Below are 57,671 nucleotides of genomic sequence, written 5' to 3' on the forward strand. Positions count from 1 at the left end.
ATGGTGGTTAGCCCTAAATACTGGACCACTTTTGGATAGACAGTTTTAAATTTTTATTTGTGAAATTGGTGGTTTTAGAAATTTAGAATGTATTCTTTCGTAATTATAAAACATAATATATTGGTTTACATCATTTATAGCTTCATTGAGAGAAAAATATTGATTTGAACCTTTAGGTAGTCATTCTTGAGATAAATGAGAAAATCAGTTTTCAGATATTACATTGCCACCAATATCATAAGGTTGTTTTTTGCTTAAAATTATTTGCTTATCAGCAGCTCAATTTGTGATGTCTTGACAATAAAATTCGTTGGCGTTATCTGAGTGTAAAATAACGTTTTTTACTTGGTTTCAAGAGAATTGTTGATTTATTTTTTCAAGTGCAGGAAGGATTAAATCTTGATAGGATTTGTTTGAACATGTATTATAGCTTACAATATTATTTGAATAAAAATCAATAATTACAAAAAGATATAATCAACCTTCTTTAGTATTTATTTGTTTAGTGTCCATTGATCAAATTTGATTTGAAGAGGTTGTACTTTTATAATCTTTGTTTACTTTATCCATTGTAGGTATTCACTTATTTGGATTTTTTTTGTTTTTAGGATAGTTATTTTTAGTTTGTTTTAATCCTTGAAGATTGTGATCTTTCATAATTTTTCGCATTTGTTTTGTTGATAATTCTAGATTTAAAATAATATGTTTGTATTGTTTTAATCATTCTTTAAATGCTGAAAAAATTCGTAAATAGCCATAAATTTGTCCTTTTCTTGTAAAATGAAATTCAAGTAAAAGTTGGCATAATTCTTGATATTTATGTGTACAATTACTAATTTGATTTTTTTCTTTTTTAATAGGGTTTTGTTTGTTTTTTACAAAATAATATGTTGATCGGTTTAGTTGAAGATGTTGGCAAAGATATCTAATTGAATATTGGTTTTTGCTATCATCAATAATTTGAATTTTTTGTTTGATATTTAACTTGTTAATTACTAATGCTATTTGTTTAATTTTATCCATTATTAAAAATCCTTTCATGTCAAAATTAGTGTTAATTGTATAACACAATTGTTTTTCGAATACATTCAAGTTTTTTTTAAATTAATGGTCTAGTAAAAAGGACTAAGGTTACTTAGCCCTTTTTACTATTAAACAACTAACAATACATCATAAAATTATCTTTAAACTATATGAATATATCATATATTTCTACACATATTAAAGTTATTCTTTTTTAAAAACTTTTAGCAAAAATTATATTAAACTTTATTTATTACTTTTTCTAAAATAATATAGAAATGATGAATATATTATTAATAAATAAAATACTAGAAAACTATATATTAATTAAAAAAGAATACTAACATTAATATTAGTATTCTTTTTTAATTAATAATTTTTCTTCATCTATAACTTATTTCTTTTATTTTTTTTTGCAAAAATAATAGTAATAATAAAAATATCTAATTTACTTAATCTGAAAAATAAACACCATTACTACTTCAAATATATATTTTTTAGTTGCACTATTGAATATTAATTTTTTAATACTAATATTAACTTTAAATTGAAGTTTATCAAAGGTTGATGATCCATAACTTTTTCAAAGATTACCAGTATTATCACCAACATATATACAGTTATCATTATTAATGACAATAGATGTTAAACAATTTGATAATGGATGTAATTGAAATCTAAAAAAATAATTCTTATTATTATCTTTTTTTCAAACTTGCCCTGACATCTCAGTAGCATAAACATTACCTAAATTATCAAATGTTAAATCAGTAATTTTACTACCAGTAGTAAGAAGTTCCTTAAATTTTTGATCACCACCAATAGTTTTATAAATTTGACCATCAGTAGTAGCAGCGTAAATACATTTATCATTGTTATTATCTTTAATTATTGCAGAAATTTTTCCTTTAGTTCCAGGAATAGTTTGCAATCATTTTTGTCCAAATGATTGATAATATGCTTTAACATCATTATCTGTACCCATATAAAGATATTCTTCACCATCATTAGAAGTATAGACTATCATTGATAATAAGTTAAAATCAAATTTTTCAAGTAGGCTACTTAGCCCTTTTTACTAGACCATTAATTTAAAAAAAACTTGAATGTATTCGAAAAACAATTGTGTTATACAATTAACACTAATTTTGACATGAAAGGATTTTTAATAATGGATAAAATTAAACAAATAGCATTAGTAATTAACAAGTTAAATATCAAACAAAAAATTCAAATTATTGATGATAGCAAAAACCAATATTCAATTAGATATCTTTGCCAACATCTTCAACTAAACCGATCAACATATTATTTTGTAAAAAACAAACAAAACCCTATTAAAAAAGAAAAAAATCAAATTAGTAATTGTACACATAAATATCAAGAATTATGCCAACTTTTACTTGAATTTCATTTTACAAGAAAAGGACAAATTTATGGCTATTTACGAATTTTTTCAGCATTTAAAGAATGATTAAAACAATACAAACATATTATTTTAAATCTAGAATTATCAACAAAACAAATGCGAAAAATTATGAAAGATCACAATCTTCAAGGATTAAAACAAACTAAAAATAACTATCCTAAAAACAAAAAAAATCCAAATAAGTGAATACCTACAATGGATAAAGTAAACAAAGATTATAAAAGTACAACCTCTTCAAATCAAATTTGATCAATGGACACTAAACAAATAAATACTAAAGAAGGTTGATTATATCTTTTTGTAATTATTGATTTTTATTCAAATAATATTGTAAGCTATAATACATGTTCAAACAAATCCTATCAAGATTTAATCCTTCCTGCACTTGAAAAAATAAATCAACAATTCTCTTGAAACCAAGTAAAAAACGTTATTTTACACTCAGATAACGCCAACGAATTTTATTGTCAAGACATCACAAATTGAGCTGCTGATAAGCAAATAATTTTAAGCAAAAAACAACCTTATGATATTGGTGGCAATGTAATATCTGAAAACTGATTTTCTCATTTATCTCAAGAATGACTACCTAAAGGTTCAAATCAATATTTTTCTCTCAATGAAGCTATAAATGATGTAAACCAATATATTATGTTTTATAATTACGAAAGAATACATTCTAAATTTCTAAAACCACCAATTTCACAAATAAAAATTTAAAACTGTCTATCCAAAAGTGGTCCAGTATTTAGGGCTAACCACCTAGTTTAAAATTATTACTATCATTATTTTTTATATAAATTTTTGTTTCATTTTTTGTTTCTTTTATAGCTACATAAACATTACCATTATTAGAAGTTGCTATTGCTTGAATAATACCTTCACTTTTAAATATTGGTTTAATATCTTTATTATTTTCACTAATATAATAAATAATACCTTCATCATTAGCAGCATAAACATTGCCTTTTTGATCACTAGTTATTGATTGAATTACACCACTAGTTCCTTCTAATTTTGAAAATGTTTCATGGTTATTAACCAAACAATTTTTAATTAATTTGTTATTAGAAACATGAGTATTAATTGAAAGCATAGTCCCTGAACTAGCAAAAAATGTTATAGTAAACATTGTTAATAATTTTTTAAAATGCATAAGTTATTTTTCCTCTTTTACTTTTTTATTATTTTTTTTAAATATTTATGTTTTTTATTTTATAAATTAATATCTACAAAAGATATATCTTTTATAGATATTAATTTAAGTTTATAATTGAAAAAAAATAATATACAACATTTTTTTAAGTACTCTATTTTTATTAGAAAGTATTAATAAAAAGGACACCTAAAAATATAATGTTTAGTTCTCATCAGTAGTAGTTTTATTTTTAAATGATGAAGAATTATTAACAACCAATTTATTTTTTTTATTTCCAACTTCATTTTTTGCATCTTTATGATCATGTCATCAATTAAGTAACAACGATAATGGTACTAAAATAATAATAAATATTAATAAACAACCAATACTTCATAAAATAGTCATTGGATTAGGATTAATAAGAATTTCTCTTAATCCTTTTATTGCATAACTAAATGGTAAAAAATTATACATTACTTGAAAAAACTTGGGTTCTAATTCAACAGGAAAAGTACCACTTGATGAAGAAAGTTGTAGTATTAAAAGAATAACAATTAAAAATCTACCCAAATCATGATTACGAAACATGTGAGCAATTGATTGAACAACCAAATCAAAAATAATTGCTATTAATCACATGTATAAAAACATTTGTCAAAATCGTTGTCATAAATCAATATTATTAAATAATAGTAATAATGAAGTTACTAAAATTGTTGACTGAATTAAACCAAAAATAATCATTCATGCTGATTTAGCTAAATAGTTTGATCAAAATTTAGTTTTTGGAATATCTTTATTTCTAATAAAAGTAAAAGTTAATAATAAAGTACCTACTCACATTCCAATACACATGAAATATGGACCCAAACCAAATCCATAAGGAGATTTACCTTGACCTTCAATATTAATATTAAAATTAATAAAGTTAATAGGTGCCAATAAAGTATGATTCATTCAATAATCATGTTCTAAAACTTTAATATGTTTAATCTTTTCGTTGCTTGTTACACTATCAATATTATCATTAAATTGTTCAACATGAGGACCTAAACCAGGAACAGCAATTGAAAGAATACCATAAATTTCTTTTAAAATTGGTTGTAAATGCTGATAACCTGAATCAGAAGCATCTTTATCTCAATAATTAAATACTTGATCACTAATAACAACAGGTAAAAACTTACTAAAAATATTATCTTTTAATGCATTTAAAGCAAAATCATTAATTTCACCTAAAATCGGACTAACTTTATATGAAGCTTGTAAACTAATTTTTGGTCTAATAGTAATTTGATTAATAAGATTCCAAATTCTTTCTGGAGTTTTAATATTATCAATAACTACTTTAAAAGCTTGTTTAAAAAAATTATTAAAATCCTTAGTAAAACAACTATCAATAATAATTTCAGTTAAAAAAGTTTTGTCATTTTGATGTTGATAATAACTTTTTCAATCATCATAATAATAAACAGTAAATGTTTTTTTCTCATTGTTAATTTGTAAATCATTAATTTTAAATTCATAAGCACCACTACTATTAGAATTTTCATTATCCAAATTTAAATTATGTCGATTAATAACACGATTAATTCCTACTGCAGAACTATCGTTATTAACTAAAGCAATTGGTAAACGATTAATATTTCCCAATGGATTAAAAAAAGCTCATAAGGCAATAAAAGCATATAAAAATGGAATAAAACATAGTGCAATACTTTTAATAATTGTTCTTTTATTTTTATAAATGTGTTTAGTCCCCACTGCTTTAAAAACCATTTTAAATTCTTGAATAGCAATTTTAAATTTATTTAAAATTTTTAACACTTTGTTACTCCTTAATAGATTATCTTTAATAAATTTAGTTATAATAATATTATAAATACATTTGATAAAAAGGGAGAGAAAAATATTATGTTGCAATTAACAATTAAAGGTAAACCCGTTCATATTAAAAATGAAATAATCAAAGTTGGAGATACTTTATCATTTTCTGCAGTTAATAAAAAAATGGATAATATGAATTTAGAACAATTCAATAATAAATTTAAGATTATTTCTAGTGTACCAAGCATTGATACTAAAACTTGTGCTTTACAAACTATACACTTTAATAAAGAGGCTACTAAATTAAAAGATTTAGTTATCATTACTATTTCCAAAGATTTACCATTTGCTCAAAGTCGCTTTTGTGAAAAACTAAAAATGAATAATAATTTTCATATTTGAAGTGATTATCGTAATAATGAAAATAATTTTAGTAATACTACTAATTTATTAATTGATGAAATCCAATTATTAGCACGTACTATTAGCATTGTTGATAAAAATAATAAAGTTATATATTTACAAATTGTTAAAGAAGTAACATTAGAACCAAACTATGATGAAGTTCTAAAATTTATTAAAACTTTAACATAAAAAAAGTTAGGTAATACTTATTTTAAAAATATTACCTAACTTTTTTTATTTATCAGTAGACTTTTAAAAGGGAATGTTTAGTAATCTGTGTGACTTACAAAAATAACTATGTTTAATTAATTCTAGTAAATATAATTTATATATCTAGAAAGAGTGAGTTACAGATGGCTAAAAAAGATAATCTTAATAACAATGTAATAGCCATAAATTTGTCCTTTTCTTGTAAAATGAAATTCAAGTAAAAGTTGGCATAATTCTTGATATTTATGTGTACAATTACTAATTTGATTTTTTTCTTTTTTAATAGGGTTTTGTTTGTTTTTACAAAATAATATGTTGATCGGTTTAGTTGAAGATGTTGGCAAAGATATCTAATTGAATATTGGTTTTTGCTATCATCAATAATTTGAATTTTTTGTTTGATATTTAACTTGTTAATTACTAATGCATTTGTTTAATTTTATCCATTATTAAAAATCCTTTCATGTCAAAATTAGTGTTAATTGTATAACACAATTGTTTTTCGAATACATTCAAGTTTTTTTTAAATTAATGGTCTAGTAAAAAGGGCTAAGTAGCAAGTAGCAAGTAGCAGGCATGTCAGAGGCAATACAATCAGTTTATCCTAAAACTGAACATCAATTATGCATAGTTCATCAAATTAGAAATAGCTTAAAATATGTTTCATACAAACATCGAAAGTCTCTAGTTATCGATTTAAAGCCAATTTATACAGCATGTAGTGAAGAACAAGCAATGCAAGCTTTAGAATCATTTGAAAGTAAATGAAATAAACAATATACACAAATTGCTAAATCTTGATATAAAAATTGAGAAAATTTAATGGTTTTTATTAGTTATCCAGCAGAAATTAAAAGGGTAATTTATACTACAAATGCTATTGAATCTGTTAATAGCCAATTACGAAAAGTTATTAGAAATAAAAAAGTTTTTCCTAATGATATGGCAGTTTTTAAAATTTTTTACTTAGCAATTGAAAATATCACAAAAAAATGAACATTGCCTATTCAAAATTGAAATACAGCAATTGCTCATTTTATGATAAAATTTGAAGACAGAATTAATCTGAACTAGTACTTTGTAAAACAAAGAAACACAGATTACTAAAAAGCCTCAATCTTCTCTGTCTTTTTGTGATTATTACTGGTTCAAAATTACTATTACGATCTCTTGGTACATCAATTTCAATTTTACCTTGTTGAGTTATTAATTTTTTTGATGTTGTACCATTACGAACATTGTCATTATTACTGCGTTGATTTCTTTCGTGTCCTAAATAATTTTGCATCTCAGAATTCAACATTTTTTCTACCAATCGTTTAGTTAATTCTTTATATAAGCCTCCCTCTTTAAAAACTGTTGTTAAATCCTCAGTATTTTCTAATAATAAATCTACTGCTTTTGATATTGGATCATTGTTATTAAGATTATCTTTTTTAGCCATCTGTAACTGACTCTTTCTAGATATATAAATTATATTTACTAGAATTAATTAAACATAGTTATTTTTGTAAGTCACACAGATTACTAAACATTCCCGCAAAATTTTCATTAATAGCATTCATTATTATTTCTTTACCTTTTTGCATTAATCCTTTACCAGTTAAATATTGTTTTTGAATATGTTGTAATTTAGCAATATTATTATTTGTAATATGTGTCATTATTTTTTTATGAATTACTGGTAAATTAGTTAATTTTTGTAAAACTTGTTGAAATTCAGATAATTCTTTTTGAGATTTGCCTTGTCCTAATACTTTTGACATTAATTGATTTTTAAAATGAACATTGCCTATTCAAAATTGAAATACAGCAATTGCTCATTTTATGATAAAATTTGAAGACAGAATTAATCTGAACTAGTACTTTGTAAAACAAAGAAACACAGATTACTAAAAAGCCTCATGTTGTAATTTAGCAATATTATTATTAGTAATATGTGTCATTATTTTTTTATGAATTACTGGTAAATTTGTTAATTTTTGTAAAACTTGTTGAAATTCAGATAATTCTTTTTGTGATTTACCTTGTCCTAATACTTTTGACATTAATTGATTTTTTAATATTCCTGCTGGATTTTTTAAAAAACTATTAAATAATGAATTACTTTTTTTAAATTTTTCTATTAATTCAGCAGTTTGTATATCACTAACAGCAGTTTCTAATATCATTCTTAAAAGTAATATAATAGGCATTTAAATTACTTCTTTGTAAAAGTTACTTGTAAAGAACCATCATATAAAGTTTTACCTTCAACATTAGCACTTGTTGCTGTTAAATCTGAAAAATTAGCATTACCTTTAACATAATTAGGATTTTTAGCAATAACTGCTTTTTCTACTTCATCTGCTGTTGGAGTATCACCAGCCATAGTAATAGCACCTAAATTAGTAAATTCAATTGCTGTAGCAATATCTATACTTGAAGTAACTGTAAATCCTTTAACTAAATCTGGACGTAATGCTTTACCTTCAGAAACTAAAAATTTATGAAAATTCTTAACATTACCATTAGTTTGTAAAACAAAAATATTATCTTGACCACGATTAAATGGAAATGCTAATGCTTCTTTATGAACCAATACTGCATCACATCCTAAAAAATTAAATCCTTCTTTTTTATCAATAGTTCCAATTGGATAATTTCTACCTAATCAAGGACATTCTACAATTTTAATACCACCAATTTCTACAATTTTACCATCTTTTAATGATTGACTTGCACTATCGCTACCTAATGTAGTTGTTGATAATAATACTAATGGTTTAAAGAAACTAGATACTCATAATGTATAATCTTCTTCATCTGTACCAATATATTCATCAGTAATTCTTGCTTTTAATGTTGCTAATGTATTTGATATTTTTAATCATAATAACATTCTATAATCATCAATTTTTGGTGTACTTGGTAATGCAATTTTAATAATGTCATTATCTTTTGCTGTTTTAACGGCTAATGCTAATAATTTTGCTACTAAATATGTTTCTACTGATTTTGCTTTTGCATCAATTCAACTTGATGCTAAACTATCTGATACAAGAACATTACCATCTTCATATTTTGCACCTAAACGTTTTAAATCAAGTGTTTCTTCTTCAAAAGTAATTTGTTTCTTTTTATCTAATAAAATTTGTTCAACTCTTGTTGCTGTTAAATCATTAGCACCAGCACCAGCATCATAATCATCTGTAAGATTTCTTTTTGTAATATTATAAATAGCAGTACCAGCATCTAATTGTTCTCTATTTTCTATTGTAGCATTAATTAATGCTACTCTTTTTGATAATAAAACTTTTAAATTTTTAATATATTTTACTGATAAATCTAATTTACCCGTTGGATTACTTGGGTCATTAATTGTTGTTGATTGTGTTGTAATAATTGCCATTTTATTTATCTCCTTCTATATTAGCCTAATAGTCAATCTTTAACTAATTGTGGCATTTAATTTATTAATGTTTTATAATCATTAATTACATTTTGTAACATATCAACATCAGTAAATTTAAAACAATTATCAATATGTAATTCAAAATCCCTATCAATTCTAATATCTTGTTTTCTATATTTTTCATTAAATTCAATTTTTGTCATATTAACCTACCATTCCTATTTTTCTAGTATCTACTTCATCTTCTTTTTCTTCTTTAAATTTATCTTTTACATCTAAAGAAGAACTAATATTTGTATCTTTATTTTTATTAAATAAATGTGGAAAATCTTTATTTAATAATGATAATTCTTCATCTATATCTTTTTTATCTCCAAGATATCTTTTTAATAAATTAATATTTTCCTGTGATAAATCATATTTTTTATAACTTTCACTATGTCTAATTTCTCTATCTTTATCGGTTTTTTCTTTATATAAAGCATTATATTTTTCTTCTAATTCTTTATATTTATCTTCTAAAGTTGGATCTTTAGATTCTTCAGTTTCTGATTCTTTTTTATCTTCAGCTTCAGATTCTTTTTCAGTATTTTCTTCTGATTTTACTTCTTCTTTAGTTTCTTCTTGTTTTTCAGTTTTTTCTTTTTCTTCCATACTATTACCTTCTTTCATTTCATTTTCATTTAACATAATTACCACCACCTTTCTAAGTTGAACTTTTAGGATTAATTACCAATGATGTAGTCTGTAAGTTTCAATTGGCATTAGCAAATCCAGGTTTGAGAATTTTTGTAGGTGCATCAAATGTAGTTATAAATTGATATTCAATTATAATTAAATTATCATCTTGACTTTCATATGCTTTTGTTTTAAAAGCCATTATTTTAAATCATGTTGATGAAGGTATTGTGTGACCACTACTTGGAGTATCATTTGTTCATAATAAATCATTAATATATATATTATTTAATCTTTCTGCATTGGTTAAAGAAGCAGTTTGACTAATTGGTAAACTAGTACGATTATTTATATTAAATATTCAATTATTATTACTATCATTATGATTTCCAGAATTATTATTATAAATAATATTCTTATCTTGAAAAAGGGCAGTATCATTTTGGTTATCTGGTAAATTACCAATATCATTTAAATTTATTTTAATAGGTGTAAATCAACTTTTTGAATTAGTATAACTCGGATTATCTGGAGAAAAATTTCAATTATCCTTCATATTTAATGTAAAATTAAATGTTATACTTTCATAATCTTCTTTAAATTTATCAACATTATCATAACCATATTGATTTATATAAATTCCAATACTATTATGAAATTTACCTTTAACATCTTCTAAAGTATGTGGTTTCATTTGAAAAATATCATTTAGTGATGATTCTAATGTTCTATTAATGTTATTATTAATCCTATATTGACTTTGATTACTTAAATCAATAAATATAGGATGTGCTCTTTCTATTAATGGTGGTGGTTGTATTGCTTGTGGATAATTAAATGGTTGGTCAAATTTAAAAGTATTATTTGCTAAAATAAATGTATTTTGAATTAATCTACTATTATTACTTGCTTTACCAACTGTTTGATAAGTACCACTTCAAATACTAAAATTATCATTAACAGCACCACTTCTATTATCTGGCATACTATAAAATGTTATTTTAAAATTACTTTTACCTACAACTTTAATATCAATCATATCAATTGCTCATTTTACTATATTAGTATTAGTAAAATCTGGTGCTTGTAATAATGATGTATCAATATCATCTTTTGCTAATAAATTAACTAAATCTTTATTTTTAATATCTAACTGGCCTAAATTTACTGTTTCTTGTACAGTATTATCATTAAATGATTGATTATTAATATCAAACCTTGCCATTGATAATTTATCAGTTAAATTAAATGTAAATGATGTCATATGACTTGCTGAACCTAATGCTGACTGAATATCATCCGGTGTTTCATTTCTAAATACATCAAGTGGTATAGGATTACCACTAGGTGGTGTGGAATATAATAATGTTGTATAAAAATTATATAATTCAGCAGAAATTAAACCATTTATGTAATTAAATTGAGGTATTAATAAATTACTTGATAATTTAGCACCAATATCTAAACCACCAACAAAAGCATTCATAAATGAACCAAATATTGGTATAGTATTAAGATTAATTTTAATAGTTTCTCTAATTGTTAACGGTATTTCACTAATAGGATTATATATAAAATAATGTAAAGCATTTATAGTATTTAATTGCTTAAATTTATTATTATTCATATTATAATGAGTATTACCAATAAATTTTTTATTATTTTTATTATAATATTGAAAATATGGATTACCAGCAGTTGCATAATTATAATCTTCTATTTCAGCACCATTTAAAAAATTATTATCTCAATAATTTACTAATCTATTTGATACATCAACTTTATTAGTATTTTTAGTTTTTTCAACATTAGTTCTTAAATGACCTTCATAATGTTGAGTTGCACCATCATCATACAATGGTAATATATCTTTTCTTCAGTCTGTATAACCATCCATAACACTCTGTCCTTGAACAGTTAATACATAATTAGTTTCTGGTAATGCTTGAAAACTTACTGGGTCATAAGTTGAACATTGATATTGTCATGGAAATAATAATTTACTTGGATATTGTCGATATTTATGTTGTTTAGTATTAATAGGATTATTATCAATATCTCTACCTCATAATGCTATTGAAATAGGTTTTACTGAACCATAAAAAGATATTTGACAATGTGTTACTGGTAATGGAGTTAAATAATTATCATCTAAAACAATATTATTATTTTCATCTAATGCTGGTAATGCTACTGGGTCGCCTGGGGCACCTAATTGTACATATTGATTAATTGCTAATCCACTATGTGCTAATTTATCATTTAATGAACTAAAAGTACATTGAATATATGCTAATTCTTTATTTTCATTATTATAAGTTTTACTAGCAACTTCAAGAATATATCATTGTCTATCAACTTTAATTGATTTATCAGTATTTATAACTTTATTAATTTCTGGAATCATATATAACTTATATAAATTTGAAACAATATTATTAATAAAATTAAAATTCTTTTTTTCATTTGGAATATTAATAACTACATTTTTAATTGCTTGTTCTTGAATAAAAGCATTATTTGCTGGTGTTGCTGAATAAGTAATACCTAATTGGTCACTTAAAATATTTCCATAAAATACATCACCAATTTGTAATTGTTTATATGCTTCATCTCGATTATCTTTATTTTGAATAGGATAATAAGAATGGTCTCATACTGCTTGTATTGCTTCTCTACCAGTAAAGATTTTACTAAATGAAGTATAATCATTAGGAATACTAGTTGGTGGTTTATATCCCGTTTCTGTTGAATTTATAGCACCTAAAATAATAGTAAAAGGACATACACGAAATTGTAAATCTTTATTTTGTGTAAAATCTTTTTCAATTTCACCTGTACTTTTTCATACAGTTTTAATTAATTGATGATTTATTTTCGGTATCATTTTTAGTTTCTCCTAAAAAAGTATTATTAAATTCAATTTCTTCTTTTTGATATTTTCTATTTTCATCAATAATTTGTTGTGCTTCTTCTTCACTAACACCATATCTTTTAACAATAATTCTTTTAATATTAGTAATTCCTAATCTTAATTCTACTTCATCAATTTCAAGTGATTTTAATCTATCTGTAATAGTATTTTCTTTAATTTCAAATGTTCATTTAGATTTATCACCATCTAAACCCATTAATATAAAACATCTTTGAAATATTTCATTTCAATCACTTTGATTTAAAGTTCTTTTAATTCTTGTAGTTTCCATATCTCTTGAATTAGTAATTAATACTTCTGCTTCAGTTTTTTGACTTGTAGTATCATTTACTGGACTATAGCCACTACCTTCAAATGCTTTATCAATAATAAATTGTATAAATTCTGCATATTTATCTAATATTGGACTACCTTGTAAAATAGCAATTGGTGGTGTTCCACTAGTACTTCCTAAACTTCTTAAATTTGCTTGTAAAATAAATTTACCTATTAATTTTTTTAAATCAAAAGCAGTTTTAGATTGATTTATTTCTTGTTCAGTAATATCTAAAAATACACGAGTAACATTATATTCAAGTTCATGTTCAATTGATTCAAATGTTTTATTTAACAATTGTTGTAATCTTTTAATTGGTGTCATATCTGGATAATAATCACCAATAACTCCACCAAAGAAATTCTTTTTAGGTAAATTTTGCATAAATTTAACTGGAATAATACCTAAATTATGATTTTCTATTAATGGTAATTGTAAATCATCACTTATTTGTTTTTGTAATCCATCTAAAATAACAAAATCACTAGTAAAATATCTAATTATTTAATTTCTAGTATATGTTGTTTTAACATAAATACTTTGGTCATCATATTGTACTCTTGACCAAGTACTAGCACTATATTCAGTTTCTAATACTCTAGCTACACGAGATTGAGCATATGGTTGAGCAAAATTTAATGCTATTCTACCAGTTTTACTTCTATCAATTTGAACAATACTATAACCATAACCAGATTTAATATGACAATCTTGATAAAATAGTGAATCAAAATTATTTCATTCTTTTAATTTTTCAATTGCATCTTTATATTCTTTATCTTCACTTGTTAAAGTATAACCATTACCTCATAGTAATTTTGAAGCATGATTTGCTATAATCTCTTGAAGATTTATCATACATCAACTAGGAGTTAATATTTCAGTATTATGATTATTCATATGTTACTTCCTTTCAAAATAAGGATTTATATCTGCACTTAAATTTCTAATATATGGTTCTATAGCATAATCAAATGCATCTCGTAAATGGTCATCACCTGCTAATGGTATTTGTTTAATGCTTTTAGGGTCTCATACAGCCAATCTAAATTCATCTAATAATGCTTGTGCATTCATACTAATATTTAAGCGTTCTGATGCCATTAAAGCTACATTCTTACCTATTCTAAACTCAAGTCTTAATTTCACACAATCTTTAAAATATAACCATGAATTGACTTGATATTTAATTGCTGTATCATTTAACATTTCAATAAATGTATAATTACTAAAATCACAATATACAGTTAAACCATATTCATATAACAAATTATTTTCTTTTGCTAATTTAATATAAAACTCTACTACTAATCTTGCTAATTGTTTATTATCATATCTAACTAATTTATTTTCTATTTTTAAACAATCAATAACATTAACAAATTTAAAATTATAATCAAAACCTATTAATAAACATGCTAAAGCATCATCTTTAAACCCATAATCTAATCCAGCACTAAATCTATAACTTGGTTGTAATAATCTACTAATCTTATGAATTAAATGTGAATATATTCCACCAGATTCATAACCTACTAAACCATGACTTCTTACTCTTGCAGATATTGGGTCAAAAGTTTCTATTTCTAATAATTGTTGTTTATCACTATCTTTTAAATGAGTATTTAATTTTCAATTTTGATAATGATAAATAGTATTATCAATAATAGTAAATTGTTCATATTCATTAATAATTTGTTTTTCATTTTGAGGACAAGCATTTATAGTCTTCTTAATAAATTCATTTAAAATACTTCAAGGATTACAACTTTCAATTTCTAATAATTGATTTGCACCACGAATAGCATCTTTTAAATCTTGATAATCATTTTCAGTAATTTCATATCTTTCATCACTTCATATAATTACATAATCATATAAATAATTACTTGCTAATCCAGTTAATTTAACATTACTATTATCTTGTGCATGTAAATATTTACAAGTGATTTTACTATTATTAAATTCAATAGTTTTTTTAGTTTCACTAATAATAAAATTAATACTAGGATATGTTGCTCTAATAATTTGTTTTAATTCTTGTCAACTATCATTTAATTGTTTTGACATATTACGAATTAAATAAGCATGAATATTAATATTATCTAACATTAATAAAATACCTAAGAATTCAATATCACTAAATGTTTTACCAGATTTACGACTACCTAATTGTTTAATTTTAGTAATATTTAAAGGTTGTTTTAAATACATTCTTTTAGCAATATCTAATAAATAACCAAAATTACTTAACATTTATTCTTACCTTTATTTTCTAAACTAATTGCTATAGGGGCGACGTTATCACTGTTTTTTATATCAATTTTTGTAGATAAATGATATTTATTAACATATGCTCTTTTTAAATATCATGATGAAGTACCAGCATTTGAAGTTAAATATCTTTGTAAATTTAAGTGTTCAATTTGAGAATGCGCTCAATTAATTTGTTGTAAAAAAGTATTTCTCTTTTTTTGTTTTCAAGTCCTAATAGTACTTTCAGTTATATCTAAATAAATTAACATTCCTAATTTTGTAGGAACTTCTTTAAATTCATTACAATGAATAAAATAATTTTCTAATGATTCTCTTAATTTTTTAGCATCATTAAAAATTGTTCTTATTTTTATTTTTTCTTCTTGCACATAAAAATCTCCTTTCATATGCTTTAAAAAGACAAAAATTTATGCTATAATTAATATAATCTTTAAGTTAAACATCTCAAACTAACTTATGAACTTTATTAATTACTTCATATATTTTTTTATTTAATTTTTATAATATAATTATAACAAAAAATAGCATTATAATGCTATTTTTTACTATTTATTCCTTTTTTAAATAATTTTTCTTTATCTTTTAATATTTCTTCTTCTGTTTTATTTTCAATATCTCTTAATCAATTTTCTCTTACTAATCCTTTTAAAGCAAGACCCCAACCTCCATATTTTTGTATTTCACTTATATCCAGTTCTATATTATTTAATTTAATAATTTCACCATAGGCAAAAAATAAATTATATTCTTTATTTTTTAAAACTAATTTATAACTCTTAATTTTATTATTAAAATTTGGTCATTTTTTGTTAATATCACTTTTTTTATCTATTTTAATAATAATTTTATACATTAGGAATTCCATTTTTAATTTTATTTTTTATTTTTTTAAATTTAAATATTTTCTTAATTTTATTTTCTAAACTTTTTCAAAATTTATATTCGGGATGTTGTGATTTATATATAATCATGCAACCAATAAAAGTACCTACTATAGGCAATGGAATTGTTATCAAAAAAATACCAAAAATTTTATCATTATTACAATATTTAATTCCATAATGTATTAATAAAATTCATGTCATCTCTACTACTATTATTAATAATATCCATAATGTTCTTTCTAGCATTTTTTTATTTTCCTTTTCTATTTACTTTTTTCTTTATTGTACATTATTTTATTAAAAAAGAAAAGATAACTAATAAAAGTTATCTTTAAACGTTAAACTAGAAATACATCATTATCATCAATTTTATCGTTCTTTAATATTATACTATGAAACTAAACATTTTTCAACATTAAATTAATAAATTTGATACAATGCTTGGAGTTAAAAAATCAATGGAAAGGTGTTGAAAAATGTTTAGTTTTCAAAATTATTTGAACAATAAAATCAATGATATTAAATCATATTTTGTCAAAGAAGTCGAGGATTGAGATGAAAATTTTTTTCAAAATAGAACTGTAGAAGAAAAAGAAAGATATAAAGTTTCTAAAAAACGTAATAGAACAGTAAATACTGAAATTGGATTTACAACTTTTAATAGAAGAATATACTGAGATACTATAGAAAAAAGAACTCGTTATTTTACAGATGAAGAATTTAATATTGAAAAACGTGCAAGAGTTATGAAAGATTTAAAATTAAAAATACTTAGTAATTTAATTAAAAACTTAATAACTAAAAAAACATATACACATATTCAAGCAGAATATGAATATACTTCTTTTTCTAAAAATCTTATTTCAAGAATTTTTAAAAATGCAAAAATTGAAAAATTAATACCAGAACAAAAACATAAAGTATTATTTAATCAAAAATTAAATATATGTGCAGATGATGCTTTTATTACTTGTTGAGATGAAAATGGTTTAAAACGGCAATATTGTTGTAGAATTTTAACTTTTAATCTTGGTAAAAAAGAAATTTATTCATATAGAAATAAATTACAAAATAAAATAACTGCATTTTTATTATTTAAATCTGGTAATGGTTTAAATCAAGAACAATTATATAATTTTACAACACAAACTATTCTTAATCATTATGATATTAATTTAAATATATTAGGTGTTCAATGAGAATATCATAATTATAATTTAGTAGTTGCTGGTGATGGTGCATTATGAATTAAAGCAATGGCTACTTGATTGGGATGTTATTATATTTTAGATAAATATCATGCTTATAGTTATTTATGAAAATCTTTTGTTGGAGTTAAAGGTAAGAAAAAAGAATATCATGATTGAACTAAATATATTGATGGAACAACTACTTTTGCAAGTGGAAATTGTAATCAATTACTTAGTTTTTTAAAACCTAATGTTAATGAAAAAATATATAATTATTTTAAAAATAATGCTCATGGTATTGTAAATCAAAATGCTAGTTGAAATATTGGTTGTTCTGCTGAAAGTGATGTTTATCATTTTTTAAAATCTTTAACTAATAGAGCAAAAATATATAATTATCAAACATTAAATAATATGTTAATAGCAAAAGCAAATTATTTAAATGCTAGAAGTTATATTAATAGTGCTTAAAAAGAGGCTTTTTAGTAATCTGTGTTTCTTTGTTTTACAAAGTACTAGTTCAGATTAATTCTGTCTTCAAATTTTATCATAAAATGAGCAATTGCTGTATTTCAATTTTGAATAGGCAATGTTCATTTTTTTGTGATATTTTCAATTGCTAAGTAAAAAATTTTAAAAACTGCCATATCATTAGGAAAAACTTTTTTATTTCTAATAACTTTTCGTAATTGGCTATTAACAGATTCAATAGCATTTGTAGTATAAATTACCCTTTTAATTTCTGCTGGATAACTAATAAAAACCATTAAATTTTCTCAATTTTTATATCAAGATTTAGCAATTTGTGGATATTGTTTATTTCATTTACTTTCAAATGATTCTAAAGCTTGCATTGCTTGTTCTTCACTACATGCTGTATAAATTGGCTTTAAATCGATAACTAGAGACTTTCGATGTTTGTATGAAACATATTTTAAGCTATTTCTAATTTGATGAACTATGCATAATTGATGTTCAGTTTTAGGATAAACTGATTGTATTGCCTCTGACATGCCTGTTAAATTATCACTACAAGCAATAAGAATATCATTTAAGCCTCGATTTTTCATTTCTGTAAAATTATTTAATCAGAATTTAGCACCTTCATTTTCACTAATTCATAAACCTAAAACATCTTTTTTACCTTCTAAATCAACTCCTAAAGCTATATAAACTGATTTGTTAATAATACGTTTATCCTGACGTACTTTAACTACGATACAATCAAAATAAATGATTGGATAAACACTATCTAATGGACGATTTTGCCATGCTTTGACATCATCAATGACATCATCAGTAATTTGACTAATTACGCTTTCGCTAATATCTGCGCCATCATATAACTCTTGCAACTGCATTCTAATATCTGATAAAGTCATACCTTTTGCATATAGTGAAAGAACTTGTTGATCAAAACCATCAAATCTTCTCTGTCTTTTTGTGATTATTACTGGTTCAAAATTACTATTGCGATCTCTTGGTACATCAATTTCAATTTTACCTTGTTGAGTTATTAATTTTTTTGATGTTGTACCATTACGAACATTGTCATTATTACTGCGTTGATTTCTTTCGTGTCCTAAATAATTTTGCATCTCAGAATTCAACATTTTTTCTACCAATCGTTTAGTTAATTCTTTATATAAGCCTCCCTCTTTAAAAACTGTTGTTAAATCCTCAGTATTTTCTAATAATAAATCTACTGCTTTTGATATTGGATCATTGTTATTAAGATTATCTTTTTTAGCCATCTGTAACTCACTCTTTCTAGATATATAAATTATATTTACTAGAATTAATTAAACATAGTTATTTTTGTAAGTCACACAGATTACTAAACATTCCCCTTAAAAATTTAAAACTTCATATTTTTGAAAACTAATTTTAAGATTAGTATTTTTGTTTTGTTTAAATGTAATTTTATAATTATATTGTTAAATATTTATATATTTTATGATATAATTAAAGTAACAAAAAATAGAAATACATCAGTTTATTGTTCTTGTTGTCCCTTTCTATCCATTAATCTCATACGTCCTTTCTATTTTTAAACAATCAATAACATTAACAAATTTAAAATTATAATCAAAACCTATTAATAAACATGCTAAAGCATCATCTTTAAACCCATAATCTAATCCAGCACTAAATCTATAACTTGGTTGTAATAAACGTGATATCTTATGAATTAAATGTGAATATATTCCACCAGATTCATAACCAACTAAACCATGACTTCTTACTCTTGCAGATATTGGGTCTAATTTTTCTATTTCTAATAATTGTTGTTTATCACTATCTTTTAAATAAGTATTTAATTTTCAATTTTGATAATGATAAATAGTATTATCAATAATAGTAAATTGTTCATATTCATTAATTATTTGTTTTTCATTTTGTGGACAAGCATTTATAGTTTTTTTAATAAATTCATTAAGAATTGACCAAGGATTACAACTTTCAATTTCTAATAATTGATTTGCACCACGAATAGCATCTTTTAAATCTTGATAATCATTTTCAGTAATTTCATATCTTTCATCACTTCATATAATTACATAATCATATAAATAATTACTTGCTAATCCAGTTAATTTAACATTACTATTATCTTGTGAATGTAAATATTTACAAGTTATTTTACTACCATTAAATTCAATAGTTTTTTTAGTTTCACTAATAATAAAATTAATACTTGGATAAGTTGCTCTAATAATTTGTTTTAATTCTTGTCAACTATCATTTAATTGTTTTGACATATTACGAATTAAATAAGCATGAATATTAATATTTTCTAACATTAATAAAATACCTAAGAATTCAATATCACTAAATGTTTTACCAGATTTACGACTACCTAATTGTTTAATTTTATTAATATTTAAAGGTTGTTTTAAATACATTTTTTTAGCAATATCTAATAAATAACCAAAATTACTTAACATTTATTCTTACCTTTATTTTCTAAACTAATTGCTATAGGGGCTGTATTATCACTACTTTTTATATCAATTTTTGTATATAAATGATATTCTTTCACAAATGCTCTTTCTAAATATCATGCAGTATTATTTGCATTTGCTTTTAAATATCTTTGTGTATTAATATGGCGTATTTGTAAATATGCTCAATTAATTTGTTGTAAAAAAGTATTTCTCTTTTTTTTTCAACTATAAAGAGTATTTTCTGTAATATTTAAATAAACTAACATACCAATTTTAGTAGGTACTTCATCAAACTCTTTACAATGAATAAAATAATTTTCTAATGCCTCTCTTAATTTTGTAGCATCATTAAAAATTGTTCTTATTTTTATTTTTTCTTCTTGCACATAAAAATCTCCTTTCATATGCTTTAAAAAAAGAAAAATTTATGATATAATTAATATAATCTTTAAGTTAAACGTTGGCAGTAATAACTTATTAACTTTATTAATTACTTCATATATTTTTTTATTTAATTTTTATAATATAATTATAACAAAAAATAGCATTATACTGCTATTTTTTTATTTTTTCTCTTAATTTTAAAAATATCTCTTATAGTTTTTCAAAATTTAAAATTTGGATTTTCTTTTTTAAATATTTTATTTGCTCAAAATAAACCAATAATATTTAATGAAATAAACATAAAAAATATACCCATTTTTTTGTCTATGACAAAATTCAGTTCCTTTTACACCGATTAATACTAGTGCAAATATTATTAAATATATTGAAAGCGCTATTGCTAATAGTGGTCATTCACCCAATTTTAACATTTTTATTTTCCTTTTCTATTTATATTTTTCTTTATTGTACATTATTTTATTAAAAAAGAAAAGATAACTAATAAAAGTTATCTTTTAAACGTAAATAGAATTTTCAAGTTATCAAGTTATTAAACGTTTGTAAATATTATACTCTAAAATCAGAAATCACAGATATTTTAGCAAAATATTTTCAAAAAATCCATGATTTTGATGAATATTTTTTTCAAAATAGAGATAAAAATGAATATAAAATTGATTCAAGAGTTAATAGAACAATAAATACTCCAATTGGAATGGATACTTTTAGACAAAGAGTTTATTGAGATACAATTAATAAACAATATTATTATCCCATTTATGAAGAATTTGGTATTAAAAAAAGAGCAAGAATTACTAATGATTTATATTTTGATATATTAGATAATTTAATTGAAAACTTAATAAGTAAAAAAGGTTATTTTAATATTCAATCAGAATTTAAACATACTTCTTTTTCTAAAAATCTTATTTCAAGAATTTTTAAAGATTCAAAAATTGAAAAATGAATACCAGAAGAAAAATTTAAAGTATTAGATAATGAAAAATTAAATATATGTGCAGATGATGCTTATATAACTTGTTGAGATGAAAATGGTTTAAAACAACAATATTGTTGTAGACTTTTAACTTATAATTTAGGAAGAAAAGAAATTTATTCATATAGAAATAAATTAGATAAGAAAATAACTTCATTTATGTTATTTAAAACTAATAATGCACCAAAACAAGAAGAATTACATAATTTTACAATGCAAACTATTAATAATCATTATGATATTAAATTAAATATATTTGCTATTAATTGAGAATATAATAATTATAATTTAGTAGTTGCTGGCGATGGTGCATTATGAATTAGAGCAATGGCTAGTTGATTGGGTTGTTATTATATTTTAGATAAATATCATGCTTATAGTTATTTATGAAAATCTTTTGTTAATGTTCGTGGTAAACATCAAAAAAAAGCACTTGATTGAACAAAGTATTTAGATGTAACAACTACTTTTTCAAATGGTAATTATAATGGATTAATTACTATTTTAGAAAATAATCATAATAAAGTTACTAAAAAAACTTATAATTATTTTAAAAATAATGAACAAGGAATTATTAATCAAAATGCTTCTTGAAATATTGGATGTTCTGCAGAAAGTGATGTTTATCATTTTTTAAAATCTTTAACTAATGGAGCAAAAATATATAATTATCAAACATTAAATAATATGTTAATTGCAAAAGCAAATTATTTAAATGCTAGAAGTTATATGAATAGTACTTAATAAATTAAAACTTCATATTTTTAAAATCTAATTTTAAGATTAGAATTTTTGTTTTGTTTAAATGTAATTTTATAATTATATTTTTTAGTATTTTTAAATTTTATGGTATAATTAAATTAAAAAATCATAGAATTTTCAAGTTATATTGTAAATGTTATTGAATTCTATGGGTTAAACTTATACGTCCAACTAAATTATCTTTTTTTAAATCATCAATCAGTTTAATTAGCCCTATTTTAAATTCAATATCATCACTGTCTGGTATGCAAATCGTTCCTCTTTTAGTTAAATATTCTTTATCCATATTTATACCTTCTACTTAACCTAATATTTAAAATACAGTCATAACAAATCGCTTTACTATTTTTATCTCTTAAAAAATATTTTCTTGTTTTTATATCATTAGTATTAAAGAATAAATAATCTAATTTATTTTGTTTACATGTTCAACAAAAATACTTTTTCATTATGAGTTGAAATTTCTTTATATGAAGTAACTATATAATTAATTGGTAAATCATCATGTTTATATGGATTATCTATTTTAAAGCCTTTTCTGTTTTCTTCTCACGTAATGTTATATTTAAAACAAGGATTAGTAATTTTAGTTTTGTTATCTGTTATTTCACCCATAAATCAACTATTATGCTGTTCATAAAATGTTAGTGGTTCAAGTTTTATATCATTAAGATAATATTCTTTTGGAGTAATTGGTTTATTAACAGTTATTTTTTGGTCTTTAATATATGGTTCTAATAATTTTATTAATTCATTACCACTTAATTCTCTTTTAATGTTTTCTAAATTAAAAACTCAATATGTATATTTATCATCAGCAATAAAACTATTATTTTTAACCATTCATTTTGGACATTGTAATTTATATTCACCATAATCAATAATAATAGATTGTGGTCTATCTTTAACAATTTGTTCTTTTCTAAATTCTATTTGCATAATAATCCTTTCCTAATATGTTCTGTTGCTTCTAGCATAAAGAACATATATTTTGATTTTTAGATTATTAATAATCCCACTATTCGTTTTATTCATTCCAGCAATTCTGGGCTCAAAAATAAATTGTGAAATTTTAAAAAACATTGAGGCATTCGATTCAATATTTATTTAATTTGCATTTAGCAAATTAATATTTTAATTGAACCGGTCCCGCTCAATTTTTTTACAAGTTTGAAATTTATTTTCTCGCCCAAAAATTTTTTCAAAAAAAATAAAAAATAAAACCAACACTTGCTCACTGAAGAGTGGCAAGGTTGGTTAAATAAAGAATAGAATTAATACAATAGGTCCCTACAACAGGTCTATATATACTAGTTTCCAATTCGCTCCCACCCCAAGAATTACCATTAAATGGTTAGTATATTTTATTAGGTATCACTCCACTTTTTATTTATCCATGCAAGTCCACATGCTCTAGCTACTATTTTTAACAACTGTGTTGTAGTTCACTTTTTTAATTCCCTAACACGTGTTGATAATAGTATTAAAGACGGTTATTAATTATTAACTTCTCCTACTTGGTCACTGCGTGTAGTAGATATTTAAAGGATGTTAATAATAAAAATTTTAAAATTTTACAATTACAAAAAAAAGACAAGATTATTTCTTGTCTTTTTCCTTTGATAATAATTTTAATTTAACTTACAAAATGTATCTTTTATTTTTTTAAAATACGTCGAATATTAAATTTAAGGGTTAAAGAGAGTAATTTTGTCTAATTTTCATTATTTTTCAAATAATTCATTTTTGGAAATAAGTTACTAATATGATAATTAATTATTTCGTAAATATGTCTTTTAGATTGTTGAATTTTTATTTTTAATCAAAATTATGATTGTTCAAACTTATGTATAACATATAAAAAAATAAAAAGTTTTAATAGTTTTATAAATGAAAAAAGTTATCAATTGATTAAAAGTTTTAACAAGATAATTATTAATTATTTAGAAAAAATTAGTATTAATAATAAAAATATCTTTTCTTTTTTATTTAATTTATATGAACAGTTAATGATAAATAGTAACTTTAAGAAAGTTTATGTTTTTTTCTTATTTCATAGTTTAATATTTCAAGGAATTCAGTTTAACTTTACTAATTGTATTAATTGTAATCAAATAACTAATTTGTATTTAATTAATTATGATTTGGGTGGTATTTTTTGTAAAAATTGTTCTTTAAAATTAGCTATAATTAATTTTGACATTGTTTTGTTTAAAAAAATATATCAACTTTATTTATTAAATTATCAAGATATTAATAAATGAAAAGTTGAAAATGAAGAACTTAATAAAATTCTTAATATTTTAGAAAACCACTGTCAAAAATATAATAATAAATTAATAATTACATAAATATTTTAATAATTAGTTGTTATATTGTTTTTAATAATATATAACTCTTATAATAGGTTGACAAAACCTATCTATGAACATATTATTAACAAGATTATTCTTTTTAGAGATTTTATGTATTATTTAAGATATTTAAGAAAATTTTTATGATTAATGGAGGGGCAATGATTAATAAAATTATCAATGATAAGTCAATGAAGGAAATAATTACTCATTTAAAAGAAAATGGTTTTATTTTTCAAGGATCAGAAATTTATTCTGGTCTTGCTAATAGTTGAGATTATGGTCCGCTTGGTGTAGCACTTAAAAATAATATTAAGAAAAGTTGATGAGTTTTTTTTGTCGAAAAAAATCCATACAATGTTGGGTTAGATAGTTCAATTATTATGAAATCTAAAGTTTGAGAAGCTTCAGGGCATTTGAGTAATTTTACTGATCCATTAATTGATTGTAAAAAATGTAAGTCTCGATTTCGAGTTGATAATTTAATTAATCATTATTTTCCTAGTATTAATTGTGATAATTGAAGTAATGAAAAATTAGAAACATATATTAATCAAAATCATATTAAATGTATTAAATGCAATAATGAAGATTGAACTAAAGTTAGACAATTTCAATTAATGTTTGAAACATATCAAGGTGTTTTAAAAGAAGATAAAAATAAAATTTATTTAAGACCTGAAACTGCACAAGGAATATTTATAAATTTTAATAATGTAAGAAATAGTTGTAATAAAAAAGTACCATTTGGTATTGGTCAAATTGGTAAAAGTTTTAGAAATGAGATAACTCCTGGTAATTTTATTTTTCGTACTAGAGAATTTGAACAAATGGAATTAGAATTTTTCTTTATTCCAAAGGATAAAAATGATAACACTTGATTTAATTATTGAGTTGATCAATGTAAAGAATTTCTCTCTCTAGTAGGTTTATTGAATTCAAAAAATATAAAATTTAAAAATCATGAACAAAATCAACTAGCACATTATGCATTAGCAACTACTGATATTGAATATAATTTTCCTTTTGGTATGAGTGAATTATGTGGTATAGCTAATCGCGGGAATTATGATTTAACAAAACATAGTGAGAATTCTGGTGTAAATTTTGAAATTCAAGATCCTAATGTTACAGTAAAAAGAATGGTTATTCCTTCAGTTATTGAACCTTCAATTGGTGTTGAAAGGCTTTTATTAGCTTTAGTTTGTGAAGCATTTACAAAAGAAGTTTTAAAAGACGATAAAGAACGGTTAGTGTTAAAATTAAATAAGAGTATTTGCCCTTATCAAGTAGCTGTTATGTCTTTAAATAAAACAAAATTGGGTAAAGAGGCATATGAAATTTTTGAAATGTTAAATAAAACACAATTAAGAGTAATTTATGAAGCATCATCAAGTATTGGTAAATCTTATGGTTATCAAGATGGTATTGGTACTATGTATTGTGTAACAATTGATTATGACACAAAAACTAAAGGTACTGTTACAATTAGAGATCGTGATACTACAAATCAAGTTATAATTAAAGTTGATCAACTTAAAGAATATTTATATGACAAATTAGACATTATTTGTTAGAATTGTGTGAAAAAATATGGATATCGAGTTTAATAAAAAAATTAATGAAGTTAAAGCAAAAATTAATATTGTTGAAGTTATGGGTAAATATTTAAATTTGATCCGTAAAGGCAATAATTTTTGAGCTATCTGTCCTTTTCACGAAGACTCTACTCCTTCATTATCAATTTCACAAGAAAAACAAATTTATAAATGTTTTTCTTGTGGTGAACAAGGAAACGTTTTTATTTTTTTACAAAAATATAAAAATATTAATTTTATTAATGCTCTTAAAGAAGCAGCAGATAATGTTAATTTAAATTTAAAAGAGTTTGATATTAATTTATCTGAATTTAATGTTGAAACTAAAAAAAATCCACTAAAAATTTTAAATAATATTGCAATGAATTTTTTTAGTTATCAGTTACTAACTGATATTGGTCAAGAAGCAATGAAATATTTACAAAATCGTAATATTACTACTGAAAATATTAAATATTTTAATATTGGTTATGCACCTATTAATAATGAATTAATAGATTATCTTAATGCACAAGGTTATAAAGATAATATTGAATTTGTAAAATTAGGACTCATGAAAATTAATAATAAGGATCAACTTCTTCCTACCTTTTCAAATCGAATTATGTTTGCTATTAAAGATGAAGATGGAGATTGTGTTGGTTTTTCTGCAAGAAATTATAATAGAGAAGATAAAAGTTATAAATATATTAATAGTCCAGAAACAGATTTTTTTAAGAAAAGTAAAATTTTATATAACTTTAATAATGTTAAAAATTATATTAAAAAAAATGAAGTTATTTATTTGACTGAAGGTTTTATGGATGTTATTGCTCTAAATAATCAAAATATTAAAAATGTTGTTGCTTTAATGGGAACAAATTTAACAAAAGAACATATTTTACTTTTAAAAAAAATTACTATTAATATTATTATTTTTTTAGATGGTGATTTACCAGGAAAAATAGCATCTTTAAAAATAGCTAGTGTTTTATTATCAAATAATTTTAAAGTACAAATTATCAATAATGATACTAAATTTGATCCTGATGAATTAATAAATAAATTTCCTCAAAAATTTTATGAAATAATAAAAAAAACCATTCATCCTTTTGAATTTGCAATTAATTTATCATTAACTAAATATAACATTAAAAAAGATAGTTATGAACTTAATGAATTTTTAAAATCATTAGTTCCAATTTGAACAAAAATCAATGATGTTATTACTCAAAAGTTTTACTTAAATATGTTAGCAAAAATAACTAATTTATCCACTGAAGACTTAATACAAATTTTAAATATTAATAATAATTTATTAACTACAACTTTTAGTATCAAAAATAAATCTAAAATAGAAGTAAAAAATATTTTTTTTGAAGCACAAGAACAACTTATTTTTTTAGTAATGTTATCAAAAAATGTTTATTTAATTTTAGAAAAAGAAAAATTTATTTTTCCAAATCAAGATTTTATGAATTTATACTTTTTAATTAGTCAAAAATATCAAAATAATCAAATAGAAGCAATTAATTTTGATTTAATTTTAGAAGAACTTAAAGGTAATTCACTTTTAAATATTTTAGAAAAACTTCTTGATAAGTATAAAAATAAAAAGTTTGATTTAAAACCTCAAATTATTAATGATTACTTAAAAATTATTAATAATCAACTAATTGATTATGAAATAAAAATGATCAATGATAAATTGAAATCTGAAAAAAATATTGAAAAACAAATATTGTTATTAAAAGAAATATCAGTATTAAAAAATAAAATAAAGAAAAAATAAGTATGATGATAAATTAAGGATAAGGTGAAAATATGGCTGTTATACAACAAAAAACGAAATTGAAAAAACTTTTAACTTTAGAGGAAGTAGAAAGTAATTTAATTAAAAAATTAGAAAAGAGTCAAACAAAAGAATTAAAACAAGAAGATGTCATTAAAGAGTTTGCACATTTAAAATTAGATGATGATACGATTGAGGAAATTTTTGATCGGTTAGAAAAAGAAGGAGTAGTCTTTACTGATATTTTGATGGATGAAGTTGAACATGATGCTAATTTTCCCGATATTGATGATGAACAATTACCTGATGATTTAGATATTGATATTTTAGTTAGTGATTTGAGTTTTAAAAATACAATGGGGATCTCTAATGATACAAGAAGAAAAGATGGAATTAAGTCTTATTTTAATATTTTGGGAACAAGTCAAATATTGAGTCAAGGTGAGGAAATTAAATATGCTAAAATGTTAGAATCAAAAGATGTTGAGGAAAGAACATATGGTCGTGAGCAATTAATTAAATCAAATTTAAAATTAGTAGTTTCTGTTGCTAGAAAACATTTAAATCGTGGTTTAGATTTTGCTGATTTAATTGAAGAAGGTAATATTGGTCTTATTAAAGCAGTTGATAAATTTGATTATCGCCGTGGTTTTAAATTTTCAACTTATGCTACTTGATGAATTAGACAATCAATTACACGAAGTTTAGCTGATCAAGGTAAAATGGTTCGTGTACCTGTTCATATGGTTGAAAGAATTAATAAGTTAACAAGAATTGAAAGAAACTTAACACAAGAATTAGGTCGTGATCCTACTCATGAGGAAATTGCCAATAAAATGGGACAAAACATGACAGCCGATCGTGTTCGTGAAATTAAAAAACTTGCTATTGAACCAGTATCTTTAGAAAAACCAATTGGTGAAGAAGATGATACACATTTTGGTGATTTTATTAAAGATAAAAATATGCTATCTCCCGATGAATATGCTGAAAGACATTGATTAAGAGAACAATTGGATCGTGTTTTTGCTGAAGTATTAACAAAACGAGAAGAAAAAGTTATTAGAATGCGTTTTGGAATTTTACCAACAAAATTAAGAAGATTATTAGAACTTTGTGAAGATGAAAAAGAAATTATTGAATTAAAAACAGTAGTTAATAATTTACAGTTACACTATGATACTAGTTTAGATAAAACAGAATTGTTAAGTGATAAGGTTGTTCATCGTCATATTACTAAGTACGATTCTCCAAAAACTCTAGAAGAAGTTGGTAAAGAATTTATTGTTACAAGAGAAAGAATTAGACAAATAGAAGCAAAGGCAATTAGAAAATTAAAACATCCGTCTAAATCTAAACATATTAAAGAATTTTATAAAGGATAATAGTTAAAATGTTAACTATCAATAATATAATTAATGTTTTAGAAACATATTTTCCTTTAAAAGATGTTTGTGAATGAGATTTTTCAGGAATACAAATTAAATCAAAAACAAAGACCAATATTAATAAAATTTTAGTTTGTTTGGATGTTACTAATGAAGTTTTAACTGAGGCCATTAATAATAATATTGATTTAATAATTTCTCATCATCCATTAGTTTTTGCCAAAGATTAATCAATCTAATATTTCAAATTGAAAAAAAGAATTATATAGTAAAATACTAATAGCAGATATTAATGTATATTCATTACATATTAATTTTGATATATCATTAGTAGGTATGAATATGTTGATGGCTAAAGAATTAAAAATTAAAAATATTCATTTTATTAATGAAGAAAAGTTGGCAATAGTTGGTAAATTTGATAGACAAATGCCATTAAAAGAATTAATTAATAACTTAAAAAAATATTTTAATGTTGCAAATATACAATTGGTTAATAATAAATTGAGTGATAACAATATAGTGACTGTTGCTTTATCTGCTGGTGCTGGTGGTGATATTATTAGTAATTTATCGGTGGTTAGCCCTAAATACTGGACCACTTTTGGATAGACAGTTTTAAATTTTTATTTGTGAAATTGGTGGTTTTAGAAATTTAGAATGTATTCTTTCGTAATTATAAAACATAATATATTGGTTTACATCATTTATAGCTTCATTGAGAGAAAAATATTGATTTGAACCTTTAGGTAGTCATTCTTGAGATAAATGAGAAAATCAGTTTTCAGATATTACATTGCCACCAATATCATAAGGTTGTTTTTTGCTTAAAATTATTTGCTTATCAGCAGCTCAATTTGTGATGTCTTGACAATAAAATTCGTTGGCGTTATCTGAGTGTAAAATAACGTTTTTTACTTGGTTTCAAGAGAATTGTTGATTTATTTTTTCAAGTGCAGGAAGGATTAAATCTTGATAGGATTTGTTTGAACATGTATTATAGCTTACAATATTATTTGAATAAAAATCAATAATTACAAAAAGATATAATCAACCTTCTTTAGTATTTATTTGTTTAGTGTCCATTGATCAAATTTGATTTGAAGAGGTTGTACTTTTATAATCTTTGTTTACTTTATCCATTGTAGGTATTCACTTATTTGGATTTTTTTTGTTTTTAGGATAGTTATTTTTAGTTTGTTTTAATCCTTGAAGATTGTGATCTTTCATAATTTTTCGCATTTGTTTTGTTGATAATTCTAGATTTAAAATAATATGTTTGTATTGTTTTAATCATTCTTTAAATGCTGAAAAAATTCGTAAATAGCCATAAATTTGTCCTTTTCTTGTAAAATGAAATTCAAGTAAAAGTTGGCATAATTCTTGATATTTATGTGTACAATTACTAATTTGATTTTTTTCTTTTTTAATAGGGTTTTGTTTGTTTTTTACAAAATAATATGTTGATCGGTTTAGTTGAAGATGTTGGCAAAGATATCTAATTGAATATTGGTTTTTGCTATCATCAATAATTTGAATTTTTTGTTTGATATTTAACTTGTTAATTACTAATGCTATTTGTTTAATTTTATCCATTATTAAAAATCCTTTCATGTCAAAATTAGTGTTAATTGTATAACACAATTGTTTTTCGAATACATTCAAGTTTTTTTTAAATTAATGATCTAGTAAAAAGGGCTAAGTAGCAAGTAACTATTAAATCTTTAATGAGTATTAAAGGTATTGGTGTTAGTAAGGCTTTAGAAATTTTAAGTTGTTTAGAAATAGTAAAAAGGGCTAAGTAGCAAGTAGCAAGAATAAGAACTATTGAAAGTCAAAAAAATATTTTAAAATTATTATTCCCGAAGATGTTTTTAATTTAGTTAATGCATATTATCAAAATTTAACGCAAGAACATTTTTATTTATTATTATTAAATAATCAAAATAAATTAATTCATCAAAATTTATTATATAAGGGTACTAATGATACTATGAAAATTCATGTTAAAGATATGTTGCATCTGGCACTTATTCATAAATCAAGTAAAGTAATTTGTATTCATAATCATCCTAGTGGTAATAGTGAACCCTCACTATCTGATTTATATATCACCGAAGAAATTAAAAAAAATTTTCAGATTTTTAATATTACCTTAGTTGATCATATTATTATTGGCAAAGGTAATTATTTTAGTATAAATTTAAATAAAAAATATTATAAGTTTAAATAAAAACTTAAAAAAATACATTACTTAAATTTAAAAATATAGTAAAATTATTATGGTTTAGTGTGTAAATAATATTTAACTTACCAAGAATAGACTAGTTATTAAACATAGTTTGTTATTAGATATTGATAAGAAAGGAGAAAATTATGTCAACAATTAAACCAAGCAATGAATCATTTACTGCCCAACCGTCACTATTTGGAAAAATTATGGTTTATTTATCTTTTGTTTTAATATTTCCAATAATTTTATTTATTGTTTCTAGTAATAATTTTCTAAGATTACAACAATCAATTGAAGAAACTGCTTCTGATATTGATGTGCAATTAAAGCGTCGTTTTGATTTATTAACAAAATTAGTAGATGCTACTAAAGGTTATATGAAATTTGAAAAAAGTACATTAACAGATGTTGTATCTTTACGAAGTGGAAAAATGGAAACAATGAGTGATCTTTCAAAAGCAGATAGTGGACTTAATGCAGCTTTTGGAAAATTTAATGCTTTATTAGAAAATTATCCTGATTTAAAAGCAAATACTACTGTTTTACAATTACAATCAGGTGCCAAAGATTGTGAAGATAATATTGCTGCTGCTAGAAGATTTTATAATGCTAATGTTAAGGTGTTCAATAGTAAAATTAAAACCTTTCCAAGTAATGTTGTAGCATCAACATTAAATTTAGTTTCAAAAGATTACTTTCTTGCATCAGATAGTGATCGTCAAGATATTAAAATTGATTTATAAAATTAAATTTATTTTTGAAAATATATTTAAATTAGTTATTTACCCCTTTCTTTAGACAAATAAATTGTTTTGAATAAACATTTATGATTTGTTTAAAGAAAGGGTATTTTATTTAAAATTAAAACTTTATTAGTAATTATATGAGAATTGATAAGAAGGGGGGAATGTTTAGTAATCGGTGGTTAGCCCTAAATACTGGACCACTTTTGGATAGACAGTTTTAAATTTTTATTTGTGAAATTGGTGGTTTTAGAAATTTAGAATGTATTCTTTCGTAATTATAAAACATAATATATTGGTTTACATCATTTATAGCTTCATTGAGAGAAAAATATTGATTTGAACCTTTAGGTAGTCATTCTTGAGATAAATGAGAAAATCAGTTTTCAGATATTACATTGCCACCAATATCATAAGGTTGTTTTTTGCTTAAAATTATTTGCTTATCAGCAGCTCAATTTGTGATGTCTTGACAATAAAATTCGTTGGCGTTATCTGAGTGTAAAATAACGTTTTTTACTTGGTTTCAAGAGAATTGTTGATTTATTTTTTCAAGTGCAGGAAGGATTAAATCTTGATAGGATTTGTTTGAACATGTATTATAGCTTACAATATTATTTGAATAAAAATCAATAATTACAAAAAGATATAATCAACCTTCTTTAGTATTTATTTGTTTAGTGTCCATTGATCAAATTTGATTTGAAGAGGTTGTACTTTTATAATCTTTGTTTACTTTATCCATTGTAGGTATTCACTTATTTGGATTTTTTTTGTTTTTAGGATAGTTATTTTTAGTTTGTTTTAATCCTTGAAGATTGTGATCTTTCATAATTTTTCGCATTTGTTTTGTTGATAATTCTAGATTTAAAATAATATGTTTGTATTGTTTTAATCATTCTTTAAATGCTGAAAAAATTCGTAAATAGCCATAAATTTGTCCTTTTCTTGTAAAATGAAATTCAAGTAAAAGTTGGCATAATTCTTGATATTTATGTGTACAATTACTAATTTGATTTTTTTCTTTTTTAATAGGGTTTTGTTTGTTTTTTACAAAATAATATGTTGATCGGTTTAGTTGAAGATGTTGGCAAAGATATCTAATTGAATATTGGTTTTTGCTATCATCAATAATTTGAATTTTTTGTTTGATATTTAACTTGTTAATTACTAATGCTATTTGTTTAATTTTATCCATTATTAAAAATCCTTTCATGTCAAAATTAGTGTTAATTGTATAACACAATTGTTTTTCGAATACATTCAAGTTTTTTTTTAAATTAATGGTCTAGTAAAAAGGGCTAAGTAGCAAGTAGCAAAAGTAGTATTAATAATTTAAAAATAAAAATATATGTCCTTTATGCTAGGAAGCAACAGGACATATTAGGAAAGGATTATTATGACAATAGAAATTCTTGATTATGAAGCACTAAGAAAGATTGATAAAAAAATTAAAAAAAGAAGAAAAAGATGTGTTGAATGTAATGAATTATATGAAGATGACAAAATCAATATGCTTTATTACTTTAAAACAGAATTAGANTAATTGGTAAATCATCATGTTTATATGGATTATTTATTTTAAAACCTTTTCTGTTTTTTTCTCATGTAATGTTATATTTAAAACAAGGATTAGTAATTTTAGTTTTGTTATCTGTTATTTGACCCATAAATCAACTATTATGCTGTTCATAAAATCTTAGTGGTTCAAGTTTTATATCATTAAGATAATATTCTTTTGGAGCAGTTGGTTTATTAATAGTTATTTTTTGTTCTTTAATATATGGTTCTAATAATTTTATTAATTCATTACCACTTAATTCTCTTTTAATATTTTCTAAATTGGGCGTATTTCAAGTCTAGTTATAATTTAATTTTCTTTAAATAAAAGACAAAATAAATTATTAATTGTTGGTATTATTATACCATAGTATTTATAAAATATAAAGTATTTTAGTATTTTATTTTTATTAATATAATTTAAAAATTCCTAACTACTTAGGTTTAGATTTATTAAATTTTATAAATTTAAACAAATATTTTTAATTTATTAATTCTTGCTTGTTTTAATTTTAATAAATTAAAAAATGCTTCTTTTGAATAAATTTTTGCATTATTATTAGATATTGATTTTATTAAATGATAAACATCACTTTCAGCACTACAACCAATATTTCAAATAGCATTTTGATTTTCAATACCTTTTTTATTATTTTTAAAATATTCATATATTTTTTCATCAGCATTATTTTCTTTTAAATAATCTAATAATTTATAATAATTACCATTTAAAAATAATTTATAATAAGCATAATTTAATTTTTTATTATTTTCTTTTGTTCTTTTACCTTTTCCTACAATAAATACTTGTTTTAATTTTTGTAATGGATGTCATTTATCTACAGCATAATCAATTTTTAAATAATTAGCAGTAGATTTAAGATAAGTTGCACCATCACCAGTTAATTTTAAATTTTCATTAGTATAACCAATAAAAATATTATCTAAATTAGTTATTATTGATTTAGCAAATTCTTTTTTACTAATTCTTTCACCTTTTCTAGTTGATAAAACAAAAATATATTTATTTTCTAAAACATGTCTATTATCAGTAGATTTATTTAAATCAAAACCAGTACTTATACTTACTGTTCTATATCTAAATTTTCTTTTTTTCTTATTATCAATTAAATTATTATATGATTCATCTGATTGAATATAAATAAAATCAGTTGGTAATATTTTTATTTTTTCTTTTGGTAATTCTTGAACAAAAATATTAGTTTTTTTTACTTTTCTACAAATTGTTGATAAAGATATATCTATTTTTAAATTATGTTTAATTATAGGATATGTAATATTATTAAAATCAGCTTCATAAATTATTGATTTTGTTACTTGATTAGTAAATTTTTTATTTTTATCAATATTAATATATGTATCTAATGGATATAAATATTCACCAGTAATTTTATGTTGATATACTTTTCTATAAAAATCTTTTACTATTCCATACATTGATGTAAAAGTTCTTTTAGCAGTTTTAACATATTTATATTTATTTTTATCATATTTATTTTTATGTCAATATTTATCATAATTAATTAAATCATTTTTATAATCTAATAACATTTGTTTTTCATGACTAATTTTAAACTGATTATGAGGAAATTGTTCAGGAAGTAAAATCATAATATTATTCCTTTCTAAATACATGACTTTTAGTATAACAATTATTAATTATTTAGTGTTGTAATATACTTTAGTTAAAATGTTATAATTATTATATAAATATTGAATATAGGTGATATAATATGCCAGCAAAAAGAAAAGAATTAGGAAATTATAAAGAAAAAATACAAGAATATTTAAGAGAAAATAAAGATAATTTAAAAAAATGTACTAAACAAGAATTAAATTATATTTTAAATGTGGATAATAAATATATATATGATTGCCGAAGAAGGTCGACAAAATGACAAAATGATTTTATTAAAGAATATGATAAAGCATGTCTTAAAATAGGAATTGCAAGATTAAAAAATGTTACACAAGTACCTCAATATGAATGAGCTTATTTAAGAACAAATCATAGAGAGATGTTTGATGATTTAATAGATAATCAAGATATAGAAGCAAATAATAGTAATATAATTATTAATATTTCTGAACCTAGAAAAATAGAAAATAATGATTAGAAACCTATAATAAATATAGGTTTTTTTCTTTATTTTAAAGGATAAAAATGATATAATTAATTAAAGTGAATATGTTAAATAACATATATAAAAGTGACCTATTAACCAAGTGAATTATTAAAATTTAATAAAGGGAGATTAAAAGTATGAGTGATTTTACTTTTGATGAAAAAGAGAATTATAGTTTAGATGATGTTAAAAATTTACTAAAACAACATAGAAATGTAGTATATGCTGAAAGTAAAAAAAATATTGAACCTAAATTAAGTGAATATGAAACAAAAATAAAAGAATATGAAAATAAAGTTAATGAATATCAAGAAAAAGAATTATTTAATGGTTTTAATGATAAACAATTAAAAATAGTTAAATCATTAATTAATACTGAATATAAAGACATTGATAAACATTCTGCTTTAAATAAAATAAAAGAAGATTATGCAGAAATATTTAATAATAATTTACATAATAAAGAAATTAAAAAACAAGAAATTATTAAAAATGAAGAACCTAAACAAGAGTTTTTTAATCCAAAAACACTTTTTGAATTAGATAATAATATTACATCTAAAAATGAAGAATTATTAAAAAATACAGAAGTTGTTGGTGCAAAAACTAAACAAGAAATGATTAAATTTTTAGAATTTTTATTTAGTAAATAATTAAATATTTCTCAAAAGGAGAGATATTATGGCTATTCCACAAGTTCCAACTGGTTTAATTACTGGTGGTAATAATGGAAATAAAGCAATGTTAACTGCTATGGAAGCACAAGTAAAAGGTATACTTTATAATGATGAAAGTATGATGTTTTTAAAAGCAAGTGCAGTTGCAGAACAAATAAGTGAAATACCTGGAGCAGTAGAAGCATATTATCGTATTGCTGAACGTTTACGTTGAGGTTCAAAATATGATGTTATGATTGGTACAAATAAACAATGAACAACATTAAGAACAACTAGTGTTATTTTAGATCAAATATTAGTTATTGATTGAAGAACTGAAGATTTTGATATGAATAGATTTATGTCAAGTCCAATTCCTTTAAAAGCAAATATGTTATCAATATGAGCAGAAAGTGCATTAAGAAATTATTTATTTATACAAGAATGTATTTTTTTACAAGGTATTAAAGATTATTGTATTGCTAAATCACAAGTAATTCCTATTAATATGTTAGAAATGACAGAAGATACAGCAAAAGCAGCATTTTATCAAATTGGAGATAAAATGAATGAATTATTAGGAAATATAACTGAAACTGAAATTGGTACAAATGTAAGTGATTTTATTGGTGCATTAGGATTTACTCCAATGTTACAATTAACAAAAGCATATTTAAGATTAAATTATGGTCAAATTGCAGCAGATACTGTAGCAAGTGGCCAATTATATAAACAATCAGTATTTGGTATGTTTTTATATAAACATATGTTTTTAAATAAAGATATGGTTAAAGATACTAAAACTGGTTTACATTTAGAAAAAACATTTGATTTAAAAAAAGTATTAGGAGTTTTTGTACATAGAAATGCATTTGCACAACCTAATAGTTTTCAAAAAATTGTTAATTTAATTGATAATAATACATTAAATCAAAAAACATTAGGTAAAGCACTTTATGGTATAACAACAGCAATTCGTGGTTGATTATCATTTATTATTATGGAAAAAATGCCAACAGCTGATGAAATTAAAGAAGCACAAAAACGTTGTTGAACTAATTGAATTAAATTAACTCCAGCAGAAAGAGAAAAAGCACCAGTAACATTTAAAATTGCTGATTTTGATGATTTTAGAATTAGTTTAAATGATTTAATTTATTATAAAAATTTAGGAAAAATAACTATGGCTGGTGATACTCCAACTAATGATGAATTAGAAACTGCAATAATAAATGCTGGTAATAATGGTTATGAAAAAAGTAAAGCAACATTTAGTAATATTACATCAATAAGTGCTACTATGACTGGTAATGATAAAGATTATATTGAAGAAATAGAATTAAAATTTTCTAAAAAATAATTATGGAATATATTTATAAATATTTTGATGAAAAAGCACGTATTACTATTTATTCACCAAAACCAGCAGATTTAACTACAAGTAATGATATTAGAGCAATTTTATTAGATGAATATCCTAAATTAAGAAATGATTATTTTATTGTTAGTGATGTACATGATAGTTATGCAATATGTGTTGGAGATAATATTCATTGTGAGGGTAAAGTAATTATTAAAATAGAAAAACAAACTAATTTATTAAAAGGAGTAAATGAAAATGCCAAATGACACCATTGTACAATCAAATAATTATACTTTATTAAAAATAATTCGTTCTTCAATAAGTCCTTTATCGGCAATGATTGGTACAAGTGCTTATTATGGTCAAGTAATTGTAAATCCAGTATTAGGTTCAATTAATAGTTTATTATTTGGTAAAAAATTAGGTTTAGATATATGAAATTTAAATCAAAGACCAAATACTAAAACTAAGTTAATTAATAGTAGTAAAAAAATATTATTAGGTTTAGGAACAATTGGTTTAGTTAATTATGCAAAATTTACTAATAATGATATTAATCCTAATCCAACTCCTAATCCATTTCCAAATACAACACCAGTTAATCCTTTTCCAGATGATTTATTATTTAGTAATAATAGCACTGATAATCATTTAATGGATTGAGATACATATATTAGTTTAAATGCTTATGGTATTTCAAATCTTATTAATGGATTAACTGAGTTAATACCTAATAAATTTGAAACAATAAAAAAGATTTGTAATATGGCAACTGGTGGATGTTTAATATCAAGTGGTGTAGCAATGGGTATAAATAATGATTTTAATAATGCTTATGCAGTACCTACCATAATTGCTGGTGCAAGTGAAATTATCCATAATTTACTACCTATGGAAACTACAAATCATATTGAAGAAATGCAAGAAACACCATTTAATAATGAAACTTCAAGATTAATAAATGATAATAGATTTACTATTAATAGTGAAACAACTAGTCAATATGGTAGTGATAATATGAGTGAAGTACTATTAAATCATGATAATGCTTCATTAAATTGAGATTATAATCACATGAGTTTATAATGTTACCTTTAATTATTGAATGAATATATTATGCATTAGCAAGTAATGATATTAAATTAGCATTAATAAATGCTTTAAAAACTTATTATAAAAATCAATCATTAAAAGCAGTATTTGATAGTGAAAATATTAGTGAAAAAGAAATACATCAACCATATAGTGTTTTTAATCCAAATATACTTAAAAAATTAACAAGTATATTAAAACCAAGTGAATTATCTATATTACAAAATGAAATTAATAAATTTAAAAATCCAATAAATAGTTTTAAAAATTCTATTATGTCAACAGAAATTAGAACTGTTAAAAATTATGTAAATAAATTTGATAATTTATTTAAAGAAAATGAAGAAGAAATACCAGATAATGCATGAGAAGTATTATCAAGTTCATGATTTAAAAAAGGAAGATTTATTGTTGATAATAAAAATTTAAAAATTGGAACTTTAACAACATTATTTCAAAGTGATAATGATAAAAGACAAATATGATATGGTCCATATACTTATCCAGCATTTCCACAAGAAATATGAATATTAATGACACAAGCTAAAGGTAAAAATGGTACTGGTGCTGGAACTATATTTTGAAAATTTTGAAATAGAAAATGATTACCAAGTCAATTAAGAAAATATATTAAAAGTGAATTAGCAAAAAAAGGTAAATATTATGGTTCACAAGATACTAGTGTAATTTATCCAAATAATATTAATGTACAAAAAACTATGAATTTTATTAATAGATTAGAAAAAGGTTTTTTTAAATTAAAAGAATATAAAACTTTATCTAAAAATGAAATAGGAAGTACACAATGAAGATATGAAAGAAAACAATTATTAAAAAATTCTTTACATACAAGAAAATATATAAAAATTAAACAAAATTCTAATTTTTATAAAACATGAAAGTAGGTGGTAATTATTATTGAATTAGATAAACCAATTAAACCAATTGGTATATGAAATACTATTAATCCATTAAGTAAAGATAATAAAGAATATAAAAAATTAAATAAGATTTGATTTAATAAAAATAGTACTCATATAGATAAAATTAAAATTTTAATATCAAATATTTTAAAAATAACTAGTCATAGTCTTGGTATGTTTATAACATTATTTTTTACAATAACACCTTGATTAATACCTAAAATACCAATATCAATGGGAATAGGTAATTATACTAATGAATATAATTTTACTTGACCTGACCATTTAATATTAACTTTATTTCCTATGTTTGGTCATATTGGATTAAACTTAGTAACTAAATTAGGTAATTATGGAAAATTAATTAAATATTTATTAATAACTATACCAATTATTATTACAAGTCCTTATTTAATATATCAATATAAAGAAATTAGAAAACATAAAAAAGAATGTCATTTATGTAAACAACATTCAAATAAAATACAATTGGAGGAATAAAAAATGAATTTATCTACAACAGTAATATCAGCAGTATTAAGTGGAGCAGTTGCTAGTGGAGTAATTGTTACTATTGTTTTATTATTTTTATCAAAATTTATTAAAAAATCAAAACAATCAAATTTAGCAAAAGAATTAAAAAATAATAAAGAATTAGAATTTATTAAAGCAAATATTAAACAAATAAATTCTCAATTACAATTAGAAACTACATCAACTGCTAAATTACTTGATAGTTTTAATGTAGAACAAGAACAAATAGATAATTTTGTAATAGCACAAAAATCTAAAAAGAAAGAATTATCTGAAAAAGATAAGAAAAAAGTAACTAAATTTAAAATTTAAAGGGTTTAAATACCCTTTATTTTACATTAAGGAGTAAATTATTATGGCTATTAAAGACCCATTAATGTTTATAACAATTGAAGAATTTAAAAATTGAAAAGGTTTTAATAAATCATTATTTGATGAAGTTACAACACCAGATAGTGAAATTAGATATGCAATAGAAATTGCAAGTAGTAATATTGATTATTTAAGTGGTTTTACTATTTCAAAAAAATGACCAGAAATAACTCCAACAAAATTTACTGATAATATTCAAACGGCAACTACTCATTATGTTAATTTTTTATTAGGTAAAGGAGTTGAATATGCACGTGGTCAAGCAAGTATTGGTCAAGGTGGTATTACTTATTCACAAAATAATCCAGAAGACCCTTATTATATTGTTCCACAAGTATTTAATTATTTAAAAGAAATAAATGAATATCCAACTATGAAAGGTTTTGATCTTAATGTTTCATCTAAACAAAATTGATTTAAAAAATTTATGGGTAGTGGTGGTGAACAAAATCCATGAGAAATTTATTTACAAACTCTTAATTTAAAATCATCAGATCCTAGAACTAAAATTAGTATTACTCATCCAAAAAATATTATGGGTTCAGTAGTTGATATTGATACTACTGGTATAAAATCATTTGATAATTTAACAACATTGGAATTATTTAATAAATATTTTAGTAATGATACTATGAAATTAGTTGATGGTAAAGAAGGTCAAGAAAAGAAAGTTATTAGTGCTAATAGTAGTGGTGAATCATTATGAGAAGTTGATAAAGATAATCCTAATTTTATTAAACCAAAAGATTATAAAGGTATTGATGTTAATGGTAAAAGAATTATTGATGTTGGTACTCCTACATTTTTAAGTGATGCTACAACTAAAGTATATGTTGATAATTTATTAGATAAAAAACAAAATAAATTAATTGCTGGTGAAAATATTACTATTGATAAAGAAACTAATACTATTAGTGCTACTGGTGGTAGTAGTGAATCATTATGAGAAGTAGACCCTAATAGTCCAAATATTATTCAACCTAAAGAAAAAAGAATTATTACTTCAAATAATACTAGAATTGTTGATATAGGTGAACCAGAACAAGAAAAAGATGCAACTACAAAACAATATGTTGATAATTTATTAGATAAAAAGCAAGATAAAGAAAAGTGATTAATAGTTGCTACAAGTGTTATAAATGGAGTTAATCAAACTATTACATATGATTGTAAAGAAAATAGAAGATATCGTATATGATTTAATTATGGTATTAGAAGACAATCATTAATATTATCTGATATTTATATTTATGAAGAATTTATTTATTCAAAAGGAAGTAATACTGAATTAACATTTGATATAAATCATTCTCAACCTTATTTAATTTGTAATAGAACAAATACTCCAATATTTACTTGATTAGCTGGAAATACAAGAAACGGTAATTTATGAAAATTAGAAGAATTAGAAGAAAATAATGAAAATATTTATAAAATTACTAGTAATACATTAAATATTATTTCACCAAATAAAATTAATATGAATAAACCAATAAAAATTATTTCTAATAATTTAGAAACAAATGAAATTGAAGAAAATTGTTGAGATATTGAATTAAAAAATAATCCAATTCCAAGTATTCCAAAATGAAAAGAAGTAGGAACAAAAATTAATATAAATCATATTAAATATACTTTTAAATCAAATACTAAATATAAAATTTATTATAATTTTGAAAGCCAAACAAGTAGTAAAAAATTTGCTTTTATGTGTAAAGAATTTTTATATGGTGAATTAAATAAAGAGGTTCAAACTTTGGATTGAGATAATATTAATGGTAGAATAATGCTTTCTTTACAAATGCAGAATGATACAATTGCTATTGTTAGTGACCCTACAAGATTTGGTCAACTTTTAAAATTAGAAGAATTGCAAGAATAATATTATGAATAAAGAATTTACATTTATATATGAAATAGTTTATTGATTATTAGGTAAATCTGATTTTACACATGATGAATATAATTTTAGTGGTTCTAGATATAGTGGAAAAACATTTACTGTTGCAATGATATTACCAGTATTATTTGCAGTAGCAATTAAATTAAATAAAAAAGTTGCTATTTATGGTTTTAGAAAACTTAATAAAGATATTAATGATATGGTTAAAGAAATATATGAAGCATTTATATCTGCTGGATTTCAAGATTATAAAGATTTTACTTTAAAATATCCAAATAAACAAGCAGATTTTCGTTTTAAAGGTAGTAAATCATTTATTAGAGTTATGGGTGTGTATAGTAATAGTAATGATAGAATACCATTAAAAGGCCTTTCTCGTAGTGAAATAAAAGGATTTGATTTATCAATAGAATGAGAAGAAGAAGCAAATGAATTTACACAACAAGAATTTCAAGCAATTACATTTGCTATTGGTAATGCTAAAAAAAGAATTAAAATAACAACTTGTAATCCAGATAATATATATCAATATCATATTAATTATATGAATGAACGTGTACCTTATAATTTAGAAATAATGAAAGTAAAAAATGAACAAATAAAATCTATTATTGATAATAATAAATTTAAATTATTTCATTATAGTAATTGAAAATTAAATAAACATAATTTATCACAAGATATAATTAATGATTTAGAAGAATTAAAAGTATTAGACTCTATAAAAGCACAAAGTTGATATTATGGAGTTCCTAGTGTTTTACAAGGTGCTATATTTGCAAGATATTTAGATAAAGTAAATACTAAATTAGATTTTCAAGTACAAAGATTAAGTGGTGGTTTAGATATAGGTATGGCAACAAGTAGTAGTGGTCATCCTACTGCTGCTTCATTATGATTTATTGGTGAAAATTATAATGGAAGAAGAGCGCATAAAGTAAGTGAATTTTATCATAGTAATGCTAATATTAATGGTCAACCAGCAATGTATTTTAAAAATACTTATGAATTAGCAAATAGTATTATTGATTATTATTTAATTGAAGCACAAAAATATTTTGCTATGTTTAAAGGTTTTACTTGTTATGTTGATTATGGTAATGGTGGACAAGCATTTATTGATGTTTTAAATGTAGAAAAAAATAAAAGAAATATGAATTGATTAAATTTTGAACCAGTAGATAAATCAGTAATGTATTTAAAAGATAGAATTGATTTTACTACTACTGGATTAATTAAAAATATATTAAGTTATGATTGAAATAATTGTCCAGAAACTAAAAGACAATATAGTTTAATTCAATGATTATCTAAATCTAAAATAGATAATGCTAATAATGAACCACAAATGTTAGATTTACATGATGATACTTGAGATAGTGATTGTTATGCATTAATGAATGATATGAAATGATTAATTGAACAAATAAATAATGAATTATTAATTAATAAAACTAAATTTGAATTTGGTAAACAATATAGTTTTATTAATAATAAGGAGTGATAATATGAATTATAATCCAACAGAATATTTTAGTATACATGAAGATATTTGAGAATTAGATATACCTAGAATTATTGCAAATAAAAGTACAATGTTATGATTAGGTAAAGGTTTATTATTTAAAAGTGAAAATAAAGAATTATTAAATTTTTTAAATAAATTAAAAGATAAAGATAAATGAAATGAAAAATTATATCAATTTGGTATTCAAAATTCATTATTAGGTAAATGTTTTTTAATATGAATGTTAACTAAAAATGGTGAATTAAGTTTAACTTTACCAAGTCCAAGTTTTATGTCACGTGTTGCTAAATTTAATGAACAAGAACAATCAGCAGAATTATTTTTTATGAATGAACAAAGTGATAATGGTAGTTTAACATGAGTAACAATAGAAAATTCAAAAGTAAAAGTTGAAATATTTAATGGTAATAGAGAAATTTTATTAGGTAGTACAAAATCAAAAATTAAACCAGAAAGTCAATTAAAAGAAAAATATGAATTAAAAAATCCATTTGGTTATTTACCAATTGTTGAAATTACAAATTTACCACAAATTCATTTTTATGGTAATAGTAGGTGGTTAGCCCTAAATACTGGACCACTTTTGGATAGACAGTTTTAAATTTTTATTTGTGAAATTGGTGGTTTTAGAAATTTAGAATGTATTCTTTCGTAATTATAAAACATAATATATTGGTTTACATCATTTATAGCTTCATTGAGAGAAAAATATTGATTTGAACCTTTAGGTAGTCATTCTTGAGATAAATGAGAAAATCAGTTTTCAGATATTACATTGCCACCAATATCATAAGGTTGTTTTTTGCTTAAAATTATTTGCTTATCAGCAGCTCAATTTGTGATGTCTTGACAATAAAATTCGTTGGCGTTATCTGAGTGTAAAATAACGTTTTTTACTTGGTTTCAAGAGAATTGTTGATTTATTTTTTCAAGTGCAGGAAGGATTAAATCTTGATAGGATTTGTTTGAACATGTATTATAGCTTACAATATTATTTGAATAAAAATCAATAATTACAAAAAGATATAATCAACCTTCTTTAGTATTTATTTGTTTAGTGTCCATTGATCAAATTTGATTTGAAGAGGTTGTACTTTTATAATCTTTGTTTACTTTATCCATTGTAGGTATTCACTTATTTGGATTTTTTTTGTTTTTAGGATAGTTATTTTTAGTTTGTTTTAATCCTTGAAGATTGTGATCTTTCATAATTTTTCGCATTTGTTTTGTTGATAATTCTAGATTTAAAATAATATGTTTGTATTGTTTTAATCATTCTTTAAATGCTGAAAAAATTCGTAAATAGCCATAAATTTGTCCTTTTCTTGTAAAATGAAATTCAAGTAAAAGTTGGCATAATTCTTGATATTTATGTGTACAATTACTAATTTGATTTTTTTCTTTTTTAATAGGGTTTTGTTTGTTTTTTACAAAATAATATGTTGATCGGTTTAGTTGAAGATGTTGGCAAAGATATCTAATTGAATATTGGTTTTTGCTATCATCAATAATTTGAATTTTTTGTTTGATATTTAACTTGTTAATTACTAATGCTATTTGTTTAATTTTATCCATTATTAAAAATCCTTTCATGTCAAAATTAGTGTTAATTGTATAACACAATTGTTTTTCGAATACATTCAAGTTTTTTTTAAATTAATGGTCTAGTAAAAAGGGCTAAGTAGCAAGTAGCAAGTAGCAACCACCATTCTTCCAGTTTTACTTTTATCAATTTGAACAATACTATAACCATAACCAGATTTAATATGACAATCTTGATAAAATAATGAATCTAAATTATTTCATTCTTTTAATTTTTCAATTGCTCTTTTATAATTATCATCTTCACTTGTTAAAGTATAACCATTACCCCAAAGTAATTTAGAAGCATGATTTGCTATTATTTCTTGAAGATTTATCATACATCAATTAGGAGTTAATATTTCAGTATTATGATTATTCATATATTATTTCCTTTCAAAATAAGGATTTATATTTGCACTTAAATTTCTAATATATGGCTCAATTGCATAATCAAAAGCATCACGTAAATGGTCATTACCTGCTAATGGTATCTGTTTAATACTTTTAGGGTCTCATACAGCCAATCTAAACTCATCTAATAATGCTTGTGCATTCATACTAATATTTAAGCGTTCTGAAGCCATTAAAGCCACATTCTTACCTATTCTAAACTCAAGTCTTAATTTCACACAATCTTTAAAATATAATCATGAATTAACCCTATATTTAATTGCTGTATCATTTAACATTTCAATAAATGTATAATTACTAAAATCACAATATACAGTTAAACCATATTCATATAACAAATTATTTTCTTTTGCTAATTTAATATAAAACTCAACTACTAATCTTGCTAATTGTTTATTATCATAACGTACTAATTTATTTTCTATTTTTAAACAATCAATAACATTAACAAATTTAAAATTATAATCAAAACCTATTAATACACATGCTAAAGCATCATCTTTAAACCCATAATCTAATCCAGCACTAAATCTATAACTTGGTTGTAATAATCTACTAATCTTATGAATTAAATGTTAATATATTCCACCAGATTCATAACCTACTAAACCATGACTTCTTACTCTTGCAGATATTGGGTCTAATTTTTCTATTTCTAATAATTGTTGTTTATCACTATCTTTTAAATGAGTATTTAATTTTCAATTTTGATAATGATAAATAGTATTATCAATAATAGTAAATTGTTCATATTCATTAATAATTTGTTTTTCATTTTGAGGACAAGCATTTATAGTTTTTTTAATAAATTCATTAAGAATTGACCAAGGATTACAACTTTCAATTTCTAATAATTGATTTGCTCCACGAATAGCATCTTTTAAATCTTGATAATCATTTTCAGTAATTTCATATCTTTCATCACTTCATATAATTACATAATCATATAAATAATTACTTGCTAATCCAGTTAATTTAACATTACTATTATCTTGTGAATGTAAATATTTACAAGTTATTTTACTACCATTAAATTCAATAGTTTTTTTAGTTTCACTAATAATAAAATTAATTGATGGATATGTTGCTCTAATAATTTGCTTTAATTCTTGTCAACTATCATTTAATTGTTTTGACATATTACGAATTAAATAAGCATGAATATTAATATTATCTAACATTAATAAAATACCAAGAAATTCAATATCACTAAATGTTTTACCAGATTTACGACTACCTAATTGTTTAATTTTATTAATATTTAAAGGTTGTTTTAAATACATTCTTTTAGCAATATCTAATAAATAACCAAAATTACTTAACATTTATTCTTACCTTTATTTTCTAAACTAATTGCTATAGGGGTGGTATTATCATTATTTTTTATATCAATTTTAGTTGATAAATGATATTTATTAACATATGCTCTTTCTAAATATCATGATGAAGTACCAGCATTTGAAGTTAAATATCTTTGTAAATTTAAGTGTTCAATTTGAGAATGCGCTCAATTAATTTGTTGTAAAAAAGTATTTCTCTTTTTTTGTTTTCAAGTCCTAATAGTACTTTCAGTTATATCTAAATAAATTAACATTCCTAATTTTGTAGGAACTTCTTTAAATTCATTACAATGAATAAAATAATTTTCTAATGATTCTCTTAATTTTGTAGCATCATTAAAAATTGTTCTTATTTTTATTTTTTCTTCTTGCACATAAAAATCTCCTTTCATATGCTTTAAAAAAACAAAAATTTATGCTATAATTAATATAATCTTTAAGTTAAGTCTGACAAAAATAACTTATTAACTTTATTAATTACTTCATATACTTTTTTATTTAATTTTTATAATATAATTATAACAAAAAATAGCATTACACTGCTATTTTTTTATTTTTTCTTTTAAATTTAAACATTTTCTTAATTTTATTCCCTAAATTTTTTCAAAACTTAAATTCTGGATGTTGTGATTTATACATAATCATGCAACCAATAAAAGTTCCTATAATATTAAGAGAAATAGTTAAGAATAATACTCCAAAAACTTTATTTTTTTCNTCCTATCAAGATTTAATCCTTCCTGCACTTGAAAAAATAAATCAACAATTCTCTTGAAACCAAGTAAAAAACGTTATTTTACACTCAGATAACGCCAACGAATTTTATTGTCAAGACATCACAAATTGAGCTGCTGATAAGCAAATAATTTTAAGCAAAAAACAACCTTATGATATTGGTGGCAATGTAATATCTGAAAACTGATTTTCTCATTTATCTCAAGAATGACTACCTAAAGGTTCAAATCAATATTTTTCTCTCAATGAAGCTATAAATGATGTAAACCAATATATTATGTTTTATAATTACGAAAGAATACATTCTAAATTTCTAAAACCACCAATTTCACAAATAAAAATTTAAAACTGTCTATCCAAAAGTGGTCCAGTATTTAGGGCTAACCACCCAATAATTTTACTTCAATTTTGAACAGATATTGTTCATTTTTTTCTTTTTTTATAATTTTTATAAATTATAAATTGATATATATAAAATTACTGTTATAATTTTACTAGCATAATATTTAAAATGGAGTTAGAAGTAATATGAGTAAATCTAAAATTTCATTAAGTTTAAAAAATGTTGAATTTCGTTATAAACCAGAATACAATAACGCTGTTGATAATGTTAGTTTTGATATTAATCATGGTGAATATATTACTATAATTGGTCATAATGGTAGTGGTAAGTCAACACTTTCAAAAATTATTATTGGTGTTTTACACAAACAAAAAGGTACAATTCAATTATTTGGTGAAACAATTACTAATAAAAACATTAAACAATTACGTCGTCACTTAGGTATTGTTTTTCAAAATCCTGATAATCAATTTATAGGTTCAACTGTTCGTGATGATATTGCTTTTGGCTTGGAAAATCATTTAGTTGAACCCAGTGATATGCCAGCAATTATTGACAGAGTTTCTAGGGCAGTGGGTATGGAAAAATATTTAGATCATGAACCACTATGATTATCTGGTGGTCAAAAACAACGTGTAGCTATTGCTTCAGTTTTAGCTTTAGAACCTGATATTATTATTTTTGATGAGGCAACTAGTATGCTTGATCCAAAAGGTAAACGAGAAGTTAAAGAAATTATGTTAAAATTACAAGAACAACGCAATAAAACTATTATTTCTATTACTCATGATATGGATGAAATTATTAATGCCGATAAAATTATTGTTATGAATAAAGGTAAATTAGTTCGTTATGGAACTCCATCTGAAATATTAAAAGAATGAGACTTTTTACAAAGTATTCATTTAGATATTCCTTTTGTTTTAAAAGTATCGTTAGGTTTAAAAAATAAGGGAATTAATATTAATGAAACATTAAGTGAAGAGGAGTTGATTTCTAGCTTATGTCAATTAAATTCAAAGAAGTAAGTTATACTTATTCTCCAAAAACCCCTTATCAATATCAAGCATTAAAAGATATTACTATTGAAATTGTTGAACAAAAAATAGTTGCTATTATTGGTGAAACTGGTAGTGGTAAATCAACTATGATTCAACATATTAATGGTTTATTAGTTCCAATGGCAGGTTCAGTTGCTATTAATGATTTTATTATTAAGGCTAATCAAAAAAAAATTCGTGATATTAAAAAAATACGTAAACAAATTGGCTTAGTTTTTCAATTTCCCGAATATCAGTTATTTGAAGAAACTATTGAACGAGATATTATGTTTGGACCAGTTAATTTTGGTGAGAAAAAAGATAAAGCACGAGAGTTAGCAAAAAAATATATTAATTTGGTTGGATTAGACGAAACATACTTATCAAGAAGTCCATTTGATTTGTCTGGTGGTCAAAAACGAAGAGTTGCTATTGCTGGTATTTTGGCATTACAAGGTCATACTTTAATTTTAGATGAACCAACAGCAGGACTTGATCCCGATGGTGAAAAAGAATTAATTAATTTATTTTATGATTTAAATCATAAAGAAAATAAAACTATTATTTTAGTAACTCATAATATGAATCATGTAATAATGGTTGCTGATGAAGTTATTGTGTTACATAATACACAGATTTATAAAAAAGCAGATCCAATTACTATTTTTAGAGATAAAAAATTAATTACCGAAACCGGAATTGAGCCACCAAAAATTTATAGTTTTTTATATAAATTAGAAGCAGCAGGATTTGATACATCAAAAATTACTGCTAGAAGTGATTCAGAATTAATTGACCAGTTGTCAAAAATATTATCCAAAAAAAATAGCAATAAAAAGTAAGGAGTAATAAATAATGAAAGTTAGTTTTGGTCGTTATTTACCTTTAAATTCAATCATTCATCGTATAGATCCAAGAATTAAATTACTAGTTTTAATTTGTTTAATTGCTTCACTTTTTTTTCATACTGGTTTTGAAGGTTACGCTCTTATTGGTTTTACTGTCATAACAATTTTCTTTTGTGCAAAATTACCTTTTATGATGTTATTAAAATTAATGCGCCCCATTTTATTTATGGCATTTATTTTATTTATAATTAACTGTTTTTTAACTGATGGCCCTAATGTAGGAATGATTTGACATTGGCATGGTATTAAAGTATCATATAAAGCTATATTTGTTAGTATTTATATTGCTCTTAGAATTTATTTAATGATTTTAATTACAACAATTTTAACAACCACAACTCAACCATTAGATTTAACATTAGCATTAGAAGATTTAATGTTACCACTAAAATTAATTAAATTTCCAGTACATATTATTTCAATGATTATTTCTATTGCTCTTCGTTCAATTCCTACATTATTAGATGAAGCGGGCAGAATTTTAAAAGCGCAAGCATCACGTGGTGTAGATTTAAAGAATGGTCATTTTAAAGAAAAAGTTAAATCGTTAGTATCATTAATTATTCCCTTATTAGTTTCTTCATTTCAAAAAGCAGAAGATTTAGCATACGCTATGGATTCAAGGGGTTATGATCCACAAGGTAAAAGAACACGTTTTTGTCAATACCATATTGATTTTAAAGATATATTTTTCTTTATTATTGGTGTAGGATTGTTAGCATTTCTTATATCTTATACTTATCATCCAGAAATATTTTGAAGAATTCCATTTATTGATGATTATTATTCACAATAATAAACGTATATGAATTAGGTTTACTAATTTTAAATATTTATTAATATTTAGTTAAAATAAAAATTTTGCAACAAGTGTCATAATATTTATCATTTTTATTTTTTCTTATACTCCCTATTATTTTTTTTAATTAAAAATTCTTAATTTAAATTTAAAACATATTAATAATTAAAATTAATTAAGGAGTAAGTCCGGTTGCTAAATTATAATCATAAATATCACTATCTAAGTTACTTGTAACTACAATACTGTTATTTCATTCAACATTTTGTTGTGCTATTTTTTCACTAACTAACAATTGTTCAATAGCTTTATCTAATAAATTTAATTGATCTAATTCTAAATTATTTAATGCATTTTTTATAACTTGTTCATCATACATATCATCACTATTAAAATTACTTAAATCAAAAATTTGTTTTGAACTAGAAACATGATCAGATTGCAATTCTCTTTCTTTTTCTTTAATAAGTTGATGTCTTTTTTGGTCATATTTTTTCTTTCTTGCTTTTATTTCGGATCTTTGATTATATTTTTTCTTTTTTGCTTTTACTTCAGGTTTTTGATCATATTCTTTTATTCTTGCTTTTATTTCAGGTCTTTGAGCATATTTTTTCTTTCTTGCTTTTACTTCAGGTCTTTGTCTATATTCTTTCTTTTTTGCTTTTACTTCAGGTTTTTGTTCATATTCTTGTCATTTTCTTTTTTTAGATTGTTTATTAAATATTTCTTCATTGGTTTGAAATGAAGAAGTAGTATTAGTAACTATACTTAAACTATTATTCATATCTTTTTACCCTAAATATAATTAAAGTTAATTTTATTTAAACTTTTATTATATATTTTTTGCTATTTATTAAAAATAATATTTTTTGATACGGGCGCATAAATTTAACTCATACTTTCATAAATAACAAAGAACGATATAACTATCGTTCTTTTTTTGTTAAAAGATTAAAACTTCATAAAACTGTCGTAGAAGTCTAATAGTGAGTACTTTATGTAAATACTTCTATATCAGAATAAAAGAGCATTTAATGTTAAGTAAGTTAAAATGTTACACTGTATCGCTTAATGTAATTATAGATTAATTTGAATAGCCTTATTATGGCTCAGTAAAGAACCCATTAATCTAATTAATAATGGTGGTTAGCCCTAAATACTGGACCACTTTTGGATAGACAGTTTTAAATTTTTATTTGTGAAATTGGTGGTTTTAGAAATTTAGAATGTATTCTTTCGTAATTATAAAACATAATATATTGGTTTACATCATTTATAGCTTCATTGAGAGAAAAATATTGATTTGAACCTTTAGGTAGTCATTCTTGAGATAAATGAGAAAATCAGTTTTCAGATATTACATTGCCACCAATATCATAAGGTTGTTTTTTGCTTAAAATTATTTGCTTATCAGCAGCTCAATTTGTGATGTCTTGACAATAAAATTCGTTGGCGTTATCTGAGTGTAAAATAACGTTTTTTACTTGGTTTCAAGAGAATTGTTGATTTATTTTTTCAAGTGCAGGAAGAATTAAATCTTGATAGGATTTGTTTGAACATGTATTATAGCTTACAATATTATTTGAATAAAAATCAATAATTACAAAAAGATATAATCAACCTTCTTTAGTATTTATTTGTTTAGTGTCCATTGATCAAATTTGATTTGAAGAGGTTGTACTTTTATAATCTTTGTTTACTTTATCCATTGTAGGTATTCACTTATTTGGATTTTTTTTGTTTTTAGGATAGTTATTTTTAGTTTGTTTTAATCCTTGAAGATTGTGATCTTTCATAATTTTTCGCATTTGTTTTGTTGATAATTCTAGATTTAAAATAATATGTTTGTATTGTTTTAATCATTCTTTAAATGCTGAAAAAATTCGTAAATAGCCATAAATTTGTCCTTTTCTTGTAAAATGAAATTCAAGTAAAAGTTGGCATAATTCTTGATATTTATGTGTACAATTACTAATTTGATTTTTTTCTTTTTTAATAGGGTTTTGTTTGTTTTTTACAAAATAATATGTTGATCGGTTTAGTTGAAGATGTTGGCAAAGATATCTAATTGAATATTGGTTTTTGCTATCATCAATAATTTGAATTTTTTGTTTGATATTTAACTTGTTAATTACTAATGCTATTTGTTTAATTTTATCCATTATTAAAAATCCTTTCATGTCAAAATTAGTGTTAATTGTATAACACAATTGTTTTTCGAATACATTCAAGTTTTTTTTAAATTAATGGTCTAGTAAAAAGGGCTAAGTAGCAAGTAGCAAGTAGCCTATTCTAAATATTTTTCTATATACTTTAAAACTATCTCTAATTACTTGTTGAACCACTGGTGGAGCAAATGCTATTGCTTTTAATCATTTATTATGATTAACACCATAACCAATGTATCAACCACTATATCAACGATATCAATGGAATGGATGTATTTGAGTAACAAAAGTTTCTGCTTTAAGAATACTATCAACAACTGTAATTGGTTTATATTTAGTATTGCGATGATAAATAGTAATTGCACATTTATCTAATGATAAAGGTTCAATTTTACAACCGATAAATACTGGTGAATTTAATGGAATTAATTGTGCATGTTTAATTGCTCTTTTTTCTGCACTAGTAAATAAATCAGTTGTTTTTTCTTTTAATTTATTAATTTTTTCAAATGCTTGTTTTTCCAACTTTTCAAATTTTTCTTGTAATTTATATATACTTTCTCGTAATTTTTCAAAATATGGTGTATTTTTTCAAAATTTATTTAAACCTTTTTTTAAATAAAATCTAATATCCAAATATTTAAACAATTTATTTGCATTTAAAACAATCTTATGAATTGAACTTTTTTTAAAATCAAATTTAATAGCATTAGCACGAATTTTTTGTAAATCTAAAATTAAAGTTTTTCCATATCTATTTTCTGAATGTATTGTATGAATTAAATTTAATCAATCATGTTGGTTCATTTTTAATACTTCTTTTAATTCAGTATTATATTTTTTTAAAAAGTTATTTGCTTTTTCAATATCTTTAATTTTAAATTTAGGAGTTAACTGGGGACTTAATTTTGTTAATGTATTTTGTAATAATAAGTAATCTTTTAACTCTTGTGTTTGTAATTTTTGGAAATTATTTTTATATTGTCTTTCAGCAACATAACCTAAATCTCGTAATACTGTTTCACGATTAGGAGTAAAACTATAATTCATTAAATAACGTTTATTACCAATAATTTTATCTGTTAAAATTTCTTTTCCACTTACTTGACTAATAATTTCTTGTAAATTTTTTGCTTCTTTAATACCAATTTGTTCTAATGTTTTAGTTTTTTCTGCTAGTTTAATAAATTTAGTAGTACGATAACCACGACTAATTTTATTAAGTCCAGCAAATGCAGGTAGTATATTAAAGAAAGTATTTCATTTTGTTACATTTCCTTTTAAATAATCATAAACTTGATTAATAGTAAAATCAGTTGTAGCATAAATACCAAAATTAATAGTACTTGCAATAAAATCACTTGCACCTAATCCAAGGGCTACACTTTCACTTAATCCACCAGTAAAAGGAGCAAGTGCTACTGCTATAACTTGTACACCAATCATTTCTAAAATTTCTCATCAAAAACTTTTATTTTCTTGTTGGTTACTTGTTCTAGTATGTTTTGGTTTATTTATGTTTAAAAGTATTGCTGTACTAGTTGTACCAATTGGCATGATATTATTTTCCTTTATTTAAGAGTTATTTTAATTGGATTTGTTGAACCTTTATAATTTAAATCATTAACGTTTGCACTAATAGTTATGTATAAGTGACCCGCTTTTTGTTTTTGATTACTTACATTAGTTTTTCCTTGTGCATCACTAAAATATTTAATAGTTGGATTTGTTAAATTTGGATTTAATGATTTAAGTTCATTAGTACTTTTTATTTGTGTATTTAATTCACTATTATTGTTATTAACATTTGCAGTAATATCAGTTGTTAAAACTGTAATTTTAGTTTTTAAATCAGTTTTTTCTGTTTTAATAACTCCACATAACATTCATCTTGATGTTGTTTCATTATTAGAAATATATGGGATTGCTTCTCCAACAACTTCACCAGCAACTTTATATGCTCTTCCTGCTTTATCATCTTTAATAAAATCTACATAAATAACTGTATTTTCTATCATGTATCTTTTCATTGCTCTTGGTGTTGCTAAAATAAAGGTCATTAATTGTTGTTCATTTTTATCATTAGTAAAAATCATATAGTCATCAAGAACGATTTCACATAATACGCCTTTTACATATAAATTATTTCCATTTAAACGTAATTGTTGTGCCAACTGATTATCGGTAATTAAACCTTTATTATCTGCTAAATAAACTAAACTATCATAAAGACCATTAGTAATAAAAAATTTACTATTTGCAATATTTCTAAATTGAAACAAAGTATTTCAAGCAGATAACATCGATTTTAAATAGCCTACTGGTGTTGTATCTTCAATATCGATTTTAGTAGCAAATTTTGCAATTGCTTGTGTATCATCAATTGCCAATTTATCTGCTAAATCATTTGCAACTTCATATTGCATACTATCTAATAAATTTTGTCCATTATTTGCTTTTAAATCTACATCTGCAATAATTTCCCCTGCAAGATATTTTTTAGTTATTTTCTTGTCTAATTTATTTCTATATGAATAAATTTCTTTTTTACCAAGATTAAAAGTTAAAATTCTACAACAATATTGCTGTTTTAAACCATTTTCATCTCAACAAGTAATAAAAGCATCATCTGCACATATATTTAATTTTTGATTATCTAATACTTTAAATTTTTCTTCTGGTATTCATTTTTCAATTTTTGAATCTTTAAAAATTCTTGAAATAAGATTTTTAGAAAAAGAAGTATATTTAAATTCTGATTGAATATTAAAATAACCTTTTTTACTTATTAAGTTTTCAATTAAATTATCTAATATATCAAAATATAAATCATTAGTAATTCTTGCTCTTTTTTTAATACCAAATTCTTCATAAATTGGATAATAATATTGTTTATTAATTGTATCTCAATAAACTCTTTGTCTAAAAGTTCCTATTCCAATTGGAGTATTTACTGTTCTATTAACTCTTGAATCAATTTTATATTGATTTTTATCTCTATTTTGAAAAAAATATTCATCATAATCATGGATTTTTTGAAAATATTTTGCTAAAATATTAGTGATTTCAGATTTTAGAAATTCTTTAAAACTAAACATTTTTTAACACCTTTCTAGTTATATGTTTCACGCTCAATTTTAGCAAATTTGTTAAAATATTGTTGAAAAATGTTTGGTTTTAGAGTATAATATTAACAAACGTTTAATAACTTGAAAATTCTATTTACGTTTAAAAGATAACTTTTATTAGTTATCTTTTCTTTTTTAATAAAATAATGTACAATAATGAAAAATATAGAAAAGGAAAATAAAAGTGGAATATATTGCATGATGAATATTATTAGGAATATTTATAATTAGTATTTTAGGATTTATAGGC

The 57,671-nt window shown here is 22.8% G+C and carries 62 protein-coding genes and 2 pseudogenes; 28 read left to right on the forward strand and 36 right to left on the reverse strand.

Annotated features, from left to right (window positions below; all coding sequences use genetic code 4):
• Positions 1–45 precede the first annotated feature (45 nt).
• Both SPIRDC1_RS02440 and SPIRDC1_RS02445 read right to left on the reverse strand, forming a co-directional pair.
• Positions 46–1,041, reverse strand: a complete 996-nt coding sequence (locus SPIRDC1_RS02440) for an IS3 family transposase (RefSeq protein ID WP_174479968.1) — start codon at positions 1,039–1,041, stop codon at positions 46–48.
• Positions 1,042–1,471: 430 nt separating this feature from the next.
• The gene (locus SPIRDC1_RS02445; protein ID WP_174480375.1) at positions 1,472–2,050 is read right to left on the reverse strand and encodes a WD40/YVTN/BNR-like repeat-containing protein; all 579 of its coding nucleotides are present in this window, start codon (positions 2,048–2,050) and stop codon (positions 1,472–1,474) included.
• A gap of 126 nt (positions 2,051–2,176) precedes the next feature.
• On the opposite strand from SPIRDC1_RS02445, the gene SPIRDC1_RS02450 reads away from it, so the two are divergent.
• Positions 2,177–3,172 carry an IS3 family transposase gene (locus SPIRDC1_RS02450; protein WP_174479968.1) on the forward strand — a complete coding sequence of 332 codons (996 nt, stop codon included), beginning with the start codon at positions 2,177–2,179 and terminating at the stop codon, positions 3,170–3,172.
• 34 nt (positions 3,173–3,206) lie between these two features.
• Here the strand turns inward: SPIRDC1_RS02450 and SPIRDC1_RS02455 are convergent, their stop codons facing one another.
• Together SPIRDC1_RS02455 and SPIRDC1_RS02460 are read right to left on the reverse strand one after the other, a co-directional pair.
• Positions 3,207–3,608, reverse strand: a complete 402-nt coding sequence (locus tag SPIRDC1_RS02455; RefSeq protein WP_174480376.1) for a hypothetical protein — start codon at positions 3,606–3,608, stop codon at positions 3,207–3,209.
• Positions 3,609–3,812: 204 nt separating this feature from the next.
• The gene (locus SPIRDC1_RS02460) at positions 3,813–5,420 is read right to left on the reverse strand and encodes a YhgE/Pip domain-containing protein (RefSeq protein ID WP_174480377.1); all 1,608 of its coding nucleotides are present in this window, start codon (positions 5,418–5,420) and stop codon (positions 3,813–3,815) included.
• Positions 5,421–5,507: 87 nt separating this feature from the next.
• Here SPIRDC1_RS02460 and tpx point away from each other — a divergent pair, with 87 nt between their 5' ends.
• A complete protein-coding gene (gene tpx, locus SPIRDC1_RS02465) occupies positions 5,508–6,014 on the forward strand; it encodes a thiol peroxidase (protein ID WP_174480378.1) in 507 nt (168 codons plus the stop codon).
• A 158-nt stretch (positions 6,015–6,172) separates the two neighbouring features.
• On the opposite strand, the gene SPIRDC1_RS02470 is transcribed toward tpx, so the two are convergent.
• Entirely contained in the window at positions 6,173–6,379 is a 207-nt protein-coding gene (locus tag SPIRDC1_RS02470; protein WP_174480379.1) for a hypothetical protein, read from the reverse strand.
• 223 nt (positions 6,380–6,602) lie between these two features.
• Here SPIRDC1_RS02470 and SPIRDC1_RS02475 point away from each other — a divergent pair.
• Positions 6,603–7,109, forward strand: a pseudogene (locus SPIRDC1_RS02475) (IS256 family transposase); the annotation flags it as partial.
• Here SPIRDC1_RS02475 and SPIRDC1_RS02480 read toward each other — a convergent pair.
• Positions 7,099–7,479, reverse strand: a pseudogene (locus tag SPIRDC1_RS02480) (transposase); the annotation flags it as partial. The pseudogenes SPIRDC1_RS02475 and SPIRDC1_RS02480 overlap by 11 nt on opposite strands.
• A gap of 58 nt (positions 7,480–7,537) precedes the next feature.
• Complete coding sequence (locus SPIRDC1_RS02485; protein WP_174480382.1) at positions 7,538–7,801, reverse strand: hypothetical protein; 264 nt, start codon at positions 7,799–7,801, stop codon at positions 7,538–7,540.
• Between SPIRDC1_RS02485 and SPIRDC1_RS10210 the strand changes: the two genes are divergently transcribed.
• The gene (locus SPIRDC1_RS10210) at positions 7,776–7,898 is read left to right on the forward strand and encodes a hypothetical protein (protein WP_255495899.1); all 123 of its coding nucleotides are present in this window, start codon (positions 7,776–7,778) and stop codon (positions 7,896–7,898) included. The genes SPIRDC1_RS02485 and SPIRDC1_RS10210 overlap by 26 nt on opposite strands.
• A gap of 29 nt (positions 7,899–7,927) precedes the next feature.
• On the opposite strand, the gene SPIRDC1_RS02490 is transcribed toward SPIRDC1_RS10210, so the two are convergent.
• The 11 genes from SPIRDC1_RS02490 to SPIRDC1_RS02540 all read right to left on the reverse strand — a co-directional run bounded on the left by SPIRDC1_RS02490 (position 7,928) and on the right by SPIRDC1_RS02540 (position 16,765).
• On the reverse strand, positions 7,928–8,230 hold the full coding sequence (locus SPIRDC1_RS02490) for a hypothetical protein (protein WP_174480383.1): 303 nt from the start codon (positions 8,228–8,230) through the stop codon (positions 7,928–7,930).
• A 5-nt stretch (positions 8,231–8,235) separates the two neighbouring features.
• The gene (locus SPIRDC1_RS02495) at positions 8,236–9,426 is read right to left on the reverse strand and encodes a hypothetical protein (RefSeq protein WP_174480384.1); all 1,191 of its coding nucleotides are present in this window, start codon (positions 9,424–9,426) and stop codon (positions 8,236–8,238) included.
• A 56-nt stretch (positions 9,427–9,482) separates the two neighbouring features.
• The gene (locus tag SPIRDC1_RS02500) at positions 9,483–9,632 is read right to left on the reverse strand and encodes a hypothetical protein (RefSeq protein ID WP_174480385.1); all 150 of its coding nucleotides are present in this window, start codon (positions 9,630–9,632) and stop codon (positions 9,483–9,485) included.
• 1 nt (position 9,633) lies between these two features.
• Positions 9,634–10,119 (reverse strand): hypothetical protein, encoded by a 486-nt coding sequence (locus SPIRDC1_RS02505; RefSeq protein ID WP_174480386.1) that lies wholly within the window; start codon positions 10,117–10,119, stop codon positions 9,634–9,636.
• A 16-nt stretch (positions 10,120–10,135) separates the two neighbouring features.
• A complete protein-coding gene (locus SPIRDC1_RS02510) occupies positions 10,136–12,994 on the reverse strand; it encodes a hypothetical protein (protein WP_174480387.1) in 2,859 nt (952 codons plus the stop codon).
• Positions 12,963–13,742 carry a hypothetical protein gene (locus SPIRDC1_RS02515; RefSeq protein WP_174480388.1) on the reverse strand — a complete coding sequence of 260 codons (780 nt, stop codon included), beginning with the start codon at positions 13,740–13,742 and terminating at the stop codon, positions 12,963–12,965. The genes SPIRDC1_RS02510 and SPIRDC1_RS02515 overlap by 32 nt, the downstream gene beginning before the upstream one ends.
• A 120-nt stretch (positions 13,743–13,862) precedes the next feature.
• Complete coding sequence (locus tag SPIRDC1_RS02520; RefSeq protein ID WP_174480389.1) at positions 13,863–14,258, reverse strand: hypothetical protein; 396 nt, start codon at positions 14,256–14,258, stop codon at positions 13,863–13,865.
• A gap of 3 nt (positions 14,259–14,261) precedes the next feature.
• Positions 14,262–15,614 (reverse strand): phage terminase large subunit, encoded by a 1,353-nt coding sequence (locus tag SPIRDC1_RS02525; protein WP_174480390.1) that lies wholly within the window; start codon positions 15,612–15,614, stop codon positions 14,262–14,264.
• On the reverse strand, positions 15,608–16,003 hold the full coding sequence (locus tag SPIRDC1_RS02530) for a terminase small subunit (RefSeq protein ID WP_174480391.1): 396 nt from the start codon (positions 16,001–16,003) through the stop codon (positions 15,608–15,610). Before SPIRDC1_RS02530 ends, SPIRDC1_RS02525 begins: the two co-directional genes overlap by 7 nt.
• Before the next feature lie 167 nt (positions 16,004–16,170).
• A complete protein-coding gene (locus SPIRDC1_RS02535; RefSeq protein ID WP_174480392.1) occupies positions 16,171–16,488 on the reverse strand; it encodes a hypothetical protein in 318 nt (105 codons plus the stop codon).
• Entirely contained in the window at positions 16,481–16,765 is a 285-nt protein-coding gene (locus SPIRDC1_RS02540; protein WP_174480393.1) for a hypothetical protein, read from the reverse strand. Before SPIRDC1_RS02540 ends, SPIRDC1_RS02535 begins: the two co-directional genes overlap by 8 nt.
• A 230-nt stretch (positions 16,766–16,995) precedes the next feature.
• On the opposite strand from SPIRDC1_RS02540, the gene SPIRDC1_RS02545 reads away from it, so the two are divergent.
• Positions 16,996–18,180, forward strand: coding sequence for an Mbov_0401 family ICE element transposase-like protein (locus SPIRDC1_RS02545; RefSeq protein WP_174480394.1), 1,185 nt, complete (start codon positions 16,996–16,998; stop codon positions 18,178–18,180).
• 44 nt (positions 18,181–18,224) lie between these two features.
• Here the strand turns inward: SPIRDC1_RS02545 and SPIRDC1_RS02550 are convergent, their stop codons facing one another.
• The 4 genes from SPIRDC1_RS02550 to SPIRDC1_RS02565 form a co-directional block, all read right to left on the reverse strand.
• Positions 18,225–19,463: an IS256 family transposase gene (locus tag SPIRDC1_RS02550; RefSeq protein WP_174479940.1), complete on the reverse strand. Its 1,239-nt coding sequence runs from the start codon at positions 19,461–19,463 to the stop codon at positions 18,225–18,227.
• Between the two features lie 264 nt (positions 19,464–19,727).
• Positions 19,728–20,657 (reverse strand): phage terminase large subunit, encoded by a 930-nt coding sequence (locus SPIRDC1_RS02555; RefSeq protein ID WP_174480395.1) that lies wholly within the window; start codon positions 20,655–20,657, stop codon positions 19,728–19,730.
• Entirely contained in the window at positions 20,651–21,043 is a 393-nt protein-coding gene (locus SPIRDC1_RS02560) for a terminase small subunit (protein WP_174480396.1), read from the reverse strand. The genes SPIRDC1_RS02555 and SPIRDC1_RS02560 overlap by 7 nt, the downstream gene beginning before the upstream one ends.
• Before the next feature lie 161 nt (positions 21,044–21,204).
• Positions 21,205–21,342 (reverse strand): hypothetical protein, encoded by a 138-nt coding sequence (locus SPIRDC1_RS02565; RefSeq protein WP_174480397.1) that lies wholly within the window; start codon positions 21,340–21,342, stop codon positions 21,205–21,207.
• A 414-nt stretch (positions 21,343–21,756) separates the two neighbouring features.
• Between SPIRDC1_RS02565 and SPIRDC1_RS02570 the strand changes: the two genes are divergently transcribed.
• Complete coding sequence (locus SPIRDC1_RS02570) at positions 21,757–22,782, forward strand: Mbov_0401 family ICE element transposase-like protein (RefSeq protein WP_174480398.1); 1,026 nt, start codon at positions 21,757–21,759, stop codon at positions 22,780–22,782.
• A 154-nt stretch (positions 22,783–22,936) separates the two neighbouring features.
• Here SPIRDC1_RS02570 and SPIRDC1_RS02575 read toward each other — a convergent pair whose 3' ends face one another.
• Together SPIRDC1_RS02575 and SPIRDC1_RS02580 are read right to left on the reverse strand one after the other, a co-directional pair.
• Positions 22,937–23,086, reverse strand: a complete 150-nt coding sequence (locus SPIRDC1_RS02575) for a hypothetical protein (protein ID WP_174480399.1) — start codon at positions 23,084–23,086, stop codon at positions 22,937–22,939.
• 134 nt (positions 23,087–23,220) lie between these two features.
• On the reverse strand, positions 23,221–23,739 hold the full coding sequence (locus SPIRDC1_RS02580) for a hypothetical protein (RefSeq protein ID WP_174480400.1): 519 nt from the start codon (positions 23,737–23,739) through the stop codon (positions 23,221–23,223).
• 1,268 nt (positions 23,740–25,007) lie between these two features.
• On the opposite strand from SPIRDC1_RS02580, the gene SPIRDC1_RS02585 reads away from it, so the two are divergent.
• The 6 genes from SPIRDC1_RS02585 (at position 25,008) to SPIRDC1_RS02610 (ending at position 30,523) form a co-directional block, all read left to right on the forward strand.
• Complete coding sequence (locus SPIRDC1_RS02585) at positions 25,008–25,151, forward strand: hypothetical protein (RefSeq protein WP_174480401.1); 144 nt, start codon at positions 25,008–25,010, stop codon at positions 25,149–25,151.
• A gap of 164 nt (positions 25,152–25,315) precedes the next feature.
• Positions 25,316–26,731, forward strand: coding sequence for a glycine--tRNA ligase (locus SPIRDC1_RS02590; RefSeq protein WP_174480402.1), 1,416 nt, complete (start codon positions 25,316–25,318; stop codon positions 26,729–26,731).
• A gap of 16 nt (positions 26,732–26,747) precedes the next feature.
• Positions 26,748–28,523: a DNA primase gene (gene dnaG, locus SPIRDC1_RS02595; protein WP_174480403.1), complete on the forward strand. Its 1,776-nt coding sequence runs from the start codon at positions 26,748–26,750 to the stop codon at positions 28,521–28,523.
• A 32-nt stretch (positions 28,524–28,555) separates the two neighbouring features.
• On the forward strand, positions 28,556–29,908 hold the full coding sequence (locus tag SPIRDC1_RS02600; RefSeq protein WP_174480404.1) for a sigma-70 family RNA polymerase sigma factor: 1,353 nt from the start codon (positions 28,556–28,558) through the stop codon (positions 29,906–29,908).
• Positions 29,909–29,916: 8 nt separating this feature from the next.
• Positions 29,917–30,141 (forward strand): Nif3-like dinuclear metal center hexameric protein, encoded by a 225-nt coding sequence (locus tag SPIRDC1_RS10215; RefSeq protein WP_174480405.1) that lies wholly within the window; start codon positions 29,917–29,919, stop codon positions 30,139–30,141.
• Positions 30,128–30,523: a Nif3-like dinuclear metal center hexameric protein gene (locus tag SPIRDC1_RS02610; RefSeq protein WP_174480406.1), complete on the forward strand. Its 396-nt coding sequence runs from the start codon at positions 30,128–30,130 to the stop codon at positions 30,521–30,523. Before SPIRDC1_RS10215 ends, SPIRDC1_RS02610 begins: the two co-directional genes overlap by 14 nt.
• A gap of 6 nt (positions 30,524–30,529) precedes the next feature.
• Here the strand turns inward: SPIRDC1_RS02610 and SPIRDC1_RS02615 are convergent, their stop codons facing one another.
• Positions 30,530–31,525, reverse strand: coding sequence for an IS3 family transposase (locus tag SPIRDC1_RS02615; protein WP_174479968.1), 996 nt, complete (start codon positions 31,523–31,525; stop codon positions 30,530–30,532).
• 244 nt (positions 31,526–31,769) lie between these two features.
• On the opposite strand from SPIRDC1_RS02615, the gene SPIRDC1_RS02620 reads away from it, so the two are divergent.
• A complete protein-coding gene (locus SPIRDC1_RS02620) occupies positions 31,770–32,144 on the forward strand; it encodes a JAB domain-containing protein (RefSeq protein ID WP_255495903.1) in 375 nt (124 codons plus the stop codon).
• Positions 32,145–32,287: 143 nt separating this feature from the next.
• Positions 32,288–32,887 (forward strand): LemA family protein, encoded by a 600-nt coding sequence (locus tag SPIRDC1_RS02625; protein WP_174480407.1) that lies wholly within the window; start codon positions 32,288–32,290, stop codon positions 32,885–32,887.
• 220 nt (positions 32,888–33,107) lie between these two features.
• On the opposite strand, the gene SPIRDC1_RS02630 is transcribed toward SPIRDC1_RS02625, so the two are convergent.
• Together SPIRDC1_RS02630 and SPIRDC1_RS02640 are read right to left on the reverse strand one after the other, a co-directional pair.
• On the reverse strand, positions 33,108–34,103 hold the full coding sequence (locus tag SPIRDC1_RS02630; protein ID WP_174479968.1) for an IS3 family transposase: 996 nt from the start codon (positions 34,101–34,103) through the stop codon (positions 33,108–33,110).
• A gap of 812 nt (positions 34,104–34,915) precedes the next feature.
• On the reverse strand, positions 34,916–36,079 hold the full coding sequence (locus SPIRDC1_RS02640; protein ID WP_174480409.1) for an Mbov_0401 family ICE element transposase-like protein: 1,164 nt from the start codon (positions 36,077–36,079) through the stop codon (positions 34,916–34,918).
• Positions 36,080–36,201: 122 nt separating this feature from the next.
• On the opposite strand from SPIRDC1_RS02640, the gene SPIRDC1_RS02645 reads away from it, so the two are divergent.
• The 11 genes from SPIRDC1_RS02645 to SPIRDC1_RS02695 all read left to right on the forward strand — a co-directional run bounded on the left by SPIRDC1_RS02645 (position 36,202) and on the right by SPIRDC1_RS02695 (position 45,566).
• Positions 36,202–36,585, forward strand: coding sequence for a hypothetical protein (locus SPIRDC1_RS02645; RefSeq protein ID WP_174480410.1), 384 nt, complete (start codon positions 36,202–36,204; stop codon positions 36,583–36,585).
• A 146-nt stretch (positions 36,586–36,731) separates the two neighbouring features.
• Complete coding sequence (locus SPIRDC1_RS02650) at positions 36,732–37,247, forward strand: hypothetical protein (RefSeq protein WP_174480411.1); 516 nt, start codon at positions 36,732–36,734, stop codon at positions 37,245–37,247.
• A 28-nt stretch (positions 37,248–37,275) separates the two neighbouring features.
• Positions 37,276–38,610: a hypothetical protein gene (locus tag SPIRDC1_RS02655; RefSeq protein ID WP_174480412.1), complete on the forward strand. Its 1,335-nt coding sequence runs from the start codon at positions 37,276–37,278 to the stop codon at positions 38,608–38,610.
• A 2-nt stretch (positions 38,611–38,612) separates the two neighbouring features.
• A complete protein-coding gene (locus tag SPIRDC1_RS02660; RefSeq protein ID WP_174480413.1) occupies positions 38,613–38,900 on the forward strand; it encodes a hypothetical protein in 288 nt (95 codons plus the stop codon).
• Positions 38,869–39,699, forward strand: a complete 831-nt coding sequence (locus SPIRDC1_RS02665) for a hypothetical protein (RefSeq protein ID WP_174480414.1) — start codon at positions 38,869–38,871, stop codon at positions 39,697–39,699. Before SPIRDC1_RS02660 ends, SPIRDC1_RS02665 begins: the two co-directional genes overlap by 32 nt.
• The gene (locus SPIRDC1_RS02670; protein ID WP_174480415.1) at positions 39,699–40,610 is read left to right on the forward strand and encodes a hypothetical protein; all 912 of its coding nucleotides are present in this window, start codon (positions 39,699–39,701) and stop codon (positions 40,608–40,610) included. The genes SPIRDC1_RS02665 and SPIRDC1_RS02670 overlap by 1 nt, the downstream gene beginning before the upstream one ends.
• Positions 40,611–41,129 carry a hypothetical protein gene (locus SPIRDC1_RS02675; RefSeq protein WP_174480416.1) on the forward strand — a complete coding sequence of 173 codons (519 nt, stop codon included), beginning with the start codon at positions 40,611–40,613 and terminating at the stop codon, positions 41,127–41,129.
• A gap of 3 nt (positions 41,130–41,132) precedes the next feature.
• Positions 41,133–41,474: a hypothetical protein gene (locus SPIRDC1_RS02680; protein ID WP_174480417.1), complete on the forward strand. Its 342-nt coding sequence runs from the start codon at positions 41,133–41,135 to the stop codon at positions 41,472–41,474.
• A 43-nt stretch (positions 41,475–41,517) separates the two neighbouring features.
• Complete coding sequence (locus tag SPIRDC1_RS02685) at positions 41,518–43,416, forward strand: hypothetical protein (RefSeq protein ID WP_174480418.1); 1,899 nt, start codon at positions 41,518–41,520, stop codon at positions 43,414–43,416.
• Between the two features lie 4 nt (positions 43,417–43,420).
• On the forward strand, positions 43,421–44,944 hold the full coding sequence (locus SPIRDC1_RS02690) for a hypothetical protein (RefSeq protein WP_174480419.1): 1,524 nt from the start codon (positions 43,421–43,423) through the stop codon (positions 44,942–44,944).
• Position 44,945: 1 nt separating this feature from the next.
• Positions 44,946–45,566: a hypothetical protein gene (locus SPIRDC1_RS02695; protein ID WP_174480420.1), complete on the forward strand. Its 621-nt coding sequence runs from the start codon at positions 44,946–44,948 to the stop codon at positions 45,564–45,566.
• On the opposite strand, the gene SPIRDC1_RS02700 is transcribed toward SPIRDC1_RS02695, so the two are convergent.
• The 5 genes from SPIRDC1_RS02700 to SPIRDC1_RS02720 all read right to left on the reverse strand — a co-directional run bounded on the left by SPIRDC1_RS02700 (position 45,563) and on the right by SPIRDC1_RS02720 (position 48,674).
• Positions 45,563–46,558, reverse strand: a complete 996-nt coding sequence (locus tag SPIRDC1_RS02700; protein ID WP_174479968.1) for an IS3 family transposase — start codon at positions 46,556–46,558, stop codon at positions 45,563–45,565. The genes SPIRDC1_RS02695 and SPIRDC1_RS02700 overlap by 4 nt on opposite strands.
• 71 nt (positions 46,559–46,629) lie before the next feature.
• A complete protein-coding gene (locus tag SPIRDC1_RS02705; protein WP_174480421.1) occupies positions 46,630–46,929 on the reverse strand; it encodes a hypothetical protein in 300 nt (99 codons plus the stop codon).
• Positions 46,930–46,932: 3 nt separating this feature from the next.
• Positions 46,933–47,298 (reverse strand): hypothetical protein, encoded by a 366-nt coding sequence (locus SPIRDC1_RS02710; protein ID WP_174480422.1) that lies wholly within the window; start codon positions 47,296–47,298, stop codon positions 46,933–46,935.
• 237 nt (positions 47,299–47,535) lie between these two features.
• Positions 47,536–48,285: a phage terminase large subunit gene (locus SPIRDC1_RS02715; protein ID WP_174480423.1), complete on the reverse strand. Its 750-nt coding sequence runs from the start codon at positions 48,283–48,285 to the stop codon at positions 47,536–47,538.
• Complete coding sequence (locus SPIRDC1_RS02720) at positions 48,279–48,674, reverse strand: terminase small subunit (RefSeq protein ID WP_174480424.1); 396 nt, start codon at positions 48,672–48,674, stop codon at positions 48,279–48,281. Before SPIRDC1_RS02720 ends, SPIRDC1_RS02715 begins: the two co-directional genes overlap by 7 nt.
• An 889-nt stretch (positions 48,675–49,563) precedes the next feature.
• Here SPIRDC1_RS02720 and SPIRDC1_RS02730 point away from each other — a divergent pair.
• From SPIRDC1_RS02730 to SPIRDC1_RS02740, 3 genes are read left to right on the forward strand one after another with little or no spacing between them, the layout of a single operon-like run.
• Positions 49,564–50,406: an energy-coupling factor transporter ATPase gene (locus SPIRDC1_RS02730; RefSeq protein WP_174480426.1), complete on the forward strand. Its 843-nt coding sequence runs from the start codon at positions 49,564–49,566 to the stop codon at positions 50,404–50,406.
• Complete coding sequence (locus SPIRDC1_RS02735) at positions 50,382–51,260, forward strand: energy-coupling factor transporter ATPase (RefSeq protein WP_174480427.1); 879 nt, start codon at positions 50,382–50,384, stop codon at positions 51,258–51,260. Before SPIRDC1_RS02730 ends, SPIRDC1_RS02735 begins: the two co-directional genes overlap by 25 nt.
• Before the next feature lie 13 nt (positions 51,261–51,273).
• Positions 51,274–52,122, forward strand: a complete 849-nt coding sequence (locus tag SPIRDC1_RS02740) for an energy-coupling factor transporter transmembrane component T family protein (RefSeq protein WP_174480428.1) — start codon at positions 51,274–51,276, stop codon at positions 52,120–52,122.
• A 178-nt stretch (positions 52,123–52,300) separates the two neighbouring features.
• On the opposite strand, the gene SPIRDC1_RS02745 is transcribed toward SPIRDC1_RS02740, so the two are convergent.
• The 4 genes from SPIRDC1_RS02745 to SPIRDC1_RS02760 form a co-directional block, all read right to left on the reverse strand.
• Entirely contained in the window at positions 52,301–52,909 is a 609-nt protein-coding gene (locus SPIRDC1_RS02745) for a hypothetical protein (protein ID WP_174480429.1), read from the reverse strand.
• A 400-nt stretch (positions 52,910–53,309) separates the two neighbouring features.
• The gene (locus tag SPIRDC1_RS02750; protein WP_174479968.1) at positions 53,310–54,305 is read right to left on the reverse strand and encodes an IS3 family transposase; all 996 of its coding nucleotides are present in this window, start codon (positions 54,303–54,305) and stop codon (positions 53,310–53,312) included.
• Between the two features lie 84 nt (positions 54,306–54,389).
• Positions 54,390–55,850: a hypothetical protein gene (locus tag SPIRDC1_RS02755; protein WP_174480430.1), complete on the reverse strand. Its 1,461-nt coding sequence runs from the start codon at positions 55,848–55,850 to the stop codon at positions 54,390–54,392.
• A 14-nt stretch (positions 55,851–55,864) separates the two neighbouring features.
• Positions 55,865–57,391: a UPF0236 family transposase-like protein gene (locus SPIRDC1_RS02760; protein WP_174480431.1), complete on the reverse strand. Its 1,527-nt coding sequence runs from the start codon at positions 57,389–57,391 to the stop codon at positions 55,865–55,867.
• Positions 57,392–57,671: the final 280 nt, after the last annotated feature.

This window comes from Spiroplasma endosymbiont of Danaus chrysippus, assembly GCF_902809815.1.
Lineage (GTDB): Bacteria > Bacillota_I > Bacilli_A > Mycoplasmatales > VBWQ01 > Spiroplasma_E.